Raw genomic sequence first — 56783 nt, forward strand, 5'->3', positions numbered from 1 at the left:
GGCCCTTGCAGGCAGGGAGGCGGAGATCTCCGGGCAGAGTTACTACCGCTGGCGCACGGAATGCGGTGGTCTGAAGCTCGATCAGGCCAGGAAGACGAACGATCTTGAGCGTGAGAGCGCTGGCTTGCGGCGGCTTGTGGCTGATCTGTCCCTGGAGAAGCAGGTGCTGGCGGACGTCGCCCCGGGAAACTTGGTTCGCCCCCGAGCGACGCAGGCAGGCGGTGGACGGCGTCCGTGCGAAGTACGGTCTCTCGGACCGTCACGCCTGCCGGAGCGTCGGCCAGTACCGGGGCACGCAGCGCTCCGTGCCCACAGTGCCGGCCGATGCGGATGAGCTGACCCAGGCCACCATCGCCTTGGCGCCCGAGTCCGGACGCTACGGCTATCGCCGCGTCACCAAGCGGCTGCAGGCAGCGCGGTGAAGGTGGCGCGGCGCATCGACAGCGTCGGCGTGATCGCGGCGCTGGCGGAGGCGATGGGCCTGCACGGCATCCCGGAACACATCCGTTGCGACACCGCTCCGGAGACGATCCCGAAGGCGCTGCGCAAATGGGTCACCGGGGCCGGTTCACAGATCCGGTACATCACGCCAGGATCCCCGTGGGAGAGCGGTGACTTACGAGAGCTGCACCGGCAAGCTTCGTGACGCGTGCCTACGCCGGGGGATCTTCTCCGCGCTGAACGCGGCGCGGATCGTGATCGGTCTCCGGCCATCGACCTACGACCGCATTCGTCGCTGGGCGATCGCCCGCCCGCGACCCGGATCTGGCCTTCCGGCTACCCATGGCCGCCGCCCTGCAGGAGCCTTCTCAACCGGCTCGGTCCCAGATACCGGTCAGGTCGGGGCGGCGATCCAAGGAAGCGGACATCGCCGGTGGGTCTGCTCTCGACCCTTCTCCGAAGTTCGAAAGGTCCGCTTCAGACGCGCTTATGGCGTAGGGCAAACCTCCGCCGTTGGGCTATGTTAGACCTCGAGACGTCGTTGTACCAAACCAGCGGTAAGAGAACCGACAGTGACAGACGCCGACGCGCGGCCACCGCTCGCCTCACATCAGATCGGGGTTCTTCTCGTCGAGGATGATGCGCTCCTGCGCATGGACATCAGCGACAAGCTGGAGGCGTTCGGCCTCGCCGTGTTCGAAGCGCGCGATGCCGACGCGGCCCTGGCGATCCTCGCCACGCGGTCCGACATCCGCGTGATGATCACCGATGTGGACTTCATCTCGGGACCGATGAACGGGTTCGACCTCGCGCAGCGCGTGACGCGGGAGTGGCCCGGCGTCGGACTTATCATCACCTCCGGGCGCGCCCGCCCGACATTGGGTGACCTTCCGCCGGGGTCCCGCTTCCTGCCCAAGCCCTGCTCGCCGCGGGACCTGCGCAGCACGGTCTTCGCCTTGGTCGAACTTGAGAACTGACCTGGAGCCCGGCGCCTCACGCCATCTGCATCTGGGTCAGCGCGGCGCGCATCTCGACCTCCACCCCCGCCTCCGGGTAGCGCAGCTCGACCCCGCCCGCACCGACCAGACCGGTGCGGATCAAGCGCGAGCCGAACCCGCGCCGTTCGGGCGCGCGCACCGGCGGCCCGCCGCGCTCGCGCCAATCGAGCACGAAGCTCGGCTCGCCCCCATCGCGGTCGATGCGCCAAGCGACGCCGACCCGGCCGGCCTCGTTCGAGAGCGCCCCGTACTTCAGCGCGTTGGTTGCCAACTCGTGCAGCAGCAGTGACAGCGACAGCGTCGCCCGCGGCCCGAGCGCCATGTCCGGCCCGTCGAGGTCGGCCCGCCCGACCTGCCCGAGGTTGGATAGCGCGGCCTCGACGACGGCGCGCACCTGCGCGGACGCCCAGCTCTGCTGCAGCAGCACGTCGTGGGCGGAGGCCAGCGCCTGCACGCGCCTGCCGAACTCCTCCACCGCATCCTGCTCGCTCACAGCCCGCAGGGTCTGTGAGGCGATCGCCTGCACCATCGCCAGGGTGTTCTTCAGCCGGTGCGACAGCTCATCGTTGAGGAGCGCCTGGTGCTCCTGTGCCTCAACCCGGGCGAGCGACCCGCGTGTGCGCTCTGCGACGTTCCTCAGGAAACCGAGATCCGGTGCGGACCACGCGCGCGGGCTCCGATCGATCATGTAGAACAGCCCGACGAAGCGCCCGTGCTCCATCACCGGGATGTTGACCAGCGCGCGCACCCCGATCGCCAGCAGCGCCGCCGAGCCCGCGGCGGTGCGCGGGTCGCGCTCGACATCTTCGATGACCACGGTCTCGCCGGCCGTCAGAGCCTCGATGTACGAGCCGTAGTCGCGGAAGCGGTGCAGCCCCACCAAGATCGGCCCGTCGTCGGCGCGCCAGTCCTGTTCGACCGTAATCGTCTCCATGTCCGGGTCGACCGTGCCGTAGCCGGCCGCGCTGAGGCCGAGCGCGCTCGCGGCCACCTCGGCCGCGGCGGACGCGATCCGTCCCCGGTCGTTCAGCTCGCGCAGCCGGTCGCCCAATGCGAGGATAGCGGCCTGTCGCGCCTCCTCGCGCTTGCGGCCGGTGACGTCGAGGAACACCACCGAGAAGCGCTCGCCCTGCTCCGGGTACGCTCGCGCCTCGAAGTGCCGCCTGAGTTCCGGCACCGCAATCTCGAACGTCTCCGGGACGCGGCTGTCCACCACGCGCGCGTAGGTCTCGATCAACCAGGGCGGGATCTCGGCCACCAACTCGCGCATCGTTGAGCCGGCCGCGTCGGCGGGCAGACCGGTCTGCACCGGGAAGGCCGGATTGACTTCCAAGAACAGGAAATCCTCGGCCACGCCCGCCGGGTCGCGCAGCAGCTCGCCGATGAAGAAGCCTTCCTGCATCGTCGCGAACAGGCCACGCCAGCGTGCCTCGCTCCGCGCCAGGTGTTCCTCCGTGGTCTTGCGCGCGGTGATGTCTGTGATCGTCATGACCGCGCTGACCACCCGCCCGTCCACGACCACCGGGGCGTTCGTCACGAGGCCCAGGACCCGCGTGCCGTCGCGGTGGAAGAAGGTCTCTTCCGCGTTGGTGAGGAGGCGCCCGCTCGTAAGCGCCCGGCGAAAGGGGCATTCTTCGGCGGGATAAGGGTGACCGTCCGGCCGGGTGTGGTGGATGAGGTCGTGCAGGCTGCGCCCGAGCATCTCGGCCGCAGTCCAGCCGAACATCGCCTCCGCCGCTGGGTTGGTGAAGGTGACCTGCCCGCGCATGTCCATCTGGAACACGGCTTGCCCGACGTGGTCGGTGATGGTCCGCAGGCGCGTCTCGCCGGCCTGCACGGCGCGCTGGGCCATCGCCTCGTCCGCGGCCGTCAGGCCCGCGTTGGCGAGACCGGCGAACAGCGTCGCCAGGCGCAGGTCGCGCTCGCTGAAGGCCGCAACGCGTCGCGACTGCAGCTTGAGCACGCCCAGGACGCGGCCGGCCCGGCGTACCGGTACATGCACCGATGAGCGCTGGTCGATGACCCGTGCCACGTCCCGTCGCACGCGGGGGTCGGTCCAGGCATCCTTGACGAGGAGCGCCGTACCGGTCGTGACGCAGGTCCCAGATGCACTGCCAACGAGCGGGATGCGTAGGCCACCCTGCTCAGCCAACGACCCACACACGGCGCGGTATTCGAGTTCGGCCCCGTCGATCAGTTCCAGCGTCCCGCCTTCCGCGGCGGGCATCGCCCGCATCGCGCCGGCCACCAGTGCGCCGAGGATGGCGTCGAGATCACCGGCCGCGTCCGCCACAGCCTCAAGCGTCCGCACGTGGGCCTCACGCTCAATCGCGGTGCGGCGCAGGTCCATCTGCGCCATCACCTGCCGCGCCAACGCCCGCAGAGACTCTGCTTGGACAGGGGTCAGCCCAGCCGGACGCGGCGCGTGGTCGATCACGCATAGGCTGCCGAGCACGAGACCGTCGGCCGTGCGCAGTGGAGCGCCGGCATAGAAACGAAGGTACGGATCCCCGGTGACCAGCGGGTTGGCCCCCGTGCGCGAGTCGGTGGTGAGGTCCGGAATGACGAGCAGATCCGACTCGGCCAGGACATAGGCGCAGACCGAGCGGTCGAGGTCCGTCTCGCACGGTGGGAAACCGACGCGCGCCTTGAACCACTGCCGGTCGCCGGTGACGAGGCTGACGAGCGCCACCGGCACCGCGCAAGCGTTGCGGGCGAGGACGACGATGTCATCGAAGCCGGGCTCCGGCGGCGTGTCGAGGATGCCGTAGGCGTCCAAGGCGCGCAGCCGATCCGGATCGCGCGTCAGGGGCGGGATGGCGAGGGCAGCGCTCATCGACCGGAGCCCCGTCCCGCGGGCTGCTTCGCGCCAGGTCTACGCATCACGGCCTCCCCGACGGCCGGCGGCTTCAGGTTATTCGAGCGGCTCGGATCCAAGGCGACCAATGTCCCGGAGCGGGCGTAGATCGCGCCGAGTACGTCGCTGAAATGGTGGCGCACGCTGGCGTAGCATTCGCAGGCCGTCGCCTCCGCCCGCGGGCGGTCCACGAGCGAGAGGCGACCGCGACCGGTGCGGACCAGCCCGTCGCGCTGCATCCGGCCGAGCACCTCGCTGAGGTAGGCGCGGCGCACCCCCATCATCTCGGCGAGCTGGTCGTGCGTCACCGGCAGGTCGCCCGGGCCGATGCGGTCTTGCAGGGTCAGCAGCCAGCGCAGGCAGCGCTGCTCGATCGGGTGGACGGCGTTGCAGGCTGCCGATTGGAGGAGCTGCGCGATGAGGCAGTCGGCGTAGCGCACGAACAGGTCGCGCACGGCGGGAGAGGCGTCCTTGGCCGCATTCAGGCGCTCGGCCTCGATGCGCATGACCGTGCCGCCGACCTGGATCACGGCCTGGCTGAAGGCCGGCAAGTAGCCCTGGCTGACGACGCCACCGATAGCACCCTCATGCCCGACGGTGGCGGTCTCGACCGATTTGCCGTCGCGCAGGGGCACGACGAACGAGATGACGGTGCGGCCGAGCGGAAAGGTGACATGCCCGACGTCGTCGCCGACGCGGAACAGCACGTCGCCGCGCCGTACCTCGGCGCGCTCACAGTGAGGCGCGACGAGACCGCGGTCGGCGTCATCGAGGGCATCGAGCAGCAGGTTGCCGGCGGGCGGCACCTGGGCGGTCGACGTGGGTTCAGGAGGCGGCATCTGTGCTGTCCGAGCCGTCCATAGCGGATGGTCGGGGGCCGGTCTGTCCACTGCCGGACAGAACTCATATTTATATAGTCACGGTCGCGTGGCTGACACAGGCTGGGTTGCGTGAGCCGTGTATCCGCAGTCCGTACCCCCAACGTCATGTCAACGGCACGGTGGAATTCCAGCTGCGCCCTTCCACAACGGTTGCCGTTTTGGAGCACCGCACTCCGTGTCCGCTTCCGGGCGAAACATCGGGGTCCGTTTTCCACCCCGAGCGGATCCACGCGAGGTCTGCTTTTGGCTGGATCAGTTGGGTCTAAACCCTCCGGCAACGGATGCCTGGCGCCAACCCCTTAGCCGGCCTGACCGCTGACGCCCAGGGCAACCTCTACGGTACGACAGGAGGCGGCGGCACGACCGGCACCGGGGCGGTGTTCCGTGTGTCGAACAGCGGCTCCATCCTCCCCACCGCCCCCGCCCCCTGCTATGTCACCGGCACTCGCATCCGCGTGCTGCGCGGGCGGACCATCACGGACGTGCCGGTGGAGCGGCTGCGCGTGGGCGACGTCGCCATCACCGCCTCGGACCGGCCCCGCCCCATCCGCCGGATCGGCACACGCGGCTATCCCGGTCTGTCCGCGCCCAAGCATGACCGCCCGGTGCTCATCCGAGCCGGTGCGCTCGGCGACATCATCCCCGCCCGCGACCTGCTCGTCTCCCCCGACCATTGCCTGTGGCTCGACGGCCTGCTCGTGGCCGCCGGGCACCTCGTCAACGGCACCTCGATCACCCGCGGCGCGGCGATGGCCGACCTAACTTACTGGCACGTCGAACTCGAGATCCACGACCTACCGCTTGCCGAGGGCGTCGCGGCGGAGAGCTTCCTGGCCGCCCCCGGCGTACGCGCGGGCCTCGATGGCGTGGGCGAGGCGAACGACGCCGCGATCACCCCCGAGCCCTACGCCTTGCGCATCGAGCCGGGCGACCCGCGACTGGGCGCCTTGCGAGAGCGCCTGATCCGGCGCGCCGGCCTGTCGGCCGAACCGATGCGCTTCGGTGCCGTGCGAGCCTGGATGGACCGCTGTGATGGCACTCACATTGCCGGCTGGGCACAGGACGAAGCCCACCCGGACGCCCCGGTGTGCCTGGACATCGTGGTGGACGGCGTCACCGTGGCGATGACACTGGCCGAGCAGTACCGCGCCGACATCGCGGCGGCGGGCATAGGCGACGGCTGCCACGGCTTCGACCTCGATCTCGACGAGCCCTTGGTCCCCGGCATGGCTCACACCGTCGAGGTGCGCCGCTCGGCCGACGGCCTGCGGGTCTGCGCGATGGAGGTGGATGCCGCAGGTGCGTGGACCGCCTTGCTCGCGCCGTGAGTGATCGGTGGCGCTGCACGGCAGCATCGACGTCCTGACCCACCGGCAAATCAGTGGCTGGGCATGGGATCCAGCCGCGCTGGACGTACCCGTGATCGTGCTGATTATCGTCAAGCGGCACGTGCTCGGGCGCTGCGTGGCCGAGCTGTTGCGAGAGGACTTGCAATCGAAGGCTTCGGGACCGGCCGATGCGGGTTCGCGCTGGACGTGCCCGCAGACGTGCTGTCGCCGCGACAGGGCTACGCGATCATCATGCGCCGCGAGGGCGACGGCGTACACCTGCCCGGCTCGCCCGACGTGCTGGAGCCGGTGATCCGGATTGTGCGAGAGGGATAATCAATTCGGGCGGGGCGACGATGAAATCCTTGCTGATCGGCTTTTGTGCGGCCCTGATCTGTGGACCAACGCTGGCTCAAGATCCGTCGGAATTTGCCGCGGCCGATGCCAAGCTCAAGGCCTGCATCGAACGAGACAGCAGCAACGCGCCCATCATGGCCTGTACTTCCGTCGCCCAGGCCTTCGCGGACGACCGGCTGAATAGCGCCTATCGGGCATGGACCGAAGCTCTGAAACATCCTGAGCCGGATGAGGCCAAGGACGATGCCGAAATCCTGAAGCACCTCGTGGACGCCGAGCGGGCCTGAATCGACTTCAGGGACAAGGATTGCGACCTGCAGGGCACATCTGCGCTCGGCGGTACGGCCGAGGGCACCGTCTACGGCATTTGCCGATACGCCAGACCGAGGCGCGCGTGAAGGCGCTGGAAGCGGACCTTAGCGCTCGCTGAGGCAGCCCGTTCAGACGCGCTCAGGCTTCGGCTCTGGCTTGGCAGCTCGCATCATGCTTCGGATCGCTCGCGGCGGCCTACCAGCTTTCTCGGCGATCTCCGCCTCCTGCTGCTCGATGAGTTCACGGGCCGGCTGATCGCCGTCGAGACCGCCCAAGATCTCCATCGGTACGCGCCGGTTCGAGGCCCGGCTGCCGTCCTCGAAGACGATGTCGAACAGGACGGTGCCCCGCTCCTGAGGATACTGCTTCACGCGCTTTGCCATGCGAGGCTGATACGCCCGCAAGCTTGACGGCGCCAGATCGCTCGACGGCCGAGGTGTTTGCGGATGCTGTGGCCCCAGGCGACCGCAGCCGCCCGGTCCGTCGTCTCACCTCGTCTCACCAGCGGTAGGAGAAGCTGCCCTTGACCGCGTGGTCCTGTGCCCGCTCGCCGACTTGCCCCGTGTAGTTCAAGCCGAGCGTCACGTTGTAGGCGACCTGCACGTCAAGGCCGGCAGACGCCACCAGCGCATCCTGCGCAATCGGTACACCGGCGGTGAGGAAGGCCTGACCGCCGCCGCCGAAGGCCAGCAGCGCCTGCGGGATCACGTCCCCGAACGCATGCCGGTAGCCGATCAGACCGCGCGCGATGATCGGCATGCGCGATCCGAACAGGTCCGAGAGCGCGGCCTGTCCCTGGAGACCGACGGTGGCCGTCTGCACGTCGTAGGAGCGCCCAAACACCGTGAGCGCCGAGGCTCCGCCAGCCTCGTTGAACCCGTCGCGGCGGATGTGGATCGCCGCCCCACCCGCTAACGGCTCGACGTAGCCCTGCGCGAACCCGACCCGGTAGCCGACCTCGCCGAAGCCGTTGACGGTGTCGCCCCCGGCCTTGCCGGTGTCGGCCTGCGAGAAGCCGGGGAACAGCACTGTGCGGCGGGTGTCGAGCGCGTTGCCGGCAAAGGCCGCGCCGAGCCGCATCTGCAGCGGACCTAGCGACCCGCGGGCGTAGATGGCGCCGAACCCGCTCTCGACCTGTCCGGTGGACTGACGCGCGGTCACGTCGAGGCTGGTGAAGGTGTAGCCGGCTGCCACGCCGACCCGCAGATCGGAGATCAGCGCGTTCGAGAATGCGCCGAACCCGGTCTCGATCCCGAGCACGAAGCCGCCGGTCTGGCGCGTGAGCCGTGCGGCATTGGCGTTGCCGCCGGTGTCCCCGAACGCGCCGAAGCCCTGGCCCCAGACGGCATAGTTCGGGGTCGCCGGACGCAGCGGTACGAGGCCGATGATAGGTCCGCCGGGCAGGTCGGCCGAGTAGGCCGCCGGTAGGGTGGTGCCGGGGGCGAAACGTTGGCCGATCGTTCCAGTGAACCGCGGGCCGCCGAGACCGAAGCCACCCGCGAAGCCGTTGTTCTCGCCGAAGCGCAGGTGGTCCAGAATCGCCTCCTGCACCAGGAACGTGGTCTGGACCGCCCCGGTGATCGCCGACGCATGGATCTCGCCCGAGAGACTGTTCAGCGCCTGGACTGCCCCGGGCGCTGTCTGCGTAAGGACAGCAGTGGCCACCTGGGCTGCTGGGGTCATCGTGGCTGCGGTGGTGGCTGCTGGCTGCGTCGTCGCTGCTGGCTGTGTGCTGGCTGCTGGCTGCGCAGTGGCTGCCGTCGTCGTGGCTGGCTGCGTGGTGGTTGCGGTGGTCGTCGTCGGTATGGCGGCCTGGACGGCCATACCGGTGCCGGTTTGGTTAGGGGTAGTCGCCACGCTCTGCACCGGTGCCGTTTGTGTCAGCGTGAGCACGACGGTGTTGTTGGGATAGGAGAGTGACGGCGTCAGGAACGCCATGTTCGACGTCACCGTGCCGAAGGTGCCCGACAGGGCGGTGGCTGAGAGGATCGTGTAGGTGTTGGTCGGCGCGTAGGTGCCGGCAGCCGCTAGGACCGAGACGGCGGCGTTGCCCAGGGTGGCGGTGCCGGCGACGTTGGTGCGGTCGTTGGCGGTGGGTGTGACGCGCACGACGTAGCTGGTGCCGGCTGCGAAGGTCACGGGGCCCGTGACGGCCAGCGCTGCGGCGCCGACGACCGATGTCGGCAGAGCCGGCATGAACGACGAACCGTTGGTGATAGCGATGCCGCCGGTGATCGTGCCACCGCCGCCGACGTAGTTCGTGCCACCGGTGAACTGGATCGCGTAGGCTTGGGGCTGATCGAGGTTGCCGCCGTTGGCGAAGCCGCCCTGGATCGTGCCGGTGTTGATGATCGTCAAACCCGCGCCCGAGATGCCGACGCCGCCTGCCCCTCCTGTACCGTCTGTGCCGTTCGTCGCCATGCCGCCGACGCCTGCGGTTGCGGCTCCGCCATCGCCGCGCCTCCCACCATTGCCGCCCTGGATCGTGCCGGAATTGTTGATCGTCAGGCCCGCGCCGGAGATGCCGATGCCACCTCCCCCTCCAGCACCGCCTGCACCGCCTGTGGCCGTGCCGCCCGCGCCCGTGGTAGCGGCTCCGCCGTCGCCGCCAGTCCCACCGTTGCCGCCCTGGATGATCCCGGAATTGGTAACGGTCCCGCCCATGCCGGTTATGAACAGACCGATGCCGCCGTCACCACCAGCCCCGCCGTTGCCTGCGACTGCGGTGCCTATGCCGTTCGCGGATGCCTGCCCGCCCTGGCCGCCATTACCACCATTGCCGCCGGTGATCGCGCCGGGGCTGGTATTGGATCCGCCCGTGGTGATGATCGCGCCGTACCCGCCGGCGCCACCGCCGCCGCCGCCGCCACCGTAGGCGCTCTGATTTGTGACGTTGTTGATAGCCAGGCCGCCCCGGCCGCCGTCGCCGCCGTCGCCGCCCTGAAGCGGAGCAACATTGTTCAGGTTCAGCGCACCTGCGCCGTTGCCGTGGGTGCCCCCATAACCGCCCCCTGCACCGCCGCCCGCGGCATTCGTGTCACCAGAAGCGTTAACGGACAGCGTACCAGCACCGTCCTGGCCGTTAGGGGAGGCGGCGGTTCCACCTCCACCGTTACCAGCTTGATTGATGGTGCCGCCACCGGCCCCACCAATGCCGCCGCCCGCTGCGCCGCCACTGCCCCCGCCACCGCCGGTGACGCCGCCCTTGCTAGCGTTTTCAGGTGCGATGGCGTCGGGGTTACCGAGGTTGCCCGGGGTACCGTTGGTCCCGGACACCGCCGCGCCGCCGGTCCCACCACCACCGCTGTTGCCACCGGCACCACTGCCGCTGCCGCCAGCACCAACGGCCGCCGAAGCAAGGCTAACAAGCGACGGGCCATACGGTGACCACACGGCGGCGAGCCCCATCAGCGCTGTCGAGGCCACGAGAAGCCGCTTCAAACGGGGCCCCGTTACTGCGCGTTCACCCACGGCTTTCCCCCATCATCCTGGCACTGAGCCGCTCAGTGGAGCGACTCCGGCTGTGGTTTCCGCAAGATTACGTCTTCCGAGATGGAGATATTTAACACACTATTGCTCTAAATATTGCGTACTGTTTTATAAACATACTGTATAAACTACGACATTACCACTGGAATATCTATGAATTCAGATCTCGGAGAACAGAGACCGCGTGAGCTCAGCGCACTGACGATCGCCAAGCCGACGCAGCTATCTACACAAGGGATCGGCTCCAACCGCCAGCGGCCAGATGGCAGCCGGATCAAGAGCATTTGCATCGACGCAGACGGTTTCGGGCGTCAGCGCGAGCAACAACCCGGCAACGAGCAGCGCAGCAGCGCCTACAAGCACAACACTGATGCAGTCTGGGTCCAGCCAGCGCGTTCGCAATACCGCGCAGCCGACGGTGAAGGCAGCGGCCTCCGTCAACGGCACAAAGGCGCTCAGCGGCACGGTGATGCCCTCTTCGACTCAGGCTACTCGGCGGCCGCTGACTTCGGCACGGCCGGAGCGAGGGCAGTTGCCGCGGCGGCAAGGTCACGCCGGGCCTCGGCGACCGCGGAAGCCTTGGCATCGCTTTGCGCATTGAGCGCTTCCAAGAAGGCAGTCCAATCAGCCTTGGCCGAGGCTGGGATCTCGCCGTCGAGTTTTGCCCGCAGGCTCGCTACTCGCGCATCGGGAGTCGCTGCTTGCGGTGCAGCCATGTCAGCATCGTACACGCCCACCGCGCACATCTGATCGCCGGCCTTGGTGTAGTACGTCGTCTTGGGTTCCTCGATCGTGCTGCCTGGCTTCGGAAACAGATAGCGGATTGAAGAAATCTGCCCTGGCTTGGCGGTCTCAATCATCGTCTTGATGAAGTAGTTGCCAGTTTTGTCTTGTAGGTCACGGACTTCGTGTCCCTGCAAGATCGGATTAGGGTGGGCGTTCATAATTCCATTTGGTCCGACACAGAACACGTAAGTGTCAGCGGTCCGGAAGCCGTCCGTGCCCTTGGTAAAAGCGTTAAACGCTTTCGCTTGATCTGAAGCTACAGCCTTGCTCGCGCGGTTCAGCATCCATTTGGCCCCCATCTCGATACCGGATCCGCTATCATCACAGGATAGGCCGGCCTCGCTATCGCCGCAGGCCAATACAGGCGAATAGGATGCCGCCCATAAAGCGAACGTGGCGGCGAAGAGCGCGGTGCGGAGGCGCATTTCATTCTCACGGAAGTTTGGATACTAGCTATGTTCAAACACTAACGTTGCACATCATATCTTGCCGATTAATCGGCTCATTGAGGATGCGCATCACATGCTGGATTCCTTGGCCGACTGATCAGGCTGCGGGCGGGACGGCCGATATCAGTTGAGTGCCATGTCCGCGTCTTTTGGGCGCGGTCAAAACCGCTATCTATCTCCGCGGCACTGCCGAGTAGCTTTAATGACACAGTCGGAGAATTGCTTATTGCGCAAGATGTGTTGGCCTGCACGACGTGTCATTAGGTTCGACGGCGAGCGCCGCTTGCCTCCCTTATTCGGTCTAAGATATGACGGCGTCGACGCAAGACGTTCTGTACCTCGCGGAGAAATTTTCTCGTTCACCCGCGTTTCCCGAAGCTGTTCGAGCATACGCAGTCGGTCTAGCCAAGTTTCGCGAGGCGCCTCTCCTCGTGAACAAGCTCGTGTCCACCGACACACGATGGCGGATCGTCGGCTACCTGCTCTACCTCGATGCGGACAGCGAGACCTATGGGCCTGCAGGTGGGGCGACCTACGGCCGCCTGCTCAAGATCTGCAGTCGTCGCGGTGAAGCTGGTCCTCGTCTTCTTAGGACGGTGCTCGCGCTTCTGCGGCTGACGGGCTTCGTCCAGGCCGTCCGGGATGGCCGAGACCGTCGAGCGACCTTGTACCGCCCGACGGAGCGCATGGACGGGTTCGTGCGCGAGTGGCTCGGCTACGGGATCGCGGCGCTTGAGACGCTCGAACCGGATCGCGGATGGGCCCGAACCTTCGCTACGGACGCCGATCTGCCACGTCGCTTCCTCCTGTCCGGCGGCCGCGACCACGTCGAGGGTCGGCCGATCGCCGAGTTGATGCCGCACACTCTGGCTGAGTTCACGGCGCAGGCCGGAGCCTTCTCGGTGATATGGGCTGTCTTGCTGGCGAGCGATCGGGGCCATTCCCCGCCGAGCCGATCGGCAATCGGCAAACGCTACGGGCTGTCCAAGACGCAGGTCACAAACGTGATCGCGGCCGGCGCCGAACAGGGCGTGTTCGCCCTCGACGAGGCCGGTGAGGCCGCGCCAACCGACCTTCTTCGCGCGTCTATCGGCCAGTGGATCGCGATCGAGCTAGCGTACTACGCGATCCACATGCGGCCGGAAACGCGACGGTAGGTTACGCAGAGGCCGCTCTGGGGCCAGCGGTTCTCGTCCGCTGCCGACAGGCGATGCTCGGCACCTGCCCGGCTCGCCCGACGTGTTGGAGCCGGCGGTGCGGATCGCGAGCCGGTCGGGCGTCTCGGCAAGCCTGAGGAGATCGCCGAAGCCGTCCTATGGATGTGTTCGGACCTTGGGGCGTTCGTGACCGGCGCGTCGATCTCGGTCGACGGCGGCTGGTCGCTCCGACCCACGCTCCTAGATGTTTGATCCCGCGGTGTGGTGGTACGGTCGACCACCATGCGGCAAGGGATGCGCCATGGGCCGAATTCGACAGGGCAGCGCCCGTAGGACGGAGGCGGTCCGTCGCGCACTACAGCCACGTCAAGAGCGTGTGAGAGCGGCGGCCAAGCGCTGCGGGTCAGCCCGACGACGATCCAGAAACGGCGCGGACGCCAGTCGACGGCCGATGCCGCCCTGGGGACGCAAGAACCTCGGTCGACGGTCCTGACACCTGAGGACGAGGCGATATCGTCGCCTTCCGCCGGCATACTCTGCTGCCGCTGGACGACTGCCGCTCCGGCCTACAGCCGACGATCCCGCACCTGACCCGCTCGTCGCTTCACCGCTGACTGGAGCGGCACGGCATCAGCCGCCTGCCGGAAATGGAAGGTGACAAGCCCAAGACAAAGCGCTTTGCCGATTACCCCATCGGCTACGTCCACGTCGACATCGCTGAGGTCAGGACAGAACAGGGCAAGCTCTACCTGTTCGTGGCCATCGACCGAACCTCCAAGTTGGCCTTCGCCAAGCTGGAAGCGGAAGCCGACCGCTACACAGCATCGGACGTCCTCCGCGTGCTGGTCGCGTTCGTGCCGTACACGATCCACACGGTGTTGACCGACAACGGGGTGCAATTCTGCCATGCCCCGCGCAACCGCTCAGGCCCGACAGCCCTCTACAGCCGGCACAGGTTCGATCGCGTTTGCCACGAGCACGGCATCGAGCATCGCCTGACCAAACCCAACCCTCCGTGGACCAACGGTCAGGTCGAGCGGATGAACCGCACCATCAAGGACGCCACGGTCTGGCGATGGACCCCGCACGAGGCCTTGCCCTGCTTGAGGACACCGGCCTCGTCGAGAACCAGAACCGTTTCCGCGTCGGCCAGGGTCTCCAGGGCATAGTTCCGCACCATGTTGCACAGGGCGTCGGCGTCCCAGCGTCCGCGCCCGAGCACCGCCTGCTGCCGCCAGGGCCCGGGATCGCCCGCCGCGTCCGCCCGAATCCAACCGGTCCTGCGCCGCTCCGCGCCGAGCAGTCCGTCCAGGAATGCGCCGGCCTAAGCCGCGACCCGCTCCTGCATAAACAGCGGGCACATGCGCCCCTTCACCTCCTGCAGCGACAAGGCCCAGAGATCCAGCTTCGCCTCAACCGAGGCCCCCCGACGTCCATGATGCGCGAAGCATGGTGACACCGAGCGCCACGACTTCGTCAGAAATGCAACTGTGATGCCAGGGAGTACCACTATTCAGAGGGCAAGATAGGGGCAAGTACGGAGTTGTTCTCGCAGTCTTACCGCACGTCATTTCATTGTAGTTCCGCGATCCGAAATTTTATAGCGCCCATCATTGGGTCGAACCAGCAATGATGAAGCAATCATGAACAAATCTAAAACGGTCAGAAAAAATTCCGACTTTTTTGAGCAGATTTCAATTTCGAAAAAACTTGCTCCTCGACTCATTTTCGGCAAAAGATATGACATCACAAATCAGAATCGTTCAAAATCCGGCACGTAGACAAATCGGATCGACATGAACTCGAATAACAACATTAAAATGCGGAATTTTGTATTGAGAAAAGAATTATAATTATCTGCTGCTCGGATACAAATAGACCGATCATCTTTCGATGGCCGGAACCCACTCTGAACCCTACAGAAGGCGTCGACACATGGCCCTCGCGAAGAAAACCGCCATCCACTCCATGACCTCCTCGGTCGGTCCGAGAGAGAGCGCCTCGGCCTCCACGGGCCGTTCGCATCTCGTCGCCGAGGCCGAGAAGCGAAAGGCACGGACCTTCGCGCGCCAGCAGAAGGCCGCCGAGCGGGTCGCCTCAGCCACCGCTCAGTTGTCGAGCGGTATCGCCGAGGCCTCGGCCGCGGCCGAGGAGCTGCGCAAGGCTTCCGAGCAGATCGGCGTCGGCGCCGAGGAGGCGGCGGGCGCCGCTCAGGAGACCATGAAGGCGGTGAACCAGGGGGCGGCCCTGATCCAATCCGGCAAGGAGAACGCCGGCATCGCGCTGCGCAAGACCGAGGCCCTGTCCGGACTGATCGTCGAGACGGCCGCGCAGATCGGCGCGTCGGTCGCCGCCATCGCCAAAGCCTCCGAGCGCCAGGAGGCATCGGTCAAGCTGGTCGAGGAACTCGACCGGCAGGCGAGCGCCATCGGCGAGATCGTGAAGGCCGTCGCCCGGATCGCCGATCAGACCAACCTCTTGGCGCTGAACGCCGCAATCGAGGCGGCCCGGGCCGGGCAGCACGGCAAGGGCTTTGCGGTGGTCGCCGACGAGGTTCGCACACTGGCGGAGACCAGCGAGAAGTCCGCCCGCGACATCCAGGCCCTCGTGGCGCAGATCCAGGCCGACGTGAAGGTCGCAGCCGACGGCATCAGTCAGGCCGCGGTCTCGGCCCGCGCCGAGGTCGAAAAGGGCCGGACGGTGACCGCGCAGCTCGAGCGGGTGCGCGGCGACATGGCCGAGATCATCGCGGGCTGCGACGAGCTCGCCCGGGCCGCCGACGAATCAGCCGTGGCCGCCACGGAGGCCCAGAAGGGCGCGGAGATCATCGCGGCCGCGGCCGAGGAGCAGAGCGCGGCCTGTCAGGAGGCCGGCAAGATGGTCGAGCAGCAGACCACCGCGCTGTCGCAGAGCGAGGACGCCGCCCAGGAGCTGTCGGGCCTGGCCGAGGAGCTGAAGAACAGCACCAATATCGGCAAGAGCGCCGAGGAGGTCGCCTCGGCCGCGGAGGAGCTGTCGAGCGCCGTTGAGGAGATCAACCGCGCTGCCGGGCAGGTCACGATCGCCCTCGACCAGATCACCAAGGGGGCGCAACAGCAATCGGCGGCGACCCAGCAATCCTCGGCTGCGATCGCGCAGATCGAGCGGCGGGCCCAGATATCGCAGACCCTGGCCGGCACCGCCGTCGAGAAGGCGCAAGGCATCTCGGAACTCCTGATCGAGAACAAGGGGCTGGTCGACGCGATGATCGACGGCCTTGAGCAATCCGTCGAGGCGGGCCGCGTGAGTCGCGACCAGATCGCCTCGCTCGAGCAGGTCAGCCGCCGCATCGACAAGATCGTGGACGCGATCACGACGGTCTCGATCCAGACCAACATGCTGGCGGTCAATGGCTCGGTCGAGGCGGCGCGGGCCGGCGAGTTCGGCAAGGGCTTCGCGGTTGTGTCGACGGATATCCGCAACCTGGCGCGGGATTCCGCCGAGAACGCCGAACGGATCAAGGACACGGTGAAGACCATCCAGGACACCATCGTGTTCGTGCGCGGCGACCTCCAGGAGATCGCCGAGAGCGCCGCCACCGAGGTCGAGAAGAGCGGTGCGATCGCGCGGAACCTCGATCTGGTGGCCAAGGACATGGCCGAGGTGCTGGCGGGCAACCGGGAGATCCTGAACGGCGCCGACGGCATCGTCCGCATGGTCCGGGAGGTCCAGACCGCGATCGAGCAGGTCGCCGCCGCAGCCCAGCAGGCAGCGCGGACCTCTGCGGAGGCCGGGCTCGCCGCCAGCGAGCAGGGCAAGGGCGCCGAGCAGCTCGCCGCCGCGATCGAGGAGATCGCCTCGCTCGCCGACGAGCTCCAGGCCGCCTGAGCCGAACCGTCCGGAGAGCGAAAGTCCGACCATGGCAAACGCAGCAGCTCAGGCGGTGCAGGCGCTGGATTCCGGGTTCACACCCGATCTCGCCGACGGCGCCGCGCGGCACGGGCAGGAAGAGGGCCGCGGCGAGGCCCGTCAGTTCGTGATCTTTCACGTCGAGACCGAGATGTTCGCCGTCTCCCTGGACGACGTGCAGGAAATCATCCGGATCCCCGAGGTGGTGCGGGTCCCGTTCAGCCCCGCCTCGCTGCTGGGGCTGGCCAACCTGCGCGGTACGGTCCTGCCGGTCCTGAACCTGCGGGACGTGTTCGCCTTCCCGCCGGTCCTGAACGACGACGCCACCCGGGTGGTGGTGCTCGACCAGGGCAATCCGATCGGCCTCGTGGTCGACCGGATGGCGAATGTGGTCACGGTCGATCCCGAGCGGATCGAGCCGACCTCGGCGATCGAGGGCAGCGTCGACACCGCGCTGCTCACCGGCATGATCAAGGGGGATGACGGTCAGTCGATGGTGATGATCCTGGACGCGGCCCAGCTGGTCAGCCGTGAGTTCAGCCAGATCACCACGAAGGCCCGGACATCCGCCGGCCACGCGCCGGCGGCCGACCGGGATTCCGCGGCCCGAATCGAGGCCGAGGCCGACGAGGACCAGCTCGTGAGCTTCGAGGTGGCCGGGCAGGAATACGCCTTCCCGATCGAGCGGGTGCAGGAGATCGTCCAGCTCCCCGAGCGCCTCACCCACGTCCCGAACGCGCCGGCGCACGTGCTCGGGGTGATCACCCTGCGCAACCGCCTGCTGCCGCTCGTATCCCTGCGCGAGATGTTCGGCCTCCAGGCGAAGGCGTTCACCGAAACCAACAAGGTCGTGGTGGTGTCGCTGGGCGAGGGCGGGAACCTCTCGGTCGGCGTCGTGATGGACAGCGTCAAGGAGGTGCTGCGGGTCAGCCGCAATCTCGTCGAGGCGATGCCCACCCTGCTGTCGCAGGACGGCGGCATGGACGAGATCCAGGCGATCTGCCGGCTGCAGGACGGCCGGCGGCTGGTCTCCGTCCTGTCGGTCGAGAAGATGTTCGACACCAACGAGCTGCGCAAGCTTGCCGCCACGGAGAACGAGGCCATGAGCGCCGACGGACGACAGGACGGGGACGCGCGCCAGGACGCCGCCGACGAGGAGCAGTTCGTGGTGTTCCGGCTGATGGGCGAGGAATACGGCGTGCCGATCGAGGCCGTGCAGGAGATCGTGCGCGTCCCGGAGGAGCTGACCCGGATCCCGAAGGCGCCGTCCTTCGTGGAGGGCGTGATCAACCTGCGCGGCGTGGTCCTGCCGGTGGTCGACCAGCGCCGCCGCTTCAACCTCGCCGAGGCGGAGCGGAATGACCGCCAGCGGATCATGGTCTTCACCGTCCGGGGCGTGCGGACCGGCTTCATCGTCGACTCCGTCTCGGAGGTGATGCGGATCTCGGCGAAGGCCATCGGCGACGCGCCCAACCTGTCGGACGCGCAGCAGCGCCTGATCCGCCGCGTGGCCAACCTGGAAAGCCAGAAGCGCATGGTCCTGCTCCTGGACACCATGCAGCTCCTCGACACCCAGGAAGCCGCCGCGGTCCGGCTCACCACCCATTGAGCGCTGGTCCGGGCTCCGGCCCGGACCGACGCACCCTCACTCCGTCACCCCGGCGAGACCCCGCATGATCCGAGCCCTCGTGGCCGATGATTCCGCCCTGATGCGCAGGCACCTCACGCAGCTCCTCGAGGCGGCGGGCGGCTTCACGGTGCAGACGGCGCGCAACGGCGTCGAGGTGCTGGAGGCGCTGAAGAGCTTCGATCCGCACGTGATCACCCTCGACGTCAACATGCCCGAGATGGACGGGATCACCTGCCTGTCGCGGATCATGAGCGAGGATCCGCGGCCGGTGGTGATGGTCTCGTCGCTGACCGAGGAAGGCGCCGAGACGACCCTGCAGGCGCTGAGCCTCGGGGCGGTCGACTTCGTCCAGAAGCCCGGCGGCACGATCTCCCTGTCGATCGACCGGATCCATCGCGAGCTCCTGATGAAGGTCCGCAGCGCCGCGACCACGCGGGTCCGGCGCAGCCTCGGGCTGCGCGGTCGCCTCGCCGCCCAGCGCCGGCGGTCGGCCCCGGCCGAGCCGCCGCCGGTCGCCTTCGCGAGCGGCGGGCGCCCCGGGCTCGTGCTGGTGGGCGTGTCCACGGGCGGCCCCGGGGTGCTGGAGGAGATCCTGCCGCGCCTGCCGGCGGACTTCCCCTGGCCGGTCCTCGTCGCGCAGCACATGCCCAGCAGCTTCACCGGCGTCTTCGCCCGCCGGCTGAACGATCTCTGCGCCGTCTCTGTGGTGGAGGTCGCCCGGCAGATGCCCCTCGAGCCCGGCACGGTCTACATCGCCAAGGGGGACGCCGACCTCGTGGTCACCCGCCGCGGGCTCGGCCATTCGGCGACGCCGCTGCCGCAGAGCGACGAGCATATCTGGCATCCCAGCGTCGCCCGCATGGTGGAGAGCGCGCTCGCCCTGTTCCCGGCCAACCGGCTGATCGCCGTGCAGCTCACCGGGATGGGCGACGACGGCGCCGCGGCCATGGCCCGGGTGCGGGCCGGCGGCGGCCTGACCATCGCGCAGGACGAGGACACCAGCATCGTCTTCGGCATGCCGCACGAACTCATCAAGCGCGGCGGGGCCAGCGTGGTCCTGCCGAGCGACGCGATCGCGGAACAGCTTGTCGGATGGCTCCGCGCCCCGGATGCCGGGGCCCGACCCGGGGGATACCGCCGTGGCGCTTAAGAAGCCGGCCCAACCGCAAAAGACCGGCGCCGTGGCGCTCCCGCAGGCGGATCTCCAGGCGCTCACGGCCGCCCTTGCCTCCCCCGAAAGCGCGGAGCGCCGCCGGGCCGCCCGGGACCTCGGCGCCTTTCCGGAGGCCGGGCCGATCCTGTGCGCGCATCTCGGCGGCGAGGCGGCCGCCAGCGTCCGGGCCGTCATCCTGACGACGCTCATCCGCCTCAAATCCCCCGCGGTGGTGGCCGGCCTGCTGCCGCTGCTGCGCAGCGAGGACAGCGCCCTGCGGAACGCCGCGATCGAGGCGCTGCAGGAAATGCCCGCCGAGGTCGAGCCCCATGTCGCCGCGCTGCTGTCCGACCCCGACAGCGACGTCCGCATCCTGGCGGTCAACATGGTGAGTCTGCTGCCGCATCCGAAGGCCCCGGACTGGCTGGCCGAGGTCGTGGCACGCGAGAGTCACGTCAACGTCTGCGCCGCGGCGGTCGACGGCCTGGCGGAGATCGGCGACGCAAGCGCCGTCGCGCCGCTCCGGGCCCTGGCGGCGCGCTTTCCCGAGGTCCCCTTTATCCGGTTCGCGGCCGCCGCGGCGATCCGCCGGATCGGAGGATCGTGATGCAAGCCCATCGCGCCTTCGGGCAGACCGACCCCGCGATCCAGATCAGCGAAGACGAGTACGAGAAATTCTACGAGTATTTCTACCGCCGCACGGGCATCTCGTTCAGCGGCAAGAAGGAATATTTCGTCGAAAAGCGTCTCTTCGAACGGATCGCGAAGACCGGGAGCGACAGCTTCAAGGCGTACTTCACCCTGCTGCGTTTCCAGGCATCGGGGGAGGAGCTGCAGCACCTCGTCAACTTGATGACTGTGAACGAGACCTACTTCTTCCGCGAGGACTACCAGTTCGACGCGCTGGTGCGCGGCATCCTGCCCGAGATCACCCGGACGCGCCGGCCCGGAGAGACGCTGCGGATCTGGTCTATGCCGTGCTCGACCGGGGAAGAGCCGTACTCGATCGCGATCCAGATCCTGGAATACTGGTCGCGGGCGGACGAGTTCGCCATCGAGATCACCGGGTCGGACATCGATTCCAGGGTCCTGGCGGATGCCCGCAAGGGCATCTACGGCAACCGCTCCCTGCAGCGGCTGTCGCCGGAGCTGCGCAAGAAGTATTTCCGCCGGCTCGGCGACGATCAATTCGAGATCCACGAGGAGCTGCGCAGCTCCATCGACTTCTCGATGGCCAACCTGTCCGACCCGGTCCAGATGCATCGCTACCGCGCGATGGACGTGATCTTCTGCCGGAACCTGTTGATCTACTTCGACGATACGTCCCGACGCGCCGCGGTCGAGGCGCTCTACGAATGCCTGACCCCGGGCGGATTCATCTGCCTCGGCCATTCGGAGAGCATGAGCCGCATGTCGTCGATGTTCCTGCCGCGCAAGTTCGGCGACACGATCGTCTATCAAAGACCGATCGAATAGGATTGATGCGGGCATGTCCGGGAAGCGAATACTTGTCGTCGAGGACGGCATCACGATGCGGATGTTCTATCAGGACGTGCTCGGCCGCGCCGGGTTCGTCGTCGAGGAAGCCGCCAACGGGGTCGAGGGCCTGGAGAAGGCCCTGCTCGGCGGGTTCGACCTGATGATCGTCGACATCAACATGCCCAAGATGGACGGCTACGAGCTGGTGTCCCGGATCCGCCGCGAGCCGTCGCTCCAGGCGACGCCGGTGGTCACGATCAGCACCGAGGCCAAGGACGCCGACGCGACCCGGGCCTACGAGGCCGGTGCCAATTTCTACATCGTCAAACCGGCCGATCCCGTGCTCCTCGTCGAGACGGCGCGCCTGCTGACGGGTGCGCCGGTATGAGCAATCTCCTGCTGGCCCGGTTCATCCCCGAGGCGCGCGAGCTGCTGCAGATCTCGGCCAGCGGGCTCCTGAAGCTGGAGCGGAACCCGTCGGACGAGACCGCCGTCAACGAGGTGTTCCGGGCGGTCCACACGATCAAGGGCTCCTCCGGCCTGTTCGACGCGGGTGCCCTCACCCGGCTGGTCCACGCCGCCGAGGATCTCCTCGGGGAGGTCCGGTCCGACGCACTCCGGATCGACTCCGCCCTCGTCGACATGCTGCTCGACAGCCTCGATCAGGTCGGCCAGTGGATCGATGAGCTCGAGCGGCGCGACGCGCTCCCGGCGGATGCCGACGCGGTCGCGCACCGGATGGCCGCGCAGCTGCGCCGACGCCTGGGATCACAGGACGGCGAGGCTGCGGGCGCACCGGCGGACGGCGCGCAACGGGAAGCCGAACCAGCGCCCGCCGACGCCGTCGCGACGCTGCCGCCGGCGCTTCTGGCGCGCCTGCCGGCCTCCGCCTGCCTCGCCGCCTTCCGCCGCGCCTGCGGCGGCGAGGCCGTGCACCTGGTCTGCTACGCGCCGGAGCCGGGCTGCTTCTTCAACGGCACCGATCCCCTGCAGGCGATCCGGCAGGTACCCGGCGCCCTCGCGCTTGACATCGCGGCCGCCGAACCCTGGGGCACGCTGGAGGATCTCGATCCCTACCAGTGCAACCTGCACTTCGCGCTGCTGACCGAGGCCCCCCGGGCCGAGATCGAGCTGGCGATGCGCTACGAGCTGGACCGGACCACCATCGCGCCCGTGCGGCCCCGGGACCTCGTGCGGATCGCGGGCGAGCCGAGCGACGGCCCGATCTGGGACGATTTCCGCGAGACGGCGTCGGCCTTCCTGGCCGCCGGCCGGTACGACGAGCTGCGCAAGGCCGTGGCCGCTCTGCGCAGCGTCGCCGGGCCGACGCTCTGGCGCCGACAGGCGCTCGACTGGCTGGACGCCGCCCTGTCGGCCCCCGAGCCCGATCCGGCCCTCGCGGCGGCTCTCGTGGCCGCCGCCGGCTCGGGTCGCCTCGACCCGCCTCCGGGCGGCCCTCTTCCCACAGCCCAGGCTCCGGCGTCCCAGCCCGCTTCGCAGGCCGCCGACCCGCGCCGGGATCTCGCCCACAGCGTGCTGGCGAGCCAGCACCGGTCCCTGGAGCGCGCGGGCTACGACGCGGAGCGCCTCGCCTCGGTCGGCACCGTGGTGGAGAACGTGCTCCTCAGCCTCGGCCGCGACGCGGATCGCGCGGCGATCCAGGCGGCATTCGCGGCGGCCCGCGAGGCGCGCTCGGTCGCGCCCGTTCTGAGCGCCCTGGCGGCCGTGCTGGCGGGCGCCCCCCTCCAGCGCCCGGAGGCCGCCCGCGCGCTCCCGGAGACGGATCTGCAGGAATTCGCCACGGAGGTCGCGCCGGGCCCGGCCATCGGCGGGAAAGAGCCCGAGGCGCGCATCGCCGCCAAGTCCCTGAAAGTCGATCAGGCGAAGATCGACCTGCTGATGAACTTGATCGGCGAACTGGTCGTCTCGAAGAACGCCCTGCCGTTCCTCGCCAAGCGGGCGGAGGAGACCTACGCCTCGCGCGAGATGTCCCGCGAGATCAAGGAGCAGTACGCGGTCATCGACCGGCTCGCCCAGGAGATGCAGGGCACGATCATGCAGGTCCGCATGCTGCCGGTGGCCGAGATCTTCGACCGGTTCCCCAGGCTGGTGCGCGACCTCGCCCGCAAGCTCGGCAAGCGGATCGACCTCGTCCTCGAGGGTGAGGATACGGCCGCCGACAAGACCATCATCGAGGCGCTGGGCGACCCGCTGCTGCACATCGTCCGCAACTCCCTCGACCACGGGATCGAGGCGCCGGACGAGCGCCGGGCAGCGGGCAAGTCCGCGACCGCGCGGATCCTGCTGCGGGCCCGCCAGGAGGCCGACAGCGTCGTCATCGAGGTGCAGGACAACGGCCGCGGAATCGACCCGGCCCGGATCCGCGGCGCCGCCGTCGCCAAGGGCGTGGTCGCCCAGGAGGAGGCGGACCGCCTCTCCGACCAGGAGGCGATCAACCTGATCTACCGCCCGGGCTTCTCGACGGCGGCCGAGATCTCCGACCTGTCCGGCCGCGGGGTCGGGATGGACGTCGTGCTGACCACCGTGGAGAAGCTCGGCGGCCAGGTCTCGGTGAGTTCCCGCCTCGGTGAGGGGACGACGACGCGCCTGGCGCTGCCGCTCAGCATGGCGGTCACCCGGATCATGATCGTGGAGGCCGCCGGCAGCCTCTACGGCGTGCCGATGGACATGATCGTCGAGACGGTGCGGGTGCCGCGGGAGCGGATCCGCAGGATCAAGAAGGCCGAGACCTTCGTGCTGCGCGAGACGATCATCCCGCTGCTGCGGCTGTCGCGCCTGCTGTACCTGCCCGAACAGCCCCGGGGGGAGGCCGACGCCGCCGTCTTGGTCTGCCAGGTCGGCGGCCGACGGGTCGGTCTGATCATCGACAACTTCCGGGAGGGGATGGACGTGATCCTGAAGCCCCTGGAGGGCGTCCTGACCGGCATCGACGGCTACGCCGGTACGACCCTGCTGGGGGACGGGCGCGTCCTCCTGGTCCTCGATCTCAGGGAGCTGCTGTGATGGCCATCCGGATCGCCCGCAAGATCGTCCATCTCGAAGGGCGGTGCACGGTCGAGGAGGCGTTGCCGCTGCTGGAGGCCCTGCGCAAGCCGGGCGCCCACAAGGTCGTCATGACCAAGTGCGAGGGGCTGCACACCGCGATCCTGCAGGTCCTCGCCGCCGCGCGGCCGGCCACTCTGGTGCCGCCCGCCGACCCGGCGCTGGCCGGCCTCATCATGCCGTTCCTGCAGGATTCCTCGCCGGCGTCCGGAGGGGCCGCTTGACCACGATCCTGGCCATCTCGAACCGCAAGGGCGGCAGCGGGAAGTCGACGACCTCGGTCAATCTGGCCGCCGAGTGCGGCGCCCGCGGCCGGCGCACGCTGCTGGTCGACCTCGACACCCAGGGACATGCCGGGCTCGGCTTCGACATCGTCCCGGAGCGCGACGCGCCGACGGCCCACCACGTCTTTACCACCCCCGATTTCGACCTGCAGGCGGCGATCCGGCCGACCGCGTTCGCGGGCGTTTGGGTGGCGCCGGCCGATCAGCTGTTCGACGGCACCACCGCGGTGGACCGCAGCGTCTCGGCCCTGCAGCGCGGCCTGCGCAACCCCGCGATCGCGACGCGCTTCGACCTCGTGATCGTCGACACGCCGCCCTCGCTGGACATGATCCTGGTCAACGCCCTCGCGGCGGCCGACGGCGTGCTGGTGCCGATGATCCCCCACGCCCTCTCGGCCGAGGGCGTGCGGCAGCTCGCGCGGCTGTTCTTCCGCATCGCCACCACGGTCAACAGCGACCTGAAGGTGGTCGGCCTGCTGCCGGTGATGCTGAACGTCCACACCAACCACCACCGCGAGACGATGCAGGACATCGCCCGGGAATTCGGGATCGAGCGCGTGCTGTCCGGGATCCGGACCGACATCCGCCTGGCGGAGGCGTTCGCCGCGCGCAAACCCATCCGGGACTACGCCCCCGCGAGCCGCGGCGCCGCCGATTACGGCCTGCTGGCCGACGAGCTGACGGCCGTCTGGCGGGCCGATGCGGCGCCCGCACCCCACACAGCCCCCTAGGAGACGCGCGTGGCCACGACGATCATGATTGTCGACGATTCACCGACCATGCTCATGAGCATCGAAGGTATCCTCACCAGGGCCGGCCTAACCGTCGTGAAGGCGGCGAGCGGCGAGCAGGCCGTCGAGACGTTGCAGGCGGGCACCAAGCCCAACCTGCTGATCACCGATCTCAACATGGGGGCGATGAACGGCATCGACCTGACCCGTCGGGTCCGCAAGCTCCCGGGCCTGCAGTTCATTCCGATCCTGATGCTGACCACCGAGTCGCAGCAGGACAAGCGGAACGAGGCGAAGTCGGCGGGCGCCACGGGTTGGATCGTCAAGCCGGTGGATCCCGAGGCCCTGCTCAAGGTGATCCGCCAGCTGGTTCCCGGGGCCTGACCATGGCGTGGGCGAGTCCGTCGCGTGCGGTCCGATGGATCGGCCCGCTCTGCGCGGGGCCGGCCGCCCTGGCGGTCGCTGCGGTCGGCGCGGTCGCGTTCGGCCCCGTCCCGGGCCTGGCCGCCATCGCGGCGGTCGGTTTCGCGGCGGCCTGGGGGGCGACCTGGGCCTCGGCGGCCGTGACGCGTCGGTCGATGGCCTTGGCGCAGCCGCCGTCCGAGGTGCTGCCCGCGGGGCCGTCCCATGCGACGGACCCGGCGGAGCGAGCGGCCGAGGCCGGCGCTTCGGCAGCACAGGCCGCCGGGCTCGCAGCCGCCGATCTCGCGACCGCCCTGACCGACCATCTCGCGGTCTACGATCAGTTGTTCGCGCGCGCAGCCCACGACACGGCTTCGGTCACGACCGAGACCGAGGCCGCCGCCTGCGAGATCATGACGAGCCTCCGGGACGTCGACAGCGCGATGTCCGAACTCCTGGCGTTCCTCGACCTGTCCAGCTCCAATGCCCGGGTGGTGGAGATCGTCGATCAGACCGACGAGCAACTGACCGAGAACCGGCGCCTGATCGGCGACTTCCTGATCCGCCGCGACCAGGACGTGGTGGAGTGCCGGCAGCGGCTCGAAGAGCTCGACGTGGCGACCGACCAACTGACACGGGCGACCGACGGCGTGCAGAGCATCGCCCGCCAGACCAATCTGCTCGCCCTGAACGCGACGATCGAGGCGGCTCGGGCCGAGAAGGCCGGCGCGGGCTTCGCCGTCGTTGCCAGGGAGGTCAAGGAACTCTCGAACGCTTCGGCCACCACTGCGACCCAGATCGCCCAGGATCTCGCCAGCCTGCGCGAGTCAATCCGGGAGAACTTCGCCACCCTCGTCAACGACCGCGTCGAGGGCGAGCGCGGAGAACTCAAGAAAATCGCGTCGGCAATCGCCGGACTGACTGAGAATATGGAGCGCCTCGTCTCCCATCAGCGGGACACACTGGTTAAAGTCCAAGAAGAAAGCGCCCGCATCGCACAGCCGATCGTCCGACTGATTGGATCAATCCAATTTCAGGACGTCACACGTCAGAGGCTTCAACATCTCGAAAGCATCTTTGCCGCGGCTCGCTCGCATCTCAAGGCGATGGATCTATCGAATCCCTTGACCAAATCTTGGCCGGACGTTAGACCTTTTGCTGAGATCGCGCTCTCCGAAGGCCCTTCTCCGCCGCGGAGCAGCACGAAGTCGAATAATGATATCGAGCTTTTCTGAGAACAAGACAGCGTATTCCGATGAACACGCATGGCGATCCGGCAAACCGGATCCGTCGACGTGTCGTTTCGGCGTCGACGCGAGGAGGATTGATCCATGGCATCGATCCTCCTGACGGATGACGTGGCCGTCGTCCGCATGACGGTCCGGCGGTTCCTCGAGCGGGGCCATCACACGGTCCAAGAATGTGGCTCCGCCGCCGAGGCGGAGGAACTGCTGGGCAGCCGCCCGTTCGATATCCTCGTCACCGACCTCTGGATGCCCGGTCAGGACGGCCTGACGCTGATCGGCTGGGTCAAGGCCCACAAGCCTGGCCTGCCGATCATCGCGATCACCGGGGGCGCCCCGCGGGCACCGCAGCTCTTCTCGATGGAGGAGGCCGCACGTGTCGGCGCGGACCACGTGCTGATGAAGCCCGTCGGCATGCAGGAACTCCTGTCCGCCGTCGCGACCCTCGCCCCATCGGACACCAGGGAATGACCGAACCCATGCACGGCGTCGGACAAATCCTTCTGCAAAACCAAGCGCACGTCCTGGATGCCTGGCTTGCGCGCCTGCACGACACCGCGCCCAGCGCGCAGCCGGCCTCGCTCCAGCTGCTCAAGCTCGAGCTGGGCACGCTCGTCGAGAAGCTCACGGCCTTCTTCCTCACCGGCGAGGGCGAGGGCGACGCGCTCAAGTCCGTCGAGGCACAGGCCGCCGCGATCAGCGCCGCCTGCGCCCGCGACGGCCTGACGCCCATGGAAACCGCCACGCTGATCCTGTCGCTGAAGGCGATCGCGGGCGATCTCCTGAACCGCGAGAGCGGTCGCGGGACGAACGAGCTGGACCGGCGGCGCGCCGCCCTCGACGCGGTGGTGGACAAGCTCGCCCTGGTCACCTTCGCGTCCTTCGTGGAGACGCGCGAGGAGATCATCCGGCGCCAGGGCCGGGCGCTCCTGGACTTGGCGACCCCGGCCCTGCCGATCTGGCGCCACATCATCCTGATGCCCCTCGTCGGGATCATCGACACGCAGCGGGCCCGGCAGGTGATGGAGTGGCTGCTGGAGGCCCTCGCCCGGGAGGAGGCGCATATCGCAATCCTCGACGTGACGGGCGTTCCGCTGATCGACAGCCGCGTCGCCCTCCACCTGACCAAGACCGTCGAGGCCGCGCGCCTGCTCGGCTCCCAAGTGATCGTCACCGGCATCAGCCCGGACGCGGCGCAGACCCTGGTGAAGCTCGACGTGGACCTGTCGAGCATGATCACCCGGGGGACCCTCCGGGCCGGCCTGGCCGAGGCGTTCCGGCTCCTCGGCCAGAACGCCAAGGGCCCGACCGAGACGATGCTCTGATGCGTGTCCCCATCCTCCGGCTCGGCCGCGTTCTCCTGACCTCCCTGCCGGCCGACCTGACGGATCAGCAGGTGATGGACCTCCAGATCGACGCCCTCGCGCTGATCCAGTCCGGGAAGGCCGACGGCCTCGTCATCGACATCACGGCCGCGGACGTCGTGGATTCCTACATGGCTCGGATTCTCTCGGAGACGGCCAAGATGGTGAAGATCATGGGCGGCGTCGCGGTCCTGGCCGGGATGCAGCCCGCCGTGGCCCTGACGCTCGTCGAGATGGGCCGGGACATGATCGACATGGAGACCGCCTTCGATCTCGAGGGCGGCGTGGCCAAGGTCGTTCGGCTGGTGGCTTCCCGCGGAGGTCGCCATGACGAAGTCCCGACCACCTGATCGGCCCGAACCGGCGCCCGGCGCGACGACCCGGGCCCTCATCGACATCCGGATCCAGGACGACATCCTGCGGGCTCGCCAGGCGAGCCGCACCGCGGCGTCAGCGATCGGGTTCACCACCGTCGATCAGACCCGTCTGGCCACGGTCGTCTCCGAGCTCACGCGCAACGCCCTGGTCTATGCCGGCGGCGGCGTGTGCCGGGTCCTGACCCGGCTGACCGTCCAGGAGCGGAGCGTCATGATCGAGGTCGAGGATCAGGGACCCGGGATCGCGGACGTCACCGGCGCCCTGACGCGCGGCTTCTCGACCGGGCGCGGCCTCGGCCTCGGCCTCGCCGCCGTCCGCAAGCTGATGGATGATCTCGTCATCGAGACCTGCCCGGGCCGCACCCTGGTCCGGACCGGCATGACGAGGCGTCGATGATCCCGGAGCCGGATGTCGTCAGCGTCAGGGTGACGACCGAGATCGACGTGGCCGAGGCGCGGCAGGAGGCGCGCAAGCTCGCCCTGCGCCACGGCTTCGGTACCGTGCGGGCCCACGGCCTCGCGACGGCGGTCTCCGAGCTCGCCATGAACCTCGTCCTCCACAGCGCGCGCGGCGGCCTGATCCGCCTGACGGTGCAGGATGCGCCCGAAGCCGCCGTGATCGAGCTCGTGTCGGAGGATGACGGCCCGGGCATCCCCGATCTGGGACTCGCGATGGAGGACGGCTACTCGACCCGCGGCGGCCTGGGCTGCGGCCTTCCGGGGACGCGCCGCCTGGTCGACGCCTTCGCCATCACCTCCTGCGTCGGGGCGGGAACACGCATCGTCTGCCTGGTGCGGCGGCCATGAGCCAGGGACCGAAGATCCCGGGGCTCCGGATCGCCGCCGCGACGCGCACGTATCCCGGCGAGACCGCGTGCGGCGACATGGTGGCTTGGTGGCGGGAGGGCGAAGATGCCCTTGCCTGCATCGTCGACGGTCTCGGGCACGGGCCGGACGCCCATCATGCCGCCCGGAGCCTGCTCGCCCTGGTGAAGGGACAGGCGGGTGTCGCGCCAACGCAGCGGCTCGCGGCGGCCGACGGGGTCATGCGCCACACCCGCGGTGCCGCGGCGGCGTTCTTGCGGATCGAGCCCGCGGCGCAGACCATCACGGTGGCGGCGGTGGGCAACATTCAGGGCGCGCTGTTCGCTGCCCGGACGCTGCGCTTCGATGGCATGCCGGGGATCGTCGGGGCGGGCCTGCGACCGCTCAAGCCCCTCACCGTCCGGTTCGCGCCCGCCGATATCCTGGTCCTGTGGTCCGACGGCCTCCTGCCGGTGGATCTGGAGGCCGACGCGCGCAACGTACGCGAAGATCCCGAGCGCCTCGCCGCACACCTGATGACCCGCTACGGACGCCAGAGCGACGATTGCGCCGTCCTGTGCGTCGCCTTCCAGGCGTGACGCCGCATGCAGGGCCTCCTCGAACGCTATACGGCCGGGATGGCAAGCTACGTCGCCACGGCGGCCGAGGCTTCGCTCCTCGACATCGAGGAACTCGGCCGCAGCGCGATCACCGACGACGTCTCCCTTGACGAGATCGCCGGCCTGCACGAGGGCGCGGCTTTGGCGCTGTCCGATCGGGGGGTGCCGATCAACGAGCCGGAGGTCATCCGGCGCATGTCGGCCTGCCTGAGTGCCCTGATGGTCTCGGCGGCGGTGGCCTACCGCACCAAGATCGACCTGCTTGAGCAGCATCGGCAACAGGAGCGCGACCGCACCGAGCGGGACCGGCAGCGCCTGGAGACCCTCGGCCAGTTTGTTGGATCGGTGGCGCATGAACTCAACAACCTGCTCCAGCCGGTGCGCGGGATGACCGAGATCATGCTGGCCGATCTCCCGAAGAAGCCGCCCGAGCAGGCCGATCTGGAGGTCGTGGAGGCCTGCGCGATCCAGGCCGTAGGCGTCATCCAGGGCATCCTCGGTTATGTCCGGCGCGAGACGATCGCCCCACAGCGGCTGGCTTTCGGTACCGCCGTGGCGACCGCCTGCAACTTCATCCGTCCGATGCTGCGCGAGCCGTTCGAGACCGTAATCCGGGACCGCGACACCGAGGTCCTGGCGCTGCAGGGCGAACTGACGCAGATCGTTCTGAACCTCGTCCAGAACGCCGTGCAGGCCGGAGCGCGTCAGGTCCGGATCGAGGTCGACCAGATCCGCGGCGGCGAGGCCGGTGAGGCGCGTGCGGGAGCCGGATCGCGGCGCTGGATGCGGCTGAGGGTGATCGACGACGGCCACGGGATGTCTGCCGCCGTCGCGGCGCGCGCCCTCGACCCGTACTTCACCACCAAGGCGACGGGCCAGGGCACCGGCCTCGGGCTCGCGATCGTCCGGAGCATCGTGCTGGGCTGGTCGGGCAAGCTCCGGATCCGGTCAAAGCCGGGACGCGGAACCATCGCCACCCTGCTGCTGCCGGTCGCTGCCGGCTGGAGTTGACCCGGTCCCGTGGAGCCCTTCAGACTTTCCGCACGAGGTGCGCTCCATGCCTCATACACGCCTGCCCTACGCCCCCGAGTTCCGCCGCCAGATGGTCGAATTGGTCCGCGCCGGACGCGACCCGGCCGATCTCGCCCGCGAGTTCGAGCCCTCCGCCCAGGCCATCCGCAACTGGGTCGCTCAAGCCGACCGCGGTGAGAGCCGCGGCGCCTCCAAGAGTGACGTCCTGACGCTCGCCGAGCGGGAGGAACTGGCCCGTCTACGCCGCGAGGTGCGGCAGCTTCGGTTGGAGCGCGACATCCTCTCAAGAGCCGCGGCCTGGTTCGCACGGGAGAGCGGCGCGGTGCCGTCGGGCTCTTCCAGTTCATGAGCGCGAACCAGGCCGTCTTCCCCCTTGCGGTCATGGCACGCGTGCTCGGCGTGTCGGAGGCCGGCTATCACGCTTGGCGGCAGCGCGCGCCCTCCGTCCGTGCCGTGGCGGAGGCCGCGTTGTTGAAGCAGATCCGCACCGCTCACGCTGGGTCGGGCGAGATCTACGGTGCGCCGCGCGTGCACGCTACGCTGGCAGCACAGGGCGCACGACACGGACGCAAGCGCATTGCGCGGCTGATGCGCGAGGCGGGCCTTGTCGGCGTCAGCCGCCGGCGCGGAGGCGTCGTGACCACGCGACGCGACCGGGAGGCTCGCCCCGCGCCCGATCTCGTGGATCGCAACTTCTCGGCCGAGGCCCCCAACCAGCTCTGGGTAGGTGACATCACCTTCGTGCCGACCGCCGCGGGCTTCCTCTACCGCGCCGTGGTGATCGACGCCTGGAGCCGCCGCGTCGTGGGCTGGTCGATGGCCAGCCACCTGCGGACCGAACTCATGCTCGACGCACTGGAGATGGCCATCATGCAGCGGCGGCCGCGCGATGTGATCCACCACTCCGACCAGGGATCGCAATACACGTCGCTGGCCTTCGGCGGTCGCTGCCGCGAAGCGGGCGTGCAGCCCTCCATGGGCTCGGTGGGCGACGCCTCCGACAACGCAATGTGCGAGAGCTTCTTCGCGACGCTGGCGTGCGCGTTGCTCGACCGCCGGCGCTTTGCCTCTCAGGCACACGCCCGCATGGCCGTGTTCACCTTCACCGAGGGCTTCTACAATCCCGTGCGCCTGCACTGCGCGCTCGGTTATCGCTCACCCATCCGCTCCGAGCAGGAGATGCTCGCCAACCCCTGATCCGCAAGCGTTCCACCGCTCCACCAGAGCGGGTCAACTCCAGAGAGCGGAGGTCAGTCACACACCTCCAAGCGGACGCTCCTAATCCGAGCCAACCTCGTCGTAGTCGCGTGGAACAAGATCTACCGCCTGATTTGGCGGACTGTAGCGGCTGCGCTCAAAAAAGGTGAGCCACCAGAGGGCTGTGTGAAGCGTGCCCACATTTACAACTTTTGGTGAGATAGAGGACTTAGTGCCGTGTCAATCTGAGCGCCGGAAAATTACCGGATCGACATGCATCACGGAACCGTGATAACGCCGCCGGAACGCCAATTCGATGCCGTAGCAGAAGGTTCTGCTGTGATGAGTACTCAGCCAAATTACGAAAATCCATGGGAAGAAGCACAAAACAACAGATCGTATTGGTATCACACGATGGCGTTTCCAGATGGGGAAACCATTCGCGGAAGCTGGACGATCGAAGACTTCGACCAGTACATCGGTGGGTACGATTTGAGTGGCAAGACTGTTCTAGATATAGGCACGGCCTCCGGATTTCTAGCTTTCAGTGCTGAGAAGCGTGGAGCCCAAGTCACCGGCTTGGATGCGGCTTCGATCGACGAATTTAGGCACGTCCCCTTCTCAGACAGCTTGTCTTACAAAGACATTCGACAATTTAAAGATGTATGGACACGGGACAATCTGATCCCGATCAAAAACTCATGGTGGCACGCCTGGGCCAAAAACAACTCGAAAGCTAAGTGCGTCTACGCACCCATGCCAGAGCTGTACGAGTGGCCGGAGCAGATGTTCGATGTGGTCATGGCCGGGGCGATCGTTGAGCACCTATCCGAACCCGTGTTTGCGATCGGAGCGTGGGCGCGCCTCGCGCGCGAGGCGGTCTTAATCCCCTTTACCGATGTCATCCCGGTCGATGACTTGATAATGCGACCGATCACACCGCTCGATAACAGCAAAATTAATTACGTATGGTGGCACCTTTCGCGAGGACTTTACAATAAGATTTTCAACAATCTAGGGTTCGACGTGCATTATACTTTAGCTCAAGCTGAGCACCACGATGACGTGAATGGCTCGACGATCGCCAAGCGACCCTCGATCATCGCGGTTCGGCGGGGTACCGAGGCGCATCGCACATTTAAGGTGGATCCAAGCCTAACATTCACGATGCCCGAGCCCGAACCCGCGGTTCAGGTGCCCCAGGATACACCCGCGAGGCGGCCCTGGTGGCAGAGGCGAGGATCGTCGTCTGGATCTGGTTCGCACTGAGGACCGACATCCTCGACCACGTTCGCCAGACCTGGGTCGTCCCGGCCGCATAGGATCATGCTTTCGAGGGGCGCACGGCGTCGGCGGCGTCCGCTTTGAAATATCTACAGCTTGGAAGCGGACGTCCTCCGGTTTCGCAATGGGTCGTGAGCGTGCACGGGGGCGATATCCGCGTCCGTCGATTACTGCCCGAAAGGAGACCGGCGGAAAACCACCCATTTGGGACGCTCATCATCGCCGCTGTGCGCCATGAGCAGACACCAACCCACCGCCCGACGGCCGACATTCAGGTTCTGCTGAACGGCCGTCCGGTGTCGACCCTTCGCAGACCCTCGGAAGGTCCGCTCTGCGGTCGGTTGGCGGATGATGGCCTGGAAATTTGACGCGTGTCCTCGCATCCCCTCGTTTCATGCCAAAAGCTCAAAAAACCAACCTGTGATGGATGCTGACGTTTGATCCTTCCAATCGTGATCGAGAGCGAAATTGGGATTGCTGCATCTAGAAATTGAGCGCACGGTGCCTGAGGCTACGCAGAAGTGATCCTTGTGCGGGCATGCAGGACGAGACGGAGTGCGAAGGATGGACCGTCCCCGTGCAGATCGGTGCCTTGAAGTTGCCCGTGAGTTGCGCGCGGCGGCCGAGGAGACGCGGCGGACGCTCCAGGCCTCGCGCGATTTGGTGCGGCGATCCCGCGCGCAAGCCGTCACCGGGCCGTCGGCACCCGGCGACGACCCGGGTCCATCGAAGCATTTGGTGACGTCTCTCATCGAGGCCTACGAGGCCGCGGACGACGATCCTGACCCTCAGACCCGCCTGCTCCTCGGCCGCGTGCTCCATCATGTCGGCCGTCGCGTCGCCGGCGTGATGGGGCCGCGGGCAGCCGGTATCACCTTGCAGTGATCGCCGTGGCGCAAGGATCGGCGGAGAAACCACGATGAACGGTGACGATCCGCAGGACGACGCGCGCGGTGCGCTGGTCCGCATCGCCCGTACGCTGGGCGTCCCGGTCGCGACCTTCCTGACGGCCGATCCTGCTGATACTCCGGATATCGAAACCGTCGTTGAGGGCCCTGATCATCTCGCCGAAGTCATGGCGCTGCTGCGTCTGTTCGTGCGGCTGAAGAGCCCCGAGGCCCGAGCCCGCTGCCTCGCCTACGTCGTGCAGGAAGTCACGCACGACGGTTGATCCGCGCAGCTGTCCTCGACATCGGGCGAGAACACGTGATGCTGAATTTCGACGAACGGCGCGGCATCGATCCGAAGGTTCAGAACGCGGTGATGGACCAGGACCACTTTCCGATCATCGGCGTCGGCGCATCCGCGGGCGGCATCGAGGCGATGCGGGGCTTCTTCCGCGGGGTGCCGGAGACACTGAGGGCCGCCTTCGTCGTCGTCACGCATCTCGGCCGGGAGCACAAGAGCCTGCTCCCGGACGTGCTAGCCCGGTTCACGCCGCTCAAGGTCGAAGCCGCCGCCGACGGCGTCCTGGTCGAGCCGGGCACCGTCTACGTCATGCCATCCGGTTTCGTCATGGGCATCGCGGGAGGGCGGCTGACGTTGACTCCGCTTGGGGAGGGCCGCGAGACCAAGCCGATCGACATCTTCCTGACCGCCCTGGCCCTCGACCAGGGCGAGCGCGCGGTCGGCGTGATCCTGTCCGGCGGCGACGGCGACGGCGCCATCGGCGTCAAGGCGATCAAGGAGCACGGCGGCCTGACCCTGGCCCAGACCGCGGATGGCTACGGCCCCGAGACCGCCGACATGCCGCTCAGCTCGCTGCGGACCGGCTTCGTCGATTTCGGCGAGACGGCCGAACGGATGGGCGACCGGATCGCCGCGCACGTCGCCGCCGCGCCGAATGCGCTGGCCGACGGGGTTGCGCGGGAGTTCAAGGCCGAGCTCCTCACCGAAATCTTCGCCATCCTCCGCCGGCAGGTCGGCCACGACTTCTCGGGCTACAAGCCGAGCACCTTCGGGCGCCGCCTGCAGCGGCGCATCAGCGTCGTCGGCGCGTCCGGACTGGACGGCTATCTCAAGCTGCTGCGGGCTGACCCGGCCGAGGTTGGGGTGCTGTTCCGGGACTTGCTGATCGGCGTGACGAACTTCTTCCGCGATACCGCTGCCTTCGAGGCCCTGACCACCCAGGTCATCCCAAAGCTGTTCGACGCACGCGTGGCGACCGATGTCATACGGATTTGGGTGCCGGCCTGCTCGACTGGCGAGGAAGCCTACTCCCTGGCCATCCTCCTGCGCGAGCACATGCTCACCCTGGCGGATCCGCCGCGCGTGCAGATCTTCGCCACCGACATCGACGAGCGCGCGCTCACGGTCGCCCGGACTGGCCGGTACCCGAGGGCCTACCTGTCCGCCGTCTCGCCCGAGCGGATCGCGCAGCACTTCGTCGTCGAGGGCGACAGCGCGGTGGTCGAGAAAGCCGTGCGCGACCTGTGCACCTTCGCCCCGCACAGTGTGCTGCGCGACCCGCCGTTCTCGCGCCTCGATCTCGTCTCCTGCCGCAACCTGATGATCTACCTCGGCGTCGAGGCCCAGCAGCAGCTGATGCCGGTTCTGCACTACGCCCTGCGCCCGCGCGGCTATCTGTTCATCGGCATGGCCGAGAACGTGACGCGGTTCGAGGACCTGTTCGAGACGATCGACAAGCAGCACCGCATCTTCCAGGCACGCGACGCGATCCCGCCGGCCCGTTTGCGGCCGATGTCCGGGACGGACACGCCAATCTTGTCGAGCGCGGGCCAGCCGCAGCGGCGCAATGTGACGACGCACGCGGCCCTGCGGCACGCGGTCGAGACGCAGATGCTGTCCGAGTTCACGCCGGCCCACGCGGTCGTGACGCGGACGGGCGAGGCCGTGCACTACTCGTCGCGGATCGGCGATCACCTGGAGGTCGTGCCCGGCCAGCCGACCCGGGAGCTGGCCGCGATGGCGCGCAAGGGCCTGCGACTGGATCTCCGGACGGCCCTGCGCGAGGCGATCGAGGGCAACACCCTGGTCGTGCGCGAAGGCATCGGCGTCGAGCTGCCGGACGGCCGTTTCCAGTCGATCTCCCTCGTGGTCAAGCCGCTGACCACGCCCGGCGCAATTGAGCCGCTGTTCCTGGTCGTGTTCAAAGAAGCCGCCGCGCTCTTCGAGAAGGAACGTCAGCAGGCCCTGGAGGCGAACGAGCGGGACACGGCGCTCCAGGGCCTGGAGCGCGAATTGAGCGTGACGCGCGAACGGCTCCAGGCCGTGATCGAGGAATACGAGACCTCCCTTGAGGAGCTGAAATCCTCGAACGAGGAGCTCTACTCCGTCAACGAGGAGATGCAGGCCGCCAACGAGGAGCTCGAGGCTTCGAAGGAGGAGACACAGTCTCTGAATGAGGAGCTTCAGACAATGAATTCCGAGCTCACGTCCAAGATCGAGGCCGTCGACCAGTTGACCGACGATCAGGCCACTTTGTTCGAGGGCATGAACGTCGCGAGCGTGCTCCTGACACCGGATCTCCACATCCGTATGTTCACGAACGCAGCTGCGCAGATCTTCGGCTTGCAGCCGAGCGACGTAGGCCGGTCCCTGCGCAACTTCTCGGCGCCGATCCCCCTGGCATGGCTGCTGGACGAGATCCCGACGGTGCTGGCTGCGAACCGGCCCTCCGAGCGGACGATCGAGGGGGCGGACGGCGCCCGTTACCGGGTCCGGCTGATGGCCTCGTCCCGCAAGGGCGGCCGGAGGCCCGGGATCGTGGCCAACTTCACGAACCTGCTGGAGCAGGAATGACCGGCGGATCTGCCCAACACGCCCGGGATCTTGGCGGCCAGCACGCGCTGGTGCGATCGGAGATGCTCGACAGCGTGAGCGCGGCGGGGGAGCGGCACGGTTTTGCAGAGCCCGGCCGCCTTTGGTCTCGGGGGGGCGGATCGTAACGCCGGCCTGGGCCGAAGGTGAAGCGTCAGCTTTCTGGCAGTCGAAAGGTCCGAAGTTCTGTTCTCCAAGGGCGCGGCTGATCGACCAAGATTTCCGCGGTACGGCCTCAGCCTTGACGTTACAAATCGATTAGAGCACGCTGGCATGAAGAGGGTACCTTCATCGCAGACGATAGATGCCTAAGTTCTACTTCCATCTCCGTGGTCCAGACGGTCTGGACTACGACGACGAAGGCTTGGAGCTCGCCAGCGTTGAGGCGGCCTATCTTGAGGCCTTCAAGGCGGTGCCGGGAATGGGCTCCGATCTGGCCTTCACCGCGAAGAACCCAATCCGGTATGGCTTCGAGATCACCGATGCGCACGGTACCACTTTGATGGCGGTGCCTTTCGCCGAGGTGCTCGATCGCGGGCGAAAGCGCACAGAACAACCGGTCAAGCTACAGTTCCACAAAGGTCGAGCGGAGATGAGGCGCACAGCCGCGCTGATTGTGGAGCTTCGCCATGCGCACGCGAAGTTGAATGTGACGCTGGCAGAGACCCAGCGTCTCCTCGACATCGCGAAGCGAACTGGTTGCCAGTGGTAAGGGCAAGAAGAGGCCTCACTGGTTGGACGCGGAATGGCCGCTCTCGGGAGATGGGCTAAGGTCTGCAGACCACCCTTCTCGGACTGTAGGTCTCCCGCCTGCTGGTGTCCGAGATGGGGCGGCGAACGCTGCCTCGCCCCCTCGGATCACCGCCGCTCCTCAGATCCCGATGAGGCGCTGCTTCATACATCGAAGTCGGATCACGGCGAGGTTCGCAATGTGATCCGCGTCAGCTCGGAAGGGCGCCCGAGCCGAAGTGCGAAGCCCGGCCAAAGCCCCGTGCCGTTGCTGACGTAGAGCCGCATGCCCCCGATCTGGTACGCCCCGGAGACGAACCCAGCATTGCCCCGGGCCACCAGCCGGTCCAGGCCCCGGATCATGCCGCCATGCGTGTGCCCGGACAATTGCAACCGCACTCCCTGCGCGGCCGACCGCGCGGCGTTGCCCGGCTGGTGATCCAGCAGCACGACCGGCGCATAGGCCGGGGCGCCGGCCAGCGCGGCGGCGAGATCGGGCCCCGGATGGCCCGTGACGGGCGCCGAGCGGTCGGTCACGCCCGCCACCACGAGCGCCTCGTCCGCCCGCCTGAGGACCGTGTGGGCATTGGCCAGCATGCGGATCCCCAGCCCAGCGAGGTGGCGCATCCAGGCTTCGTAATCGAAAAAGTATTCGTGGTTGCCCGGCACGGCCCAAACCCCGTCCGGCGCCGTCAGGGCGCGCAGTGGCGCGACATCGCTCCGCCGGGACGCCAGGGAGCCGTCGATGAAGTCGCCCGTCACCACGATCAGGTCGGTCCGGAGGGCGTTGGCGCGGGCGACGACGGCCTCCGCCCATCTCATGGGGAACAGGCGGCTGATGTGCAGGTCGGAGAGATGCAGGATCGTATAGCCGTCGAAGCCGTGGGGCAGGTCCGGAATCGCCACCGTCACGTCCTTCAGCGGCGGCACGCGCAGGGCCTGACCCACGGCCAACGCCGCCAGGACCAGGGCCGCAAGTCCTGCCGCGTAGCGCCAGCTCATGGCGACCACCCATCCCCCTCCGGGCAGGACGCCGCCAATCAGCGCCGAGGCATCGAGGGCTAGGAGCATCGCCGCCGTCAGCGCGAGCGCACCGAACATCCAATTGAACAGGATCACCACCGGGCGGGGGAACTCGGGCGCGAAGACCGATCCGGAGGAGAGGCGACACCACAGATGATACTGGGACGCGACGAGCAGGAGGACGATCACGCTGAGCTTGAGTGCGAACGGCCACGGGCTGGGCCACACCACGCGTGCGATGACATAGACGGCGGGCAGGCTGGGGATCAGTCGAATCATGAGCCGCTACATGGCGAGCGGCATCCGCAAAGCAAAGCTTACGGCTTGAGCCCAGGTCCGCGACGGCCTATGTGGCCGCCGCGGTCATCGTCAGATGTCGGTCTGCGCGGACATCACCAGCGCGTCGTCCACCTCTGTGCCGAGGTAGCGCCCCGTGCGTTCAAGCTTGGTGTGACCCAGCAGCAGCTGGCAGGGGCGCAGGTTGCCCGTCCGTCGGTAGATCAGCGCCACCTTCGTCCGGCGCAGGCTGTGCGTGCCGTACCCGGCCGAGTCGAGCCCAACCAGCGTTACCCATTCGTCGACGAGCCGGCCATACTGTCGCGTCGTCAAGGCTCGCCGGGGCGGCTGCGGCGCGGGAAGAGCCAGTCACTTGCCCTGACCTGACCGGTATCTTGGACCGAGCCGGTTGAGAGGCGCCTGCAGGGTGGCGGCCATGGGTAGCCGGAAGGCCAGATCCGGGTCGCTGACGGGCGCGGGCGGGCGATCGCCCAGCGACGAATGCGGTCGAACGCGCTCGTAGGTCGATGGCCGGAGACCGATCACGATCCGCGCCGCGTTCAGCGCGGAGAAGATCCCCCTGGCGTAGGCACGCGTCACGAAGCCTGCCGGTGCAGCTCTCGTAAGTCACCGTTCTGCCACGGGGATCCTGGCGTGATGTACCGGATCTGTGAGCCAGCCTCGGTGACCCATTTGCGCAGCGCCTTCGAGATCGTCTCGGGGCCGGTGTCGCAACGGATGTGTTCTGGGATGCCGTGCAGGCCCATCGCCTCCGCCAGCGCCGCGACCACGCCGACGCTGTCGATGCGCCGCGCCACCTTCAGCGCGCTGCCCGCAGCCGCGCGGTGATCCGATTTCGAAGAAAGATGGGCTGGCGACCCCGGCAGGGCTCGAACCTGCGACCTGCCGCTTAGAAGCATTCCGCTCGATATACTGTTAAATCACTGCTTTTTCGCGTGTTTTTGCCCAGAGCAGTTCTCATCTCGGGACTTTCCTCGGGACTTCATGCGACGGGCGGCGGCATCGGCCGCCGTCTCGATCATCGCGTCACGCAGGTCGTCGAGATCCGCGTGGGCGTACTTCTCAGTCACGCTGAGCGACGAGTGGTTGAGCAGCTTTTGAACGATCTTGAGGTTCTTCGTCGCCCGGAGGGTGCGAGTGGCACTCGTGTGGCGCAGGTCGTGGATTCGGAAGTCCGCGACCCCGGCCTTGTCTAGCCCGCGCCGGACGTGCGTCGAGAAGCCATGGTAGGTGATCGGGTAGACCTCACCCTTCACAAAGCGGCGCTTCGAAGTCGGGCACAGCCGCGTGCGCTGGCACCGGTAAGTGAACACGTGCGTCTCGTGCTGCCCGCGCAGCGGCCAGAGCAGCAGGTGCAGTTCGGGTGTGATGGGGATCTCGTGACCTTTGCCGCCTTTGCCGATCACGCGAATGACCTCGGCGCCGAAGTCGACCTGCCCCCACGTCAGCGACGTGACCTCGCGGCGGCGTAGGCCAGTGATCTGAGCGAACAGGCGCGGCGCCCGGTACTCCTCGCGCTCGACGGCCTCAAGGCGCCCCTCTTCTTCATGGCGCAGCTCGCGCACGCGCTCTCGCGGCTCGGGCAGCATGTGTTCGGTCCAGTTCGGCTCGTCAGGGAGAGCCACCTTCCAGGCCTTTCGCGCCCGGGTCAGAACGCGACGCAGGAGCTGCGTGACGGAACGATTCACCTGCCCCGGGGATACGAGGCCAAGCGGCGCCAGCGGCTTTCCTGGCCGCTTCCTGCGCGCGGCGTTGACCTTCGCCTGTCCGCGGCGGCGCGCGACGAGCTGACAAAGCGTGTCGTCGGTGATGTCTTTGAGCGGCGTGGTCGGGCCGATCCAGTCCACAAGGCGCTCAAGGTTGCGTTCGGTTTCGCGGGCGGTCGCCGTGTGCATGCCCCGCTCGTTCCAATACCTCATCGCTGCGACATCGATCGTCATCGGCGCGCTCCGCGAGCGCCGGGCGCGCGTTACCTGCGCCTCCGCTTTGCGGATCTCAGCTTGTTCTATCGCTTCGGCTCGACGCCGTTCGGTCTCTTGTGTCGATCCGTAAAACTGATGACCGCCGCGCCGGAAGTCGAAGAGGAAATATGGCGAGCCTTTGGGCTTGTATACAGACATTCCTCGCGAGCCCTTTTATTGAGAAAGCCCAAAACATCGGACTGCGTAAACTCTCTTCTAGGACGTTTCTCGCCGAAGCCCTTCAAGACGTACCGGATGTTTCCCGCACGGACGTGCTGTCGCAAGGTCTTCTCATCCATCCGGAGCAACCGACAGATAGCGGCTGGCGGCAGCGTTGGAGACTCGGCAAAAGCCGCGGAAACAGCAGCCGGCACATCGGTGGACACGAAAACCTCCTGATCGTCAAAGAAGGGCTGGGCTTGGCAAGTCCTGCCTCGGAACGCCCTTAGCCCCGCTCGATCTAGCCCTGGCATTTGGCCTCAAGCGTCCGCCTGATTGGCGTACGCCTCCGGCAGGGGCACGCCGCGCGCCTTCACTGCCGGGCTGATGAATGCGCCGCCGTCGGCCCGCAGGCACACCGCCTCGGTGTACCAGTCCAGCCCGTGGGTGTCGCCGAAGTGGTCGACCGAGATGGCCTGATAGATACCGTCGGTCGCCACGATCTGATCGAGCAACCGGTTGGACCCCTCGGCCATCGTGACGGGCGAGTAAGCGGCCTGGTTAATCGAGGCCTCGTCAATCTGCAGCTTCGTGCCGATCTGGCAGTTCGGCTCCATCAGCATGCGGACGATGACACCATCAATGGTCGCCTCGGGGCGGCCGATCATCCCGGTTTGGCTGTTGAGCTTGATCGTCGAGCCGGGCTTGAACTCGCCGTTCTTCCGGACATTCACCTTGCCATTCTCGAAGTTGAAGGTTGCGTTGGCGCCCTGGCAGAGCGTCCGCATCGCGTCGCGGGCCATGCCGTGCAGGGTGGTCCCGCGGATAGCCTTGGATGGGCCGAGATCGGTGATGTAGCCGGGTCGGAGTCCGTGCTCGGCGAAAGCCTTCATGCACGCGTCGACCACGTCCCGCTTGGTGTGCCCCTTCTCTAAGGCGGTGTTCACGACAGCGTAGCCGTTGCCCTTGTATCCGGACCGGGCCAAGATCGCGAGATAGGTGTCCACCGGGTTTTCCCGGCCGGCGCGCTTCTGCATCAGGTCGCCATCGAATATCAGGCCATGCACATCCTGATATCCGGCCTCGATCTTCACGTTGTCGAACTCTTTCGAGATCTTCTGTTCGGTCTGTCGCGATAGATTATAGATGTACGCCTCAACGTGCTGTGGCGTCTGACTTTCATAGGATTTTACGACAAACCGAACCCGGAACTGCGACAGGTCAAGTGATAAGCCAGACTTGCCGAGAGTGATATTGAAGTATCGCTGAAATTTCTTTGCCATGGCCGGTATCCTTCGAACGTCAAGATCACCGGATCACTGACTTGATGCCGTCAAGTCCGAACATCCCGACGCTGCGCTGCCCCTGTTGCACCAGTTCTGCCGTCTGCCGCGCCTCGCTGCCCTGGATATTGAACGTGTTGTGCTGCGTCAGCGTGGCCGAGCGGCTGTTGTCCGTGGATGCGGCCAGGGGCGGCGCTTTCTCGGGGCTGAATGCCGGCGCGAAAGTCGGCCGGCGCGGCGCGGCCTTGTCGCCCGCATGTGCCGTCGGTGCCTCGTTCATGGCCTCCTTCGACGCAGCGTCCGCCTTCGATGCGTCACCCGTGGTCTTGTAGACCTCGTTCCACCGCTTGATCCGCGTGGCCTCGCGCTTCTCGATGTCCTGCGGCGACTCCGCGGGTTTCCCCGCCCCCGCGCCGGGCTTGGCCTCCGGCGGCATCAGCTTGTCCAGGCCCTTCACGGCGCCGGCCAAGTCGAGTTGCTGGGATCCCGACGCAAGGAAGCGCTCGACCCGCGCCTGATGTTGCGACTGCATCCGTGCGACGTGCTGCGCGATCGTGCCGTTTCCGTCGTTCTTCTCCGAACTGACGTAGGGGTTGCCCCCGTTGATCGTCTTGTAGAGTTGCATCAGATCCATCCCGGGCTTGAACCCGCGATGCTTTAGAAAACGAACCACAGCCGGCATCTGCTCTGCAAAAGTCTGCTGCTGATTGGCGCCATAGTCACGCTGCTCGGGTTCTCCAAACTGGATGAGGCCGATATACCGATTGTTCTTTCCGCCTCGGATCGAAGGCGAGAACCTCCCGCCGGTCTCATAGCTGATGACGGTCGCAAGATCCTTCGGAGATGTGCCGAGTTCTTTTGCGGCTTGCTTCAATACGTTGACGTTGTCGCCGTTAAAATTGTAATTCGTCTTATCGATTTCGGCGGCACGCGCGGCACGGCGGCGGATGCCTGCGCCGCCGCGGCCCTCGCCCGCCTCGGCCGAGCCCCCGCCAAATAGCCGCTTGGCCCGCTCCCATTTGTCGCCCATCCACTCGCGCACGCGGGCGCGGCGGTCGATCCCCTCTTGCTGCAACACCGCCTGATCGGGATCCTTGGCGGCCTCCTCGGGCGTCTGGTAGCTGTGCCCGGTGGCGACGGCGCCGATCAGCATGGGCAGGCCGAGGCGAAGCGCCATCAGCCCCCAGGCGGTCGATACGGACGTGATGGCCGCGACGATGCGCAGCGCCCACGAGCCGACCATGAAGGCCGCGAACAGTTCCATGGTGCCTTGCAGGCCACCATGACCGGTGATCGAGGCGGCAAGCTCTCCGATCTTGGTGACGACCGGGGCGAGCTCCTTCACGATGGCGATGCACGCCTTGGCGAACGCCATGGCCGCGTCGCCGATCTGCACGAGGCCTTCCCGAATGGCGTCCGGGTTCTGCCGGATCCACTCGATGATCTGATCGATGAAGGCTTTCAGGGCCGGCGCGAGGTCCGAAAGGATCTTTTCCGAGACCAGCGTGACGACCATTTGCAGCCGCCGGAGCGACTGCATGAACTCCTGGCCCTTCCGGGCCGCCTCCTCTTGGTTCATCCCGATCGAGCGGGCGTATTCCTCCTGTTCGTGGCGCAGCCGGGCGAGCAATTCGGGTTGCTCGCGCATCGCGCGCATCGTGTCCTCGTCGACCCCGAGCTGCTGCGCATAACCCAAGGCCACATAGGCCGGCATTTTCTGCGTGGCCTTGCCGAACTCCTCGAACAGCTTCGTGGTGTCGCGCAACCGGCCCTGCGCGTCGCGTGTGCGGATCCCGATCGCCTTGAGCAGGGACTCGGCGCCGGGGTCGGTGCCGACCCGCCGGCCGAAATTCGAGAGCGAGGCCTGCGCAGCGCTGGCCGAGGTGCCGAGCTGCGACAGGGCATAGGTCATCGCCCGCAGGCTGCCGACGGACGTGTTCGCCCGCTGCGCCGTGTAATAGATGCTCTCGAATCCCTGCGCGATCTGCGCGATTGCCTTCGCGACCGCGACCGCAGCGCCTTCCAGGCCCCGGGCCAGCAAGTCGGCCTGTAGGGTTGCCGACCGGATGGCGTCGGTGAACTTGCGCTCGGATGAGCTGTCCACCTTGAACACGAGGCCGACAAGAAATTCTTTGATGGTGTCGGCCATTATTACACCAGTCCATTTGTAGGAAAGGCGCGCTATCCAGCGGGCCGGTCAGTATTGATCGCTCGAAAGGGTCGGCGCCGTCTGGTGTTCAGGCAAACGGCGCCGAGTGGGGTGGTTACGAGGCGACGCCCCCTGCGCCCATCCGCACCGCTGATGCGATACGGGTCCGCGGTAGCCGCCCGGACGAGGGAACGGGTCCACTACCGCAGCTCGATCGGGCGTCAATCGACCCGGGGAAGCTCGGTCTGCGGGTCGCGCATGAGAGCGGCCCGCGCATCGCGCCATAACGCTTCCTGAGCCTGCGCTGCAGGCAAGACGTGGGTGTCGAAATCGCGTTTGACGGGTAAGGCCGCCTCGACACTGGCGGGGATACGGTTCGGGCCGCCCTGCGCCGACCGGTAGAAGCCACGAAGCACACGACGCAGGCCGGCGGCACGCTCGTCGGCAGCGACCAAGTCGGCCGCGAGCGCCGATGCGTGCTCGGCAACGATCCTATCCCGGGCGAGCCCGGCCGCGTGCTGTGCCTGTACGGTCAGGAGCCGGGCCGCCTCATGGTCGAGGTGCATCGCGTCCAGAGCGGCGGTGATGACCTCGACGGCGGCCAGGGCCTCGGCCTCGGCTGCCATCGCACCCGAGAGCGTCGCGGCGCCGTCGGGCCGCTCGCCCTGACAGCCGCCCTCGAACCACGCCTTCATGTCGGCGGCGCTGGCCTCTCGCGCCGAGATGACCGCCGTCCGAGCAACCGCGTGGCGGGCGTCCGCCTCGCCCTTCTCGCGGACCCCGATGCTGATCCGATCGACCACGAGCCGTTCACCGGCCTGCGCGGCGTCGATCGCCTCGATGAGCCCCGCAAGAGCAGCCCGGCAGCTTGCCATGCCGTCGGCCGGCGGCAGCGGCAGATACGGATTATCGAACCGCACCGCGCGCTCCCGTTCGGCTTCCTCGGTCGGCGGCGAGGGCGTCCAGGGTGCTACCGGGGACTGCATCATGGTCGGGGTCATGGTCATTCCTTCGGCGGGAGGGGCACGCCTCACGGCGGGCCTGCTGCGGGTCGAGATGCCGGCTAGTACAGGACCTGAACTGAGGCGTTGGCTCCGGCCTTCGACAGATCAGCGTCTACGACCGCGAGGCCATCGATGCGTGTTCCTTGGCCGCCAGTCCCATCGCCGACCATGAGCGTGCCACCGCCCTGCAGCTTCAACCCGACCGTCGATCCGCCGCCGGAACTCGTGACGATGACACCGCGGCCGGGGGGCACAGGCGTGCCCGGCGTCAAGGTGACAGCACGGGTGTAAGTTTCGGGGCCTGCCGTGCCGTTCGCCGGGATCGGAGAGACCGGAGGACCGCCGAGGGTCACAAGACCACCCACAGCCGCGAAAGCGGTGATGATGGCCGTTCCGACTGCAGATGCCGCCGCCATGGCACCATCCTCGAACGCAGCGACGGGGCGGACATCACCGCTCCCATTATCGAGGATCATCGAGAGGGCCGCACGCTGGACCGACTCGCCGGGACCGGCAGCCGCCGCAACCCGGGACAGCTTGAGGGTGAAGGGACCCACGGTCCCAAACGTGCGCAGTAGATCAGGCATGTCGGTTCCTTCGTCGGGACGGGCCGCAATCCTGCGGTCCTGCTTGGACCCGGGGAGCTATTCGTCTCCCCGCGTTGATTTACGAAGCTCGCTTGCCCCACACCTCGGCGTTGCGCCGGTTGATGTCGGTCGGGCTTGTGGTGCGGGCCGGGCCAACGGTGCCGGGAAAGCCGCCTCCCGAGGCGTCAGCGGTGAAGCCAGGCGGTAGCGTCGGGCGGGTAGGAGTCGCGCCCGCCGGCTTCCGAGCATGCACCTCGGCGTTGCGGGCGTTGATCGCTGCGATGGGTCCGGTCCGCAGCCGGTCGACGGCGGCCCGGCCCTGCGCACGAATGACTTCGTGGGCGGCGTCCGCGGTGGCACGGGCCTGCCGGCGCTGGAATGCAGCGCTGACCTCCGCAATCCCTCGACCGACCTCGGCGAGGCTGTCGCGGATGCCCGCCAGCTTGGCCGCGTCATAGGTCGGGCGAGGCATGGGGGCGAGCGCACGGGCCGGTGGCGCGTGATCCGCCACCGTGAAGCGCTCGGGGGCCTCGGCACCGTACTGGCGCAAGCGGCTGATTTGCTCGGGGGTCAACAGGTTTACGAAAGTCATTGCGGAGTCGTTCCTTCGTCAAGCGTCCGTCGATAAAGATCAGCGGCTTCCTCAGCCGTCATCTCGCGGGTAATCAGCTCAACGGGGCCTTCCCCGCTCGATCCAGACAAAGCCACCTTCGTCGGCAAGCCAAGGTGTCGGCCAAGCTCGACGAGCGCAGCAACCTTGGGGTGGAGTTTTACTGTAATAGAACCGTCCCGCGAGCGCTTGATTTCAGAAATACATGCCGCCGCCGACGGACTCAGCTCGGCCCAATCTTTAAGCACGAGTTCAGTCGAAACCTTTGTGATGGGCTCGCCATCATCGTTTTCGTCACCGGTCTCGATAATCAGCGTCCGCCACTGCAGCACCTCGCGCAGATCGGAAAAGCCGATCCGGGCCAGTTCGGCCGCGACCCGCGCCATGGTGATGCCGGTGGCCGCCGCGGCCTCGGCCTGGGCATCCGCGATGGCCTTCACCACCGACGGGTTCTTCATGAGGTCCGGAGCACTGTCGGCGCTGTATCCGGCAGCCACGGCAGACGCGCTCGCAATACCGGCGGTCTCGCCTACCAAGAAGGCGCGGACGAATGCATGCTGGCGGGGATTGAGCGGGTTCACAGGGCTGTTTCTTTTCCAGTGATGGGCGCCCCGGCACCCGGAATGATTGCGACGACCCGGCCCTTCCTGGCGGTCGGACGTTTAGGCACTTCGATCGCCCGCCGGGCGCGTTCCAGGGCGTAGGCCATACGTGCGAGATCTGAACTGTCGACGGACTCGCCGGCCGCGAGCTTTCCGAGGATGATCTCCTGTTGGACGCAGAGGCCCGCGTATACACGGCAGGATGATTGTGCCTCGATAGAAAGGTTTTCGATCCCGCCACGATCTTTGAATAATTGCGCGAGTAAATCCGCGAGCCGCCTGTATTCCGGGGTCTTTCGGGTTGTCCGTGTCAGGAAAGGCTTTCGGCCGTTGGTAACTGCAGATCGGTGCTTCCTGACCGACACCCCAACGCTCGCCTGTGTCATGCCGATGCTCCGGGCGGTCAAACAGGTCGAGGCGATCCCGGACGATCCCGGACAACCGCCATCCGAACACCCGCACCGATTGAATGATGGATCGGACTTGCATCCGGATACGATCAAATTGCCTTCGCTGATGAATGTCTTAAACCGTTGCCAGCAAAACGCAATGACCGATCATGGACGGTACTTGAATATGACTTGGTATGGCGTTGGATATGTTTTTGATGGGTCGACTTTAATTGACATATCTTGTCTGTGCTCTGTCGTAAATGACTGTCACAGCGACTGACAAAACTCGGTGTTTCGACGACGAGCCGTTGACGAACGGTCCAAACGTCTGCGACAACGGTGGTCGTGGAAAATGTAAAAGCGGCAGTTTCGATGTCGGAAGGTCGGTTCGTCGCTTACTATCGGGTCTCGACGGCGAGACAGGGTCGATCCGGCCTCGGGCTGGAAGCTCAGCAGGCCGCAGTCCGGGGACACCTCAACGGCGGGACGTGGTCGCTCGTCGCCGAGGTCGTCGAGATCGAGTCCGGCAAGCGCAACGATCGGCCCAAGCTCGCCGAAGCCCTGCGCCTCTGCCGGTTGCACATGGCCACGCTCATCATCGCGAAACTTGATCGCCTCGCGCGTAACGTCGCCTTCGTCTCGGCGCTGATGGAGTCGGGCGTCGAGTTCATCGCCGTCGACTTTCCCCAGGCGAACCGGCTGACCGTTCACATCCTCGCAGCAGTCGCCGAACACGAGGCCAAGGCCATCAGCGAGCGTACCAAGGCTGCCCTGGCCGCCGCGAAGGCCCGAGGGGTGATCCTCGGCGGAGCGCGCCCTCACCTCGCGGCTACGTCGGCCAAGGCTCGCGCCGCAGGTCTCGCAGTCCGGCAGGCCAAGGCCAGAACCCGAGCTGCAGACCTGCTGCCAGTCATCGCTGAGATCCGGGCGGCCGGCGCAATCACGCTGACGGCCGTGGCGGATGCGCTAAACGCCCGAGATATCCCGACCGCGAGAGGAGGGCGGTGGTCGCCTGTTCAGGTCTCGCGAGTTGAGGCGCGCGCGCCCTGAACGAAAAGAGGTCGCCCCAATGAGACGACTCAGTATTACCTAATAGGCTAATGCAGAGGGGCAATGTCCGAGTATATCACGTGATCAAGTATGCTAAAAGCATTCGCTGAATGTTCATCGCTTGCTAAAATTGCGTCTAGAGCATCTCTGTAAGATTTCATGCGATTTATCGAGGCATCTATATCTATAGAAACACCGCCAATCACATGGTAGTCTTCGACTTCGTTCTTAACGCGCCAAACATTTATGATGAACCCGTAATCTTGAACGAGAGAAAAGCTGGCTGCTTTATATGACGGAAAGATACCTCGTCTGATGTCAAGTTTAACCGGAACATCGTTCATTCCACTTGTCAGAATGCGTAAACCGCGCGCGTCCTTTGATATAGCATTGAAATCTATAGCGCCGGATCTTAAATTTGAAGCTGATATCATGAGATCTGCTGCCTAATCCCTACTTAGAGTGAAGTTTTTTCATTCTGAGTATGAAGAAACACTCGAAAAAGTAAGGTTGTCCATGCGAGCATGAAGAGCCATCATCAGATTAGCTGCTCGCATAGCTCTATGATGATTCCCAGCTTCTATCGCCCGGCTATGTACGGCCTCGGCATATTTGTAGCTTCGGTCCCGTCGAAGAATTTCAGGGCTATCTTTAGTTAAATGCATCTTCATGACCTCATTAAAACTGCTTTGTTTTTCCGGTAAGCACATGCCACTTACCATTGTACTTACGATGATCGACTATTTTGGCTTCATGCCAGATGCCGTCGACAGCTTTCACATAGAAGAGCGTGCCGTCCGGGAAGCGAGCGTCAGCGGGAAACGGCGTTCCGTCAGGCATCCGCATCTCAGCGTTATAAGCGAAAGCTGTCTCCGACATTGTCGCGTTCTGGACCTCAAACACCAACCAAGGTCCACAATGTATTAAGTCAAAATCACAATACAAGTGCGTCAAGCACCGGCTGCCCATCCAAAAATCACGGCAACTCGAAGGTTCACTATAGGCGTTGAGTGTACAATCAGGCACGTTCGCACAACCACACCAAGCGTCCGTCCCGACAGTCTGGATCTCATAGGAAGCCCCAGGACAGCCGCCGGCACAGTTCCCGGCGTGCTCTAGCTCCGATCACCTCGAACCACGCCACCGGCTCTCTCTGCCCCAGGGAACGGCATCCTACGCGACGTAGTCATCCCCGTTGCTTTCCCGACGCCGACCCTGCGCCCGACGCGCGCCCGGGATCTCGGGATCGATCGCAAGGCAGTATTCTCGGATCCGGATCATGGCCTCGTGAACGACCCGGGGCCGCATGCCGTCGCCGAGTACGAGCCTGTTGAACAAGCGCAGCGCTTCGACACCGGCCTTTCTCGCGGTGAGGTGGTGGTCCGTGACCTCGGATCCTCCGGCATGACACGCGTAGGCCTCCGAGCGGCCCGTACGATCAGGGAGGGCCATGACCTCGACCTGTCCGGCAGTGGCCCGAAACCCGGAAGCCGCCTCCGAGAGCGGCGTCCAGCAGACGAGCGCATCCTCAAACGGGATGGTGTCGGCGAGCGCAGGTTCCTTCGGCCACCGGCCCGGTCCGCGTCGTCGGAGTGCCGGACGATCCGCGAGAGAGGCAGGTTCAGACGGCGAGGCCACATCGGGCATGTCACGCTCGGACACCCCTCCCTCAAAACTCAGCCCCGCGTGACAGGCGTGACATCGGGGAGCCCCCCCTACGGGGGGGAGCTCCCCCGTGTCACGGTCCCTGTCACGGTGTCGGGGGGCGTGACAGGCGTGACATTCGTCGTTTGTCACGGGTGTCACGCCTGTCACGGCTACGCTTTCCAAAGCCATTCCTCCCCGTCCCATGCGGCCGTCAGGAACCCGTGTTTTGGGCAGGCGGTCAGTGCGCGCTTGAGGGCCTGACGGATCGTTGCGGCGGCCTTCTCGCCGTCGGTCTCGCCGGTGGCATACCGGCGCCGGAACTCGGTCCGCAGCTCCTCGACAGTGATCGCCTGGACCGTCGCCCCCTGACCCCGCACCTTCACATCGCGGCTATGGGTCAGCATCACCTCGTCGAACGCGCCTTTCAGAGCGACGATCGGCAGGGGGTCTTTCTGCGGTGCCTTACGGGTCGATGGCGGTGGTTGATCCAAGGCGGGATCAAGCACACAGGCCCCGAACGGGTCCCCATCTTCATCGGTGCCGAGTTGAATAAACCGCAGTGAAAACGCCGCGATGGGGCCTTCCTCACCATATCTAGTCTTGGCGAGATTAAGTGAACGCGTAGTGACTTCGCCCGTTACCTGATTGCGGTCGGCCAACACGCTCAGAATCGCGTCGGCGCCACCGCGGTAAGCCGAGGATCCCCGCAAACCGGTTTCTTCGCTCTTGCCGTAGTGGTGGACGGGCATCACCAGGGCGCCCAAGGGCTCCCCGAGCGAGCGCATGTGCCGAAGCGCCTGTTGCGCCTCGGCAGCGTCGTTCTCGTCCTTCATGGCGAAGGCCGCGGCCAGCGTATCGATGACGATCAGGCCGAGACGGACACCGAACGTCGCCTGCATCCGGGCATCGACGGCTCGGATCTTGGCCTGCAAGGCCTTCACCTCATCCGGGTCGGCGAGGTTCGGTACCGCGCCCATCCACGCGATAGGCAGGCGTTTGCCGTCGGCGCGGGCTTGCCGCGCTGCCTCAATCCGCCCCGAGAGCGTGCCCGCGCCCTCTGCAGCCAGGATGAGTGTGCCGACGCGCTCGACGACGCGCCGCCCAAAGAACGGCTCACCGATCGCCAGCGAGACAGCGAGGTCGACGGCGGTGAACGTCTTGCCCGCGCCGGACTGGCCGCCGAGCATCGCCACCCCTTCGACCGGCAGCAGATGCTTGACCAGGTAGCGGGGCGGCTCCGGTGGCACATCACCATCAAACGTGAAGCCGAACAACGTGGCATCGCTGTCCGGGGGGCGGTCACCGGGCAACTCGCTCGTGACCGTGTAGCCCTTCGGATCACCCACGGGGCGCCCCCTTGATGATGTCGTTGAGGTCCGTGCCGGGGGCGTCCGGCATGATGAGGAAGGTTTCTCGCCCGGCCGCCTGCCAGCGGGCAGCGCAGGCGCGGGCCGCGCGCAGGCCCGCCGGGTCATGATCGACCGCCATCCAAAGGCACTCGATGCCGGACAGGACCGGGAATGCCTCGACGTTGCTGGCCGAGATGAGCGACCACACCGGCGAGCTGCCGAACTCCGGGGTGCTCCGGAGCGACAGGGTGGTCTCGATGCCCTCGCCGATCCCGAGGCAGGTGGTGACATCGGCGTCGGCGGTCAGCTTCACAGCCCCGCCAGCAACCATCCCGAGGGCGAGTCGGTCATGCCCGTTCACCTCGACCTTGCGGCCGAGCGCATCGAGCGCGGTCCGATGGATCCCGATCGGGGCATCCGTCACCACGTCTCGCACCAGGGCGACCATGGCGGGCACCGTCCCGCGGCCCCACGGGCAACGCGGGTGGTAGCGCAGGACCACGCCCGCGATCTCGTCCGACAGATCCAGGCATCGCCCGCCGAGATGCGCATCAACGGGCGTGCGGCGCGGGTCGCGCGCTTCATCCCACGTCGACAGGGCGAGGTCGCGTCGGTACCGCGCTTTGGCTTGGGCGTCCTGTTCGTCGCGCTCGCGGGCTTCCTGGCGGCGGCGAGCCTCGGCCGGGTCAATCGATCGAACGAGGCGATGGCGGCCGTCAGCGAGCCTGAGAAGCCCTGCAACGTGGTCCCGGCACGCGTCCCACGAGTCGCCGCAGTAGGAATGGACCACGAAACCATCAGCGTGACTCGCCGAAGGGCGCACGGCGAGGCTACGGTCCCCCGGGCTATGGCCGGGACCCGGCACCAAGGCTTGCAGGCCAGCCACCTCGCCGCCGAGCGCGTGGGCGAGCTCGCGCAGCGTAAGAGAATGCACGGTCATGAGCATTCCCCGATGGTCAGACTGCCAGTATTGCGTTGAATAATTCGCGGGTAAGACGTACCTTGATGCTTCGCCGCCGACCAAAGCGCGAAATCAAGGGGGCCGGTCCCGCGAGGGGTCGGTCCTCTTTGCTTTGTCATGGTGGTTGAGGCCTCTTAGGGCCGCGCCATCGCGTGAGGTGGTCTCGAACCCTGGCGGCCGACCGCCCGGGGTTGCGTGTCCGGCCTACGCGGCTTCCGAGACACGTTCCTTCGCGGCCTGGGCAGCCTCGAACGCGGCGAGGTCCGTCAACCGCCAGTAGCGATACCCAGCGATCCGCATGGCCGGCGCAGGGAAGCCAACTTCCGGGCTGTTAAGCCAAGTGTTGAGGGCCTGACGAGTTACGCCAAACCGTTTCATGATGTACGCAGCCGGGCGATACCCGCCGGCATTGGGATCCGAGTGCTGCATTTGCCGCCATCCTTCTAGCAACACCCGCGAGCATACGCGCCATTACTTGCGATGCAACAACTATAACTGCCGGTTTTATTTGACTAGCCGGTATCAAAACATGCGCAAAAATCATTGTGCGGCAACGTATTTGATTTGTCCGCGCATGCGTTAGACGTGAGATACGCCTTGTTTCGGTCGCTTAATCCGAAAAGCGAAGTCAAATACTAGCGGAGAACGTCTCAAACCCGTTGGGCGGGGAGCTTCCCTCGATCGTCATCATGACCCCGCAGACGAGCTGCCACAGGGCGTTGTGCACGGGGTCGGAGGCGTCAAGGCACCCCTCATAGGCCATCACAACGGCCGTGCTGAGGGCACTGAGACCGTCCATGGTGCGGGGCATGGGTGCATCAATGATCGCCTCGGCTACCACCGAGCAGGCCTCGAACGCGGTTTCCGCCCGTGCAATGCGTGCCGGGGTCTCCCCGGCTCGCAGGGCTCGACGAGCCTTCACATGCTGGCTCCACTTTTCCTGCGCCAGCGGCAGCAGTGCTAAAGCGGCGTCCATGCCAGGGGGGCGCTCGTTGAGGAGAAAGCGGCAGCGGTCATTGATCGAATCGTGGCCGCTTGAGGTGCAGCGGGCCGGGACAGGCTGAAGCGACTGGATAGTGCGGGCGTGCGACATCGTTCGGGCTCCGTGATGGGCTCGTGGCGGTAAATCGGCGGTGGTGAAGGGGTGCGCCTCTGCGGCGCGGATCAGATCAGCGAGACCCGTGGTGCGCTCAATGCGCCGGCGAATCGGATGCGAAGGGTATGAGCATGATGGATCGCCCAAGCGTGGAACTCGCGGGCCTCCGGCTCCCCACGGGCGAAACGCACTCGGTAGGATGCTGCGAGACGCAGGCAGCGCTCATGATCCTCGCGGGCGTGCAGTAGGCGTTCGGTGGGCGTTCGGAGGACTAGGGGGATGGCGTGATTCATGACATTGGCCTCAACCCGAGTTGATACCGTATCAACTGCGCTTGAGATTGCCAGCTTGATTGTGAAAGTCAACACCGCAGTTGATAATTTCTCGCCTGCGGTTATAGTCAAGCCATGTTGAAGCCCGAACAGATCCGTGGGGCCCGGGCCATGCTCGGGCTTACGCAAGCCGAGGTTGCGAAGCTCGCTGGCATTTCCACGACGGGGCTGAACAACATCGAGCGTGGGTCGTCCGACCCGAAAGCTTCAACCCTTGAGGCCATTCAGCGCGTGTTCGAGGCCGAGGGCATCGTTTTTACGAACGGCGGGGAACCGGGCGTGAAGCTGCGCCTGAAAGAGGCGCCATGACACCCATCGAGATCGAGCGGCCGGGCGAAGGCGACCTTGTGAAGGTCACGACGCGATTGCCGAGTGGCTTGGCGCGGGCGATGCGGGTCGCGGCCCGGACCCAGGACATCAGCATCGAGGTTGCTTACAGCGCAGCTGTGGCGGCCTATTTCCAAAAAAACGGCTGAAATCCAGATTTCCAGGTGTCCGGTTTTCTGGCTAGCCGGACCAACAGTCTATCACTTCTCTAATGTAGCTGTGAGTGAAGCGATCTCCCCTGGCGAACACCCCCGCAACACCGACCGTGGGCATCGCACTAAACGCAGGCATCCGCTTTTGAAGAAGTTTGTGTCAGCTCGGTCCTAATGACGGACGTTCATTGTAGCTCGCGTTGGCAAGAATCGGCCCGGGGGCTATTAGTCTCTCGGGCATGGGATGCATCGTGAACGCACCAATTCAAGTTGAAGAGGAACCGGAAGCACCGGCTGCCGCGCCAACGAATGGCGAAGCTGCGCCAAAGGGCTTCCGCCGCAAAGCGTATTCGGGCGCGCGGCGCGAAATCAGCGACAAGGAGTTTTCTTCGCCTGTTGTTGCTCGATTTCTTGCTGATGAAATCGAAAGATTGTAAGCTGAACTTTTAGAATATAAAGATTACCAGCGAGATTTTCATCAGGCTGATAAAAAGGTTACGCTGCTCGGTGAAAAGATAAAAACGCAAAAAGCTTTTGAAATTATTTCTATCGCTACCCTCACAAGTGGCGGTCTGCTTTTGGGCCTTGCCCCGAAGATGTGGGACAGCCAACCAGCTGGAATACTCATGGCAATCGCAGGAGCAGTCTTAATTGTTCTGGGCGTTGTTGCGAAAGTAGTTAAGTCATGAACTTCGAATTTAGGTCGATAATCAAAGCAGGTGACCTGAAGGATGAGCGCATCACACTTCGCGCGACTTCCGATTTAGACGTAGGAGACTTCATACTGGCTCAATCAGGTCTTGTCGACGACGGACCAACCGCGCATTTTTTCTATACGTTCTGGTTCCCTTATAAAGAAATCAAAGCAAGAGATTTAGTTGTGTTATACACTAGATCCGGAAGAAGCGGCCTATCCAAGGATCTAGAAAACGGAAATTCTGCTCATTTCTATTATTGGGAACTGAACGAACCAATCTGGCATACCACTGATCGGACAGCTGTATTACTCAATGCTCCCCAGTGGACAAGCGAATCAACTGAAAAACTCATAAAGTTTTAGCTGAGTTGAGGCTATTAGAGTTGGCTCGTCCCGATCGCCCTGATGATGGCGGTCCCCCACAAATCGCATAAGGCTGCTTACAAACCACCGCTCCATTCATTGCTTGACTGGCCGCAAGCCTAACTGCGCAACGCGAAGGTCTGCTTCCGGTCATCGATGAGGCACAAAATTTTCTCGGGACAGATGGCCGGCAGACGATCGGATGGGTACAAAACCGGAACAGCCTCGGGACTTTCCTCGGGACCTTTTGTCCCGAAGCGGTCGGAATGGGTCGCTTTGTTCCCGCTCCGATCCCAGCCCCGACTGCAGGGGCCAATCGATCAGGCGGACCAAGCTGCTGACTATACAGCAGAATTTCTGGCGACCCCGGCAGGGCTCGAACCTGCGACCTGCCGCTTAGAAGGCGGCTGCTCTATCCAGCTGAGCTACGGAGTCTGGTGCCGAGGCCGGGTCGTAGCAGCCGCCCCGCCGCCTGTCATCACGTTCTGCGCGCGCCAGAGGCACGGTCACGCGCCGCGCCTGATGCCACGCGCGACTCTCATGACGCCGGTCGACCCGCGAACGTCAACCGGGTCCTCGCGCTCGTCCTGCTGTGGTGGCCCGGCTGGGACGACGACGGCCCGGTC

The 56783-nt window shown here is 66.2% G+C and carries 55 protein-coding genes, 1 tRNA gene and 6 pseudogenes; 37 read left to right on the top strand and 25 right to left on the bottom strand.

The window, feature by feature from the left end:
- Positions 1–801: pseudogene (locus tag MKK75_RS11185) on the top strand (integrase core domain-containing protein); the annotation flags it as partial.
- Between the two features lie 212 nt (positions 802–1013).
- Positions 1014–1418 carry a response regulator gene (locus MKK75_RS11190; protein ID WP_244042651.1) on the top strand — a complete coding sequence of 135 codons (405 nt, stop codon included), beginning with the start codon at positions 1014–1016 and terminating at the stop codon, positions 1416–1418.
- A 16-nt stretch (positions 1419–1434) separates the two neighbouring features.
- Here the strand turns inward: MKK75_RS11190 and MKK75_RS11195 are convergent, their stop codons facing one another.
- Both MKK75_RS11195 and MKK75_RS11200 read right to left on the bottom strand, forming a co-directional pair.
- Complete coding sequence (locus MKK75_RS11195; RefSeq protein ID WP_244042652.1) at positions 1435–4275, bottom strand: GAF domain-containing protein; 2841 nt, start codon at positions 4273–4275, stop codon at positions 1435–1437.
- Positions 4272–5135: a Crp/Fnr family transcriptional regulator gene (locus MKK75_RS11200; protein WP_244042653.1), complete on the bottom strand. Its 864-nt coding sequence runs from the start codon at positions 5133–5135 to the stop codon at positions 4272–4274. The genes MKK75_RS11195 and MKK75_RS11200 overlap by 4 nt, the downstream gene beginning before the upstream one ends.
- Positions 5136–5458: 323 nt before the next feature.
- On the opposite strand from MKK75_RS11200, the gene MKK75_RS11205 reads away from it, so the two are divergent.
- The 3 genes from MKK75_RS11205 to MKK75_RS11210 all read left to right on the top strand — a co-directional run bounded on the left by MKK75_RS11205 (position 5459) and on the right by MKK75_RS11210 (position 7149).
- Positions 5459–6505 (top strand): Hint domain-containing protein, encoded by a 1047-nt coding sequence (locus tag MKK75_RS11205; RefSeq protein ID WP_244042654.1) that lies wholly within the window; start codon positions 5459–5461, stop codon positions 6503–6505.
- Between the two features lie 207 nt (positions 6506–6712).
- A complete protein-coding gene (locus MKK75_RS35685) occupies positions 6713–6841 on the top strand; it encodes a hypothetical protein (protein ID WP_279593797.1) in 129 nt (42 codons plus the stop codon).
- A gap of 20 nt (positions 6842–6861) precedes the next feature.
- The gene (locus tag MKK75_RS11210) at positions 6862–7149 is read left to right on the top strand and encodes a lysozyme inhibitor LprI family protein (protein WP_244042655.1); all 288 of its coding nucleotides are present in this window, start codon (positions 6862–6864) and stop codon (positions 7147–7149) included.
- Between the two features lie 153 nt (positions 7150–7302).
- Here the strand turns inward: MKK75_RS11210 and MKK75_RS11215 are convergent, their stop codons facing one another.
- From MKK75_RS11215 to MKK75_RS11230, 4 genes are all read right to left on the bottom strand, one after another.
- Positions 7303–7557, bottom strand: coding sequence for a hypothetical protein (locus MKK75_RS11215; protein WP_244042656.1), 255 nt, complete (start codon positions 7555–7557; stop codon positions 7303–7305).
- A gap of 115 nt (positions 7558–7672) precedes the next feature.
- Positions 7673–10582 (bottom strand): autotransporter domain-containing protein, encoded by a 2910-nt coding sequence (locus MKK75_RS35690; RefSeq protein ID WP_279593798.1) that lies wholly within the window; start codon positions 10580–10582, stop codon positions 7673–7675.
- 303 nt (positions 10583–10885) lie between these two features.
- Positions 10886–11128: a hypothetical protein gene (locus MKK75_RS11225; protein ID WP_244042657.1), complete on the bottom strand. Its 243-nt coding sequence runs from the start codon at positions 11126–11128 to the stop codon at positions 10886–10888.
- A 23-nt stretch (positions 11129–11151) separates the two neighbouring features.
- Complete coding sequence (locus MKK75_RS11230; RefSeq protein ID WP_244042658.1) at positions 11152–11874, bottom strand: cache domain-containing protein; 723 nt, start codon at positions 11872–11874, stop codon at positions 11152–11154.
- Positions 11875–12329: 455 nt separating this feature from the next.
- Here MKK75_RS11230 and MKK75_RS11235 point away from each other — a divergent pair, with 455 nt between their 5' ends.
- The 3 genes and pseudogenes from MKK75_RS11235 to MKK75_RS11245 all read left to right on the top strand — a co-directional run.
- Positions 12330–13055, top strand: a complete 726-nt coding sequence (locus MKK75_RS11235; RefSeq protein WP_244042659.1) for a hypothetical protein — start codon at positions 12330–12332, stop codon at positions 13053–13055.
- Positions 13056–13157: 102 nt separating this feature from the next.
- Positions 13158–13307 (top strand): annotated as a pseudogene (locus MKK75_RS11240) (SDR family oxidoreductase); the annotation flags it as partial.
- A gap of 49 nt (positions 13308–13356) precedes the next feature.
- A pseudogene (locus MKK75_RS11245) lies at positions 13357–14134 on the top strand (DDE-type integrase/transposase/recombinase); the annotation flags it as partial.
- Here MKK75_RS11245 and MKK75_RS11250 read toward each other — a convergent pair.
- Positions 14113–14506: pseudogene (locus MKK75_RS11250) on the bottom strand (transposase); the annotation flags it as partial. The pseudogenes MKK75_RS11245 and MKK75_RS11250 overlap by 22 nt on opposite strands.
- 484 nt (positions 14507–14990) lie before the next feature.
- Between MKK75_RS11250 and MKK75_RS11255 the strand changes: the two are divergent.
- The 24 genes from MKK75_RS11255 (at position 14991) to MKK75_RS11370 (ending at position 38099) form a co-directional block, all read left to right on the top strand.
- Complete coding sequence (locus MKK75_RS11255; RefSeq protein WP_244042660.1) at positions 14991–16922, top strand: methyl-accepting chemotaxis protein; 1932 nt, start codon at positions 14991–14993, stop codon at positions 16920–16922.
- 31 nt (positions 16923–16953) lie between these two features.
- Positions 16954–18552, top strand: coding sequence for a chemotaxis protein CheW (locus MKK75_RS11260; protein WP_244042661.1), 1599 nt, complete (start codon positions 16954–16956; stop codon positions 18550–18552).
- Between the two features lie 64 nt (positions 18553–18616).
- Positions 18617–19723 (top strand): chemotaxis-specific protein-glutamate methyltransferase CheB, encoded by a 1107-nt coding sequence (gene cheB / locus MKK75_RS11265; RefSeq protein WP_244042662.1) that lies wholly within the window; start codon positions 18617–18619, stop codon positions 19721–19723.
- Entirely contained in the window at positions 19713–20333 is a 621-nt protein-coding gene (locus MKK75_RS11270; RefSeq protein ID WP_244042663.1) for a HEAT repeat domain-containing protein, read from the top strand. The genes cheB and MKK75_RS11270 overlap by 11 nt, the downstream gene beginning before the upstream one ends.
- Positions 20333–21202 carry a CheR family methyltransferase gene (locus MKK75_RS11275; RefSeq protein WP_244042664.1) on the top strand — a complete coding sequence of 290 codons (870 nt, stop codon included), beginning with the start codon at positions 20333–20335 and terminating at the stop codon, positions 21200–21202. Before MKK75_RS11270 ends, MKK75_RS11275 begins: the two co-directional genes overlap by 1 nt.
- A 13-nt stretch (positions 21203–21215) precedes the next feature.
- Positions 21216–21593, top strand: a complete 378-nt coding sequence (locus MKK75_RS11280) for a response regulator (RefSeq protein ID WP_244042665.1) — start codon at positions 21216–21218, stop codon at positions 21591–21593.
- Positions 21590–24229 (top strand): chemotaxis protein CheA, encoded by a 2640-nt coding sequence (locus MKK75_RS11285; protein WP_244042666.1) that lies wholly within the window; start codon positions 21590–21592, stop codon positions 24227–24229. The genes MKK75_RS11280 and MKK75_RS11285 overlap by 4 nt, the downstream gene beginning before the upstream one ends.
- On the top strand, positions 24229–24492 hold the full coding sequence (locus MKK75_RS11290; RefSeq protein WP_244042667.1) for a hypothetical protein: 264 nt from the start codon (positions 24229–24231) through the stop codon (positions 24490–24492). The genes MKK75_RS11285 and MKK75_RS11290 overlap by 1 nt, the downstream gene beginning before the upstream one ends.
- Positions 24489–25283: a ParA family protein gene (locus MKK75_RS11295; RefSeq protein ID WP_244042668.1), complete on the top strand. Its 795-nt coding sequence runs from the start codon at positions 24489–24491 to the stop codon at positions 25281–25283. The genes MKK75_RS11290 and MKK75_RS11295 overlap by 4 nt, the downstream gene beginning before the upstream one ends.
- 9 nt (positions 25284–25292) lie before the next feature.
- Complete coding sequence (locus MKK75_RS11300; RefSeq protein WP_244042669.1) at positions 25293–25667, top strand: response regulator; 375 nt, start codon at positions 25293–25295, stop codon at positions 25665–25667.
- Between the two features lie 194 nt (positions 25668–25861).
- Positions 25862–26920: a methyl-accepting chemotaxis protein gene (locus MKK75_RS11305; RefSeq protein ID WP_244042670.1), complete on the top strand. Its 1059-nt coding sequence runs from the start codon at positions 25862–25864 to the stop codon at positions 26918–26920.
- Between the two features lie 96 nt (positions 26921–27016).
- Positions 27017–27400, top strand: a complete 384-nt coding sequence (locus MKK75_RS11310) for a response regulator (protein ID WP_244042671.1) — start codon at positions 27017–27019, stop codon at positions 27398–27400.
- Positions 27397–28254: an STAS domain-containing protein gene (locus MKK75_RS11315; protein ID WP_244042672.1), complete on the top strand. Its 858-nt coding sequence runs from the start codon at positions 27397–27399 to the stop codon at positions 28252–28254. The genes MKK75_RS11310 and MKK75_RS11315 overlap by 4 nt, the downstream gene beginning before the upstream one ends.
- Positions 28254–28643 carry an STAS domain-containing protein gene (locus MKK75_RS11320; RefSeq protein ID WP_244042673.1) on the top strand — a complete coding sequence of 130 codons (390 nt, stop codon included), beginning with the start codon at positions 28254–28256 and terminating at the stop codon, positions 28641–28643. The genes MKK75_RS11315 and MKK75_RS11320 overlap by 1 nt, the downstream gene beginning before the upstream one ends.
- The gene (locus tag MKK75_RS11325) at positions 28621–29067 is read left to right on the top strand and encodes an ATP-binding protein (protein ID WP_244042674.1); all 447 of its coding nucleotides are present in this window, start codon (positions 28621–28623) and stop codon (positions 29065–29067) included. Before MKK75_RS11320 ends, MKK75_RS11325 begins: the two co-directional genes overlap by 23 nt.
- Positions 29064–29477 carry an anti-sigma regulatory factor gene (locus tag MKK75_RS11330; protein ID WP_244042675.1) on the top strand — a complete coding sequence of 138 codons (414 nt, stop codon included), beginning with the start codon at positions 29064–29066 and terminating at the stop codon, positions 29475–29477. Before MKK75_RS11325 ends, MKK75_RS11330 begins: the two co-directional genes overlap by 4 nt.
- Positions 29474–30073: a SpoIIE family protein phosphatase gene (locus tag MKK75_RS11335; protein ID WP_244042676.1), complete on the top strand. Its 600-nt coding sequence runs from the start codon at positions 29474–29476 to the stop codon at positions 30071–30073. The genes MKK75_RS11330 and MKK75_RS11335 overlap by 4 nt, the downstream gene beginning before the upstream one ends.
- A 6-nt stretch (positions 30074–30079) precedes the next feature.
- Complete coding sequence (locus MKK75_RS11340) at positions 30080–31105, top strand: sensor histidine kinase (protein ID WP_244042677.1); 1026 nt, start codon at positions 30080–30082, stop codon at positions 31103–31105.
- A gap of 46 nt (positions 31106–31151) precedes the next feature.
- A protein-coding gene (locus tag MKK75_RS11345) for an IS3 family transposase (protein WP_244042678.1) occupies positions 31152–32323 on the top strand; the annotation gives its coding sequence in 2 pieces (ribosomal slippage) (positions 31152–31410 and positions 31410–32323; 1173 coding nt in all).
- 273 nt (positions 32324–32596) lie between these two features.
- On the top strand, positions 32597–33592 hold the full coding sequence (locus MKK75_RS11350) for a class I SAM-dependent methyltransferase (RefSeq protein WP_244042679.1): 996 nt from the start codon (positions 32597–32599) through the stop codon (positions 33590–33592).
- A 753-nt stretch (positions 33593–34345) separates the two neighbouring features.
- Entirely contained in the window at positions 34346–34492 is a 147-nt protein-coding gene (locus MKK75_RS11355; RefSeq protein WP_244042680.1) for a hypothetical protein, read from the top strand.
- Between the two features lie 34 nt (positions 34493–34526).
- The gene (locus MKK75_RS11360; protein ID WP_244042681.1) at positions 34527–34778 is read left to right on the top strand and encodes a hypothetical protein; all 252 of its coding nucleotides are present in this window, start codon (positions 34527–34529) and stop codon (positions 34776–34778) included.
- 38 nt (positions 34779–34816) lie between these two features.
- A complete protein-coding gene (locus MKK75_RS11365; RefSeq protein WP_244042682.1) occupies positions 34817–37369 on the top strand; it encodes a CheR family methyltransferase in 2553 nt (850 codons plus the stop codon).
- Between the two features lie 322 nt (positions 37370–37691).
- Positions 37692–38099: a DUF6894 family protein gene (locus MKK75_RS11370; protein WP_244042683.1), complete on the top strand. Its 408-nt coding sequence runs from the start codon at positions 37692–37694 to the stop codon at positions 38097–38099.
- A gap of 200 nt (positions 38100–38299) precedes the next feature.
- Here the strand turns inward: MKK75_RS11370 and MKK75_RS11375 are convergent, their stop codons facing one another.
- The 11 genes and pseudogenes from MKK75_RS11375 to MKK75_RS11425 form a co-directional block, all read right to left on the bottom strand.
- Entirely contained in the window at positions 38300–39418 is a 1119-nt protein-coding gene (locus MKK75_RS11375) for a metallophosphoesterase (RefSeq protein ID WP_244042684.1), read from the bottom strand.
- Between the two features lie 90 nt (positions 39419–39508).
- A pseudogene (locus MKK75_RS11380) lies at positions 39509–39798 on the bottom strand (tyrosine-type recombinase/integrase); the annotation flags it as partial.
- Positions 39785–40251, bottom strand: a pseudogene (locus MKK75_RS11385) (integrase core domain-containing protein); the annotation flags it as partial. The pseudogenes MKK75_RS11380 and MKK75_RS11385, both read right to left, overlap by 14 nt.
- 105 nt (positions 40252–40356) lie before the next feature.
- Positions 40357–41376: a tyrosine-type recombinase/integrase gene (locus tag MKK75_RS11390; protein WP_244042685.1), complete on the bottom strand. Its 1020-nt coding sequence runs from the start codon at positions 41374–41376 to the stop codon at positions 40357–40359.
- Between the two features lie 500 nt (positions 41377–41876).
- Positions 41877–42839 (bottom strand): phage protein, encoded by a 963-nt coding sequence (locus MKK75_RS11395; protein WP_244042686.1) that lies wholly within the window; start codon positions 42837–42839, stop codon positions 41877–41879.
- 25 nt (positions 42840–42864) lie between these two features.
- A complete protein-coding gene (locus tag MKK75_RS11400) occupies positions 42865–44988 on the bottom strand; it encodes a phage tail tape measure protein (RefSeq protein WP_244042687.1) in 2124 nt (707 codons plus the stop codon).
- 221 nt (positions 44989–45209) lie between these two features.
- Positions 45210–45989: a hypothetical protein gene (locus MKK75_RS11405; protein WP_244042688.1), complete on the bottom strand. Its 780-nt coding sequence runs from the start codon at positions 45987–45989 to the stop codon at positions 45210–45212.
- A gap of 62 nt (positions 45990–46051) precedes the next feature.
- Positions 46052–46549 carry a hypothetical protein gene (locus MKK75_RS11410; RefSeq protein ID WP_244042689.1) on the bottom strand — a complete coding sequence of 166 codons (498 nt, stop codon included), beginning with the start codon at positions 46547–46549 and terminating at the stop codon, positions 46052–46054.
- Positions 46550–46658: 109 nt separating this feature from the next.
- Positions 46659–47171: a hypothetical protein gene (locus MKK75_RS11415; protein ID WP_244042690.1), complete on the bottom strand. Its 513-nt coding sequence runs from the start codon at positions 47169–47171 to the stop codon at positions 46659–46661.
- The gene (locus MKK75_RS11420) at positions 47168–47770 is read right to left on the bottom strand and encodes a terminase small subunit (protein WP_244042691.1); all 603 of its coding nucleotides are present in this window, start codon (positions 47768–47770) and stop codon (positions 47168–47170) included. Before MKK75_RS11420 ends, MKK75_RS11415 begins: the two co-directional genes overlap by 4 nt.
- Positions 47767–48177 carry a hypothetical protein gene (locus MKK75_RS11425; RefSeq protein ID WP_244042692.1) on the bottom strand — a complete coding sequence of 137 codons (411 nt, stop codon included), beginning with the start codon at positions 48175–48177 and terminating at the stop codon, positions 47767–47769. The genes MKK75_RS11420 and MKK75_RS11425 overlap by 4 nt, the downstream gene beginning before the upstream one ends.
- A gap of 378 nt (positions 48178–48555) precedes the next feature.
- Between MKK75_RS11425 and MKK75_RS11430 the strand changes: the two genes are divergently transcribed.
- Positions 48556–49233, top strand: a complete 678-nt coding sequence (locus MKK75_RS11430) for a recombinase family protein (RefSeq protein WP_244042731.1) — start codon at positions 48556–48558, stop codon at positions 49231–49233.
- 678 nt (positions 49234–49911) lie between these two features.
- Here MKK75_RS11430 and MKK75_RS11435 read toward each other — a convergent pair.
- The 6 genes from MKK75_RS11435 to MKK75_RS11460 form a co-directional block, all read right to left on the bottom strand.
- Positions 49912–50136, bottom strand: a complete 225-nt coding sequence (locus MKK75_RS11435) for a hypothetical protein (protein WP_244042693.1) — start codon at positions 50134–50136, stop codon at positions 49912–49914.
- Positions 50137–50406: 270 nt separating this feature from the next.
- Positions 50407–50880: a hypothetical protein gene (locus MKK75_RS11440; RefSeq protein ID WP_244042694.1), complete on the bottom strand. Its 474-nt coding sequence runs from the start codon at positions 50878–50880 to the stop codon at positions 50407–50409.
- Between the two features lie 170 nt (positions 50881–51050).
- A complete protein-coding gene (locus MKK75_RS11445; protein WP_244042695.1) occupies positions 51051–52226 on the bottom strand; it encodes an ATP-binding protein in 1176 nt (391 codons plus the stop codon).
- Positions 52219–53169 carry a toprim domain-containing protein gene (locus tag MKK75_RS11450; RefSeq protein WP_244042696.1) on the bottom strand — a complete coding sequence of 317 codons (951 nt, stop codon included), beginning with the start codon at positions 53167–53169 and terminating at the stop codon, positions 52219–52221. Before MKK75_RS11450 ends, MKK75_RS11445 begins: the two co-directional genes overlap by 8 nt.
- A gap of 225 nt (positions 53170–53394) precedes the next feature.
- Positions 53395–53619: a hypothetical protein gene (locus tag MKK75_RS11455; RefSeq protein WP_244042697.1), complete on the bottom strand. Its 225-nt coding sequence runs from the start codon at positions 53617–53619 to the stop codon at positions 53395–53397.
- A gap of 199 nt (positions 53620–53818) precedes the next feature.
- The gene (locus MKK75_RS11460) at positions 53819–54283 is read right to left on the bottom strand and encodes a hypothetical protein (RefSeq protein WP_244042698.1); all 465 of its coding nucleotides are present in this window, start codon (positions 54281–54283) and stop codon (positions 53819–53821) included.
- Between the two features lie 410 nt (positions 54284–54693).
- On the opposite strand from MKK75_RS11460, the gene MKK75_RS11465 reads away from it, so the two are divergent.
- The 4 genes from MKK75_RS11465 (at position 54694) to MKK75_RS11480 (ending at position 56157) form a co-directional block, all read left to right on the top strand.
- A complete protein-coding gene (locus MKK75_RS11465) occupies positions 54694–54927 on the top strand; it encodes a helix-turn-helix transcriptional regulator (protein WP_244042699.1) in 234 nt (77 codons plus the stop codon).
- Positions 54924–55094 carry a hypothetical protein gene (locus tag MKK75_RS11470; protein WP_244042700.1) on the top strand — a complete coding sequence of 57 codons (171 nt, stop codon included), beginning with the start codon at positions 54924–54926 and terminating at the stop codon, positions 55092–55094. The genes MKK75_RS11465 and MKK75_RS11470 overlap by 4 nt, the downstream gene beginning before the upstream one ends.
- Before the next feature lie 254 nt (positions 55095–55348).
- A complete protein-coding gene (locus tag MKK75_RS11475; RefSeq protein WP_244042701.1) occupies positions 55349–55534 on the top strand; it encodes a hypothetical protein in 186 nt (61 codons plus the stop codon).
- Positions 55535–55782: 248 nt separating this feature from the next.
- Complete coding sequence (locus MKK75_RS11480; protein ID WP_244042702.1) at positions 55783–56157, top strand: hypothetical protein; 375 nt, start codon at positions 55783–55785, stop codon at positions 56155–56157.
- Between the two features lie 358 nt (positions 56158–56515).
- On the opposite strand, the gene MKK75_RS11485 is transcribed toward MKK75_RS11480, so the two are convergent.
- Positions 56516–56592 (bottom strand) — tRNA-Arg (locus tag MKK75_RS11485).
- Positions 56593–56783 lie beyond the last annotated feature (191 nt).

Origin of the sequence: Methylobacterium sp. J-030 (assembly GCF_022829545.1) — a bacterium.
Lineage (GTDB): Bacteria > Pseudomonadota > Alphaproteobacteria > Rhizobiales > Beijerinckiaceae > Methylobacterium.

Coding starts and splice junctions, on each gene's coding strand:
- MKK75_RS11335 (WP_244042676.1), top strand. CDS start 29,474: ATGAGCCAGGGACCGAAGATCCCGGGGCTCCGGATCGCCGCCGCGACG.
- MKK75_RS11310 (WP_244042671.1), top strand. CDS start 27,017: ATGGCATCGATCCTCCTGACGGATGACGTGGCCGTCGTCCGCATGACG.
- MKK75_RS11360 (WP_244042681.1), top strand. CDS start 34,527: ATGAACGGTGACGATCCGCAGGACGACGCGCGCGGTGCGCTGGTCCGC.
- MKK75_RS11200 (WP_244042653.1), bottom strand. CDS start 5,135: ATGCCGCCTCCTGAACCCACGTCGACCGCCCAGGTGCCGCCCGCCGGC.
- MKK75_RS11315 (WP_244042672.1), top strand. CDS start 27,397: ATGACCGAACCCATGCACGGCGTCGGACAAATCCTTCTGCAAAACCAA.
- MKK75_RS11275 (WP_244042664.1), top strand. CDS start 20,333: ATGCAAGCCCATCGCGCCTTCGGGCAGACCGACCCCGCGATCCAGATC.
- cheB (WP_244042662.1), top strand. CDS start 18,617: ATGATCCGAGCCCTCGTGGCCGATGATTCCGCCCTGATGCGCAGGCAC.
- MKK75_RS11450 (WP_244042696.1), bottom strand. CDS start 53,169: ATGACCGTGCATTCTCTTACGCTGCGCGAGCTCGCCCACGCGCTCGGC.
- MKK75_RS11325 (WP_244042674.1), top strand. CDS start 28,621: ATGACGAAGTCCCGACCACCTGATCGGCCCGAACCGGCGCCCGGCGCG.
- MKK75_RS11260 (WP_244042661.1), top strand. CDS start 16,954: ATGGCAAACGCAGCAGCTCAGGCGGTGCAGGCGCTGGATTCCGGGTTC.
- MKK75_RS11465 (WP_244042699.1), top strand. CDS start 54,694: ATGTTGAAGCCCGAACAGATCCGTGGGGCCCGGGCCATGCTCGGGCTT.
- MKK75_RS35690 (WP_279593798.1), bottom strand. CDS start 10,582: ATGGGGCTCGCCGCCGTGTGGTCACCGTATGGCCCGTCGCTTGTTAGC.
- MKK75_RS11255 (WP_244042660.1), top strand. CDS start 14,991: ATGGCCCTCGCGAAGAAAACCGCCATCCACTCCATGACCTCCTCGGTC.
- MKK75_RS11415 (WP_244042690.1), bottom strand. CDS start 47,171: ATGACTTTCGTAAACCTGTTGACCCCCGAGCAAATCAGCCGCTTGCGC.
- MKK75_RS11470 (WP_244042700.1), top strand. CDS start 54,924: ATGACACCCATCGAGATCGAGCGGCCGGGCGAAGGCGACCTTGTGAAG.
- MKK75_RS11395 (WP_244042686.1), bottom strand. CDS start 42,839: ATGGCAAAGAAATTTCAGCGATACTTCAATATCACTCTCGGCAAGTCT.
- MKK75_RS11370 (WP_244042683.1), top strand. CDS start 37,692: ATGCCTAAGTTCTACTTCCATCTCCGTGGTCCAGACGGTCTGGACTAC.
- MKK75_RS11340 (WP_244042677.1), top strand. CDS start 30,080: ATGCAGGGCCTCCTCGAACGCTATACGGCCGGGATGGCAAGCTACGTC.
- MKK75_RS11365 (WP_244042682.1), top strand. CDS start 34,817: ATGCTGAATTTCGACGAACGGCGCGGCATCGATCCGAAGGTTCAGAAC.
- MKK75_RS11330 (WP_244042675.1), top strand. CDS start 29,064: ATGATCCCGGAGCCGGATGTCGTCAGCGTCAGGGTGACGACCGAGATC.
- MKK75_RS11285 (WP_244042666.1), top strand. CDS start 21,590: ATGAGCAATCTCCTGCTGGCCCGGTTCATCCCCGAGGCGCGCGAGCTG.
- MKK75_RS11305 (WP_244042670.1), top strand. CDS start 25,862: ATGGCCTTGGCGCAGCCGCCGTCCGAGGTGCTGCCCGCGGGGCCGTCC.
- MKK75_RS11400 (WP_244042687.1), bottom strand. CDS start 44,988: ATGGCCGACACCATCAAAGAATTTCTTGTCGGCCTCGTGTTCAAGGTG.
- MKK75_RS11425 (WP_244042692.1), bottom strand. CDS start 48,177: ATGACACAGGCGAGCGTTGGGGTGTCGGTCAGGAAGCACCGATCTGCA.
- MKK75_RS11290 (WP_244042667.1), top strand. CDS start 24,229: ATGGCCATCCGGATCGCCCGCAAGATCGTCCATCTCGAAGGGCGGTGC.
- MKK75_RS11350 (WP_244042679.1), top strand. CDS start 32,597: ATGCATCACGGAACCGTGATAACGCCGCCGGAACGCCAATTCGATGCC.
- MKK75_RS11230 (WP_244042658.1), bottom strand. CDS start 11,874: ATGCGCCTCCGCACCGCGCTCTTCGCCGCCACGTTCGCTTTATGGGCG.
- MKK75_RS11430 (WP_244042731.1), top strand. CDS start 48,556: ATGTCGGAAGGTCGGTTCGTCGCTTACTATCGGGTCTCGACGGCGAGA.
- MKK75_RS11205 (WP_244042654.1), top strand. CDS start 5,459: ATGCCTGGCGCCAACCCCTTAGCCGGCCTGACCGCTGACGCCCAGGGC.
- MKK75_RS11195 (WP_244042652.1), bottom strand. CDS start 4,275: ATGAGCGCTGCCCTCGCCATCCCGCCCCTGACGCGCGATCCGGATCGG.
- MKK75_RS11320 (WP_244042673.1), top strand. CDS start 28,254: ATGCGTGTCCCCATCCTCCGGCTCGGCCGCGTTCTCCTGACCTCCCTG.
- MKK75_RS11210 (WP_244042655.1), top strand. CDS start 6,862: ATGAAATCCTTGCTGATCGGCTTTTGTGCGGCCCTGATCTGTGGACCA.
- MKK75_RS11215 (WP_244042656.1), bottom strand. CDS start 7,557: ATGGCAAAGCGCGTGAAGCAGTATCCTCAGGAGCGGGGCACCGTCCTG.
- MKK75_RS11460 (WP_244042698.1), bottom strand. CDS start 54,283: ATGTCGCACGCCCGCACTATCCAGTCGCTTCAGCCTGTCCCGGCCCGC.
- MKK75_RS11375 (WP_244042684.1), bottom strand. CDS start 39,418: ATGATTCGACTGATCCCCAGCCTGCCCGCCGTCTATGTCATCGCACGC.
- MKK75_RS11480 (WP_244042702.1), top strand. CDS start 55,783: ATGAACTTCGAATTTAGGTCGATAATCAAAGCAGGTGACCTGAAGGAT.
- MKK75_RS11390 (WP_244042685.1), bottom strand. CDS start 41,376: ATGACGATCGATGTCGCAGCGATGAGGTATTGGAACGAGCGGGGCATG.
- MKK75_RS11405 (WP_244042688.1), bottom strand. CDS start 45,989: ATGACCCCGACCATGATGCAGTCCCCGGTAGCACCCTGGACGCCCTCG.
- MKK75_RS11440 (WP_244042694.1), bottom strand. CDS start 50,880: ATGCCCGATGTGGCCTCGCCGTCTGAACCTGCCTCTCTCGCGGATCGT.
- MKK75_RS11280 (WP_244042665.1), top strand. CDS start 21,216: ATGTCCGGGAAGCGAATACTTGTCGTCGAGGACGGCATCACGATGCGG.
- MKK75_RS11455 (WP_244042697.1), bottom strand. CDS start 53,619: ATGCAGCACTCGGATCCCAATGCCGGCGGGTATCGCCCGGCTGCGTAC.